This is a genomic window from Frigoribacterium faeni (genome assembly GCF_011761235.1).
Taxonomy (GTDB): Bacteria; Actinomycetota; Actinomycetes; order Actinomycetales; family Microbacteriaceae; genus Frigoribacterium; species Frigoribacterium faeni_A.
Genome location: NZ_JAAOYW010000001.1, coordinates 1,371,465 through 1,422,920 on the forward strand (window position 1 = coordinate 1,371,465; position 51,456 = coordinate 1,422,920).

A 51,456-nucleotide genomic window follows, 5' to 3' on the forward strand; every position below is an offset into this window, starting at 1 on the left:
GGACGATGCACCCCGTCGTTTCGGGGTGCATCGTCCACTTCGGGGTGCGCGGGACGGGAGGAGGCGCGGCGGCGGAGAGGAGGGCCGCGGCGGCGGGCCGGCGGGAGAATAACGCGCAGCGCTGCCGCGCGCGGGCCCGGCGGCGGCGAGGACCGGACGGAACACCCCGAAGTGGACCATGCACCCCGTCGTTTCGGGGTGCATCGTCCACTTCGGGGTGCGGCGGGACGGGAGGAGGCGCGGCGGCGGGACGGCGAGGGCCGGCGGGCAGCAGGAGAAGGCGCGGCGGCGGGCCGCAGGGACGGCGGGCAGCAGGAGGGGGCGCGGAGCGCGGGTCAGCCGGCGTCGGCGGGGAGGTCGACCACGAAGCGCGCCCCGCCGAGGGGCGCGGTGCCGACCCGCACCGTCCCGCCGTGCACCCGCACGATCTCGGCGACGATCGCGAGGCCGAGGCCGCTGCCCCCGGCGTCGCGGTCGCGCGCCTCGTCGAGCCTGACGAACCGGTCGAAGACGCGCGCGCGGTCGACCTCGGCCACCCCGGAGCCGTCGTCGTCGACGGTGAGCACGGCACGGCCCTCGGCGGTCTCGACCAGCCCGACGGCGACCGTCGTGCGGGCGTGCCGCGACGCGTTGGCGACGAGGTTCCGCACGACCTGGCCGAGCAGTCCCGCGTCGCCCCGCACCCGGGCCGGGCCGACCGCGGTGGCGTCGACGGTCACGCCGGCGGTCTCGCGCAGACGCGCCGCCTCCGTGAGGACGAGGTCGTCGAGGTCGACGGGGCGGCGGGTCACCCCGAGCGCTCCCTCGTCGGCGCGGGCCAGCACGAGCAGGCCCTGGACGAGGCCGGTGAGGCGCGCCTCCTCGCCGAGGACGGTGCCGGCCAGGGCCCGCCCGTCGATGCTGCCGGGGTGCAGCAGCGCCACCTCCGCGTGCTGCCGGATCGTCGCGAGCGGCGTCTTGAGCTCGTGCGAGGCGTCGCCGACGAACCGCCGCTGGGCGGTCGCCGACGCGTCGAGCCGGTCGAGCATCCCGTTGAGGGTCGCCGCGAGGCGTGACACCTCGTCGCCGCCGCCCGGGTCGGCGAGACGGTGCGACAGGTTCGCCGCGGTGACCTCGGCCACCTCGCGCCGCATCGACTCGACCGGTCGCAGGGCGCGCCCGACCACGAACCAGGTCGTCACCCCCAGCACCAGGAGCGCCACGGGCACGGCCACGCCGAGCGTGAGCAGGCTGGCCGAGGAGGCGGCCTGCGCCTCGTCGAGGGAGCGCACGGCCACGACCTGCCACCTCGTCGTCACGGTCTCGACCTCGTCCGCGGACGTCGCGTCGTCGTCGGACGAGGAGGCGTCGGCCGAGTCGTCGGACGCACCGTCGGCCGGATCGTCGGCCGAGTCGTCGGACGCGTCGTCGGACGTGTCGTCGTCGCCCCCGCCCGACGAGCCGCCACCGCGGCCACCCGAGTCGTCGCCGGTCGCGTCGTCGTCGCCGCCCGAGGCCGAGGCCGACGCCGAGGGAGCAGGGCTCGGCGTGGTCGTCGCGACCGACTCCGCGTCGTCCGTCTCGACGACGAAGTCGTCGCCGTCGAGCGAGACCCGGCTGCCCGCGGCCGCCCCGGCGAGCTCGCGGGCGTGGCCGGCCAGGTCGTCGTCGCCTCCGGCGGCGACGAGCGAGCCGGCGGCGTCGAAGACGGCGACGAGCGACCCGTCGGCCTCGCCCGCAACCGCCACGGCCGGCGTCGAGCCGCCGGCGAGGGCCGCGACCGCTCGGTCGACGTCGGCGGAGGCCGCCGACCGTGGGGCGTCGGCGAGCACCGCCTGCTGCACCAGGGCGAAGACGAGGGCGAACACCCCGAGTGTGAGGGCGACCGCGACGACGGCGGCCGCGGTGATGCGGACCCGCAGCGAGCCGCGGCGACCCCGGGGGCGGACACGACCGGCGTCGTCAGCCACCCCGCGCCTCCAGCCGGTAGCCCGCCCCGCGCAGGGTCACGATCGCCTCGCGGCCGAAGGGCCGGTCGACCTTGTTGCGCAGGTGCCGCACGTACACCTCGACGATGTTGGGGTCGCCCTCGAAGTCGTCGTTCCAGACGCCGTCGAGCACCTCGCGCTTCGTCACGACGCTGCCGGCCCGCCGCATCAGGAACTCGAGCACCGCGAACTCGCGGCTCGTCAGCTCGATCGCCTGGTCGCCCCGGCGGACGTCGCGCGACGCGGGGTCGAGCCGCAGGTCGCCGGCCTCGAGCACGACGGGACGCTCGCGGGCCCCGCGGCGGACGAGCGCACGGAGGCGCGCCAACAGCACCGCGAACGAGAACGGCTTGGTGAGGTAGTCGTCCGCGCCGGTGTCGAGGGCCTCGACCTGGTCCCACTCGCCGTCCTTGGCCGTGAGCATGATGACCGGCGTCCAGTCGCCTCCTTCGCGCATCGCCCGGCAGACGGCGTAGCCGCTCATGCCGGGCAGCATGATGTCGAGCACGACCACGTCGTAGCTGCCCTCGCGGGTGCGCCAGAGGGCGTCGACGCCGTCGCCCGCCACGTCGACGGCCATGCCCTCGGCCTCGAGCCCGACGCGGAGCCCCTCGGCCAGGGTCGGCTGATCCTCGACGACGAGCACGCGCACGGCAGCCCCTTCCCTGCGCGCACCCTGCCCGCGAGCCCATCCTGGCGCGGGCGCGCTGAAGCGGGGCTGAAGCGCGGGACGGAGTGCGGGGCGCGGCGCAGCCGCCTTAGTGCGCCGAGTAGCCGCCGTCGACGAGGTGGTAGCTGCCCGAGATGAACGACGCCTCGGGGCTGAGCAGGAACAGCACGAGCGCCGCGACCTCGGAGTCGGTGCCGAGGCGGCCGGAGGCGTGCTGCCCCTCGAGGTAGTGCAGCTCGTCGGTCGACATCGACGAGCGCACCAGCGGGGTGTCGATGAACCCGGGGCCGACGGCGTTCGTGCGCACGCCCTGCGAGGTGTACTCGAGCGCCGCGACCTTGGTCAGGCCGATGAGGGCGTGCTTGCTCGTCACGTAGGCCGCGTTCTTCGCGATGCCCACCGAGCCGAGCACCGAGGCCATGTTGACGACGGCTCCGCCGCCGGCCTCCACCATCGCGGGCAGCTGGAACTTCAGGCCGTAGAAGACGCCGTCGAGGTCGACCGAGCGGACCCTGTCCCACGCGGCGATGTCGTAGTCGCCGATGGTCTGCGGCGCGGCGCCGATGCCGGCGTTGTTGACGGCGAGGTGCAGGGCTCCGTAGGTGTCCTTCGCGAAGGCGACGGCCGCCTCCGAGTCCTGCCAGGTCGCGGTGTTCTGCTCGAAGGCCGCCGCGGTGCCGCCGGCCGCCGTGATCTCGTCCACGACGGACTGCGCCGCGTCGAGCACGATGTCGGTCACGACGACCGACGCCCCGTCGGCGGCGAGCTGGCGCGAGATCTCGGCGCCGATGCCGCTCCCGCCGCCGGTGACGATCGCGGTCTTGTCGCTGAACCTGCTCATGGTGTGCCTCTTCCTGTGCGTCGTGGGGTGCTCCTCGTCGAGCCGCCCTCGACCATACGCCCGCATGCACCCACCAGCAACACCTGTCGCACATCGCGGAGATCATTTACTTAGGCGAGCTAAATGTCCATACTGGGAGGCGATGACCGACACCGCACCTCCCGCCCCTGCCCCCGTCCGGCGCACGGTGGCGCACGCCCAGCTCGCGACCGACGTGCGCGGCTCGGTGCTCCGCCTCGCCCGCCGCCTGCGCCAGCAGAAGGCCGACGTCGAGGTGTCGGACGCCCAGATGGCCGCGCTCGGCTACGTCTTCCAGGAGCAGCCGCTCACCATCGGCGCGCTGACCGAGCACGAGGGCGTCACTCCCCCGTCGATGAACCGCACGGTCGGCAAGCTCGTCGACGCCGGCCTGCTCAGCCGCCGGGTCGACGACGACGACCGTCGCCGCGTCGTGCTCGAGACCACGGAGGCGGGCGCCGCCTTCGTGTTCGAGACCCGACGCCGCCGCGACGAGTGGCTGGTGCCGCGGCTGGCCGCGCTCACCGCCGACGAGCGACGCACCCTGGCCGAGGCCACCGGCATCCTGCGGAAGCTGACCCGCTCGTGAGCGCCATGTTCCGCTCGCTCGGCCTCTACAACTACCGGCTCTGGTTCGGCGGCGCGCTCGTCTCGAACACCGGCACGTGGATGCAGGCCACCGCACAGGACTGGCTGGTGCTCACGCACCTCACCGACCACGACGCCACGGCCGTCGGCATCACGATGGCCCTGCAGTTCGCCCCGCCCATCCTGCTCGTGCCGATCACGGGGCTGATCGCCGACCGCTTCGACCGGCGCCGCATGCTCATGGTCACGCAGGGCACCATGGCGCTGCTCGGCCTGGCGCTCGGCCTGCTCGTGCTCACCGACGTCGCGCAGCTGTGGATGGTGTGGGTCTTCGCGCTCCTGCTCGGCACCGTCAACGCGATCGACGCCCCGATCCGGCAGAGCTTCGTCTCGGAGCTCGTGCCCCCGGGCCACCTCTCGAACGCCGTCTCGCTGAACTCGGCCTCGTTCAACGGCGCGCGCCTCCTCGGCCCTGCCGTCGCCGGCGTGCTCATCGCGAGCGTCGGCACCGGCTGGGTGTTCCTGATCAACGCGGCGTCGTTCGCGGCGGTGCTGCTGTCGCTGCGCTTCATCCGTGTCTCGCAGCTGCAGCACAAGCCGCCGGTGTCGCGGGCGAAGGGGCAGATCCGCGAGGGGTTCCGCTACGTCAGGGGCCGCCCCGACCTGCTCGTCGTCTTCACGATGATCTTCGTCATCGGCACCTTCGGGCTGAACTTCCCGATCTTCACCTCGACCATGGCGAGCGTCGAGTTCGGCGTCGACGCGAGCGGCTTCGGCCTGCTGTCGTCGTGCATCGCGGTCGGCTCGCTCACGGGGGCCCTGCTCTCGGCGCGACGGGAGCGCCCGCGCATGCGGGTGCTGGTGCTGGCCGCCGCCTCCTTCGGGGTCACCTGCACCGTCGCCGCCCTCATGCCCAGCTACTGGACCTTCGCCGCCGTGCTCGTCGCCGTCGGGCTGTCGTCGATCACGCTGATGACCACGGCCAACAGCACCGTGCAGCTGTCGACCACGCCCGAGATGCGCGGGCGCGTCATGGCGCTGTACATGGCGATCTTCACCGGGGGCACGCCGCTCGGCGCCCCCGTCGTCGGCTGGGTGGCCGACACGGCCGGGCCGCGCTGGGCGATCGGCGTCGGCGCCGCCGCCGGCTTCGTCGCCGCGGGCGTGGCGGTGGTGTGGCTCGTGCGGCGGCAGCACCTGCGGGTGCGCCGGGTCGCGCCCGTCGCGGCCTCCGCCGACGCCGGGGTCGTGCGCCGGATCGCCCCGCGGCTCGTGCCGCACTTCGCCGTCGAGCACGACGGCGACGGGGGCCGGCCGGCTCGCGCGCGACGCGACGAGGCCGCGGCCGTGCTCGCCGCCGACGAGGCGGCGTCGCGCACCTCCTGACCCCGCCGTCGTCCGCTGGGCGCAGAGGGGTACCGCGGTCGCCCGCGGCGGCGTACAGTCCGCCCATGACGAGTCCTCGGGCCTGATCCGGCTCGGTGCGGCCTCGTCGTGAGAGGTCCCGTCATGGGCAGGTCGGCAGCATGCGGGTGGGTGGCGGTCGCCACGACCACCGCAGGAGGCGCGCTCGGCGTGGCCGCGATCGCCCGCCTCTCCGACACGGGCGCCGCCGACGGCGTCCTCCCCTCGTTCGGCATCGACGCCGACCGTCTCGACGCGGGCCCCTTCGACATCGTCGCCGTGGCGCTCTGGCTGCTCGCGGTCGCGCTGCTCGTCGCCGGCCTCGTCGTGCTGCTCGTCGGCATCGCGGACCGCGAGCTGGGCGCCCTGCCCGAGCCGGGCGCCGCGGAGGCCGTGGAGGCCGCGGGCGTCTCGGACACGTCGATCGCCTCGGGCGTCTCGGACGAGGAGGCGCTGGTCGCCACCTCGACGCCGGGACCGTGGGCGCTCGGGCCGGCGGGCGCCTCCTTGACCGCCGCTCGGGCCACCGCGCACCGGCACGCCGCCGTCGCACAGGCCGCCGCCCAGCGGCACGCGGCCACCGCACAGGCCGCGGCGCAGCGGCACGCGGCGTCGGCCCGCCGGGCCTCGTCGGCGGCGACCCGTCGCGCCGGGGAGCACGCGCGAGCAGTGCAGCACGCCGCCGCGACGTCGCTCGCGGCCGCGGTGACACGCTCCGCCGCCGCACGGGCGGGCGCGGACACCGCCGCCGACCCGACCCGGCCCGCCGTGGGCGAGACGCCCGCCTCACGCCCGGTCGCCGCGACGCCCGTCGGCGCCGACCTGCCCGCGGACGCCCTCGCGACGGCCGCGACCTCCGCGCCGGCGCCCCGGGGCTGACGCCCGGCCCCATCCTCGAGTCCGAGCCTGCGCCTCCGGCGGACCGCGCTCACGGTTCTGGGACGAGCTGACGCGGGGCCCCGCGCTACCTCGTCCCGGAAGCGGCAGATCACGCCGGTCGGTGCCCCGACGCCGCCGCCCCGCGCCCCGGCATCCCGGGGCTGACGCCCGTCCTCGAGTCCGAGCCTGCGCCTCCGGCGGACCGCGCTCACCGTTCTGGGACATCCTGACGCGGGGCCCCGCGCTACCTCGTCCCCGAAGCGGCAGCTCAGCCGGCCGGCGGCCCGGCGGCCCGGCGGCCCGGCGCCCTGCGGCACCCCCGCCCGCGGCACCCCGCCCGCGACCCCGCCTCCCCCGTGACCTAGGCTCGCCCCATGCACGAACGACGCCTCCGACCCCGCCGACCCCGAGCCGCCGCCGCCGCGCTCGCCACGGCCGCGCTGGTCGTCGGCGCCCTCGCGGGCTGCGCCGCCGCCGCGCCGGCGGACGACACGGCCGGGGCCGCCGCGGGAGCCGGGGCGGACACCGCCGCGACCGTCCCCGGCGACGCGGGCACCGCCTCCGGCGCGACCCTCTGGCCCGCCGGCGCGGGCTTCGACTACCAGCTCGGCGGCGCCTCCCCCGTGCCCGACGGCGTCACGGTCGTCGCGCGCGACAGCACCGACGAGCCCGCCGGCTCCGGCTTCGACATCTGCTACGTCAACGGGTTCCAGACCCAGCCGGGCGCGGTCTGGCCCGACGAGCTGCTCGTGCACCGCTCCTCCGGCGAGCTGCTCGTTGACCCCGGCTGGCCCGACGAGCACCTCTTCGACGTCTCGACGCCGGAGAACAGGGAGGCGCTGGCCGAGCTGCAGGAACCGGTGATGGAGGGCTGCGCCACGGCCGGCTTCGACGCGGTGGAGTTCGACAACCTCGACTCGTACAGCCGCTCCGAGGGCGCGCTCGACCTCGACGACGCCGTCGCCTTCGCCACGCTGCTCGTGCAGCGCACCCACGACGCGGGCCTGGCCGCGGGCCAGAAGAACACCGCCGAGCTGGAGGCGCGGGGCCGCGACGAGATCGGCTTCGACTTCGCCGTCACCGAGGAGTGCGACCGCTGGGACGAGTGCTCGACCTTCACCGACGTCTACGGCGACCACGTGCTCGACGTCGAGTACTCGGACGACCTGCGCGGCTCGTTCGACGACGTGTGCGCCCGGGCGGACACCCCGGCGAGCACGATCCTGCGCGACCGCGACCTGGTGCCCGCCGACGACGACGGCTACGAGTACGAGCGCTGCTGAGACGCGGCCTCGGCAAACGGCACCCGCAGGGCGGCCACGCCGCGGCACGAGGACGCCACGCGGCCCCGGCGAGCGGCCGCCGTGCCGCTACGCCTCGCGCGTGATCTCGACGGTCACGAACAGCGACGACGTGCCCGACCCCGCGTACACCCCGCGCAGCGGCGGCACGTCGCGGTAGTCGCGCCCGTGGCCGACGACCACGTGCCGCTCGCCGATGTCGATGAGGTTCGTCGGGTCCCAGCCGTGCCAGGCGCCGCAGAACCACTCGATCCACGCGTGCGACTCGCCGGTCACGGTCTCGCGCAGCTCGGCGGACGGCTTCGGGTGCAGGTACCCGCTGACGTACCGGGCCGGGATGCCCGCCGCGCGCAGCGCCCCCACGGTCACGTGCGCGATGTCCTGGCAGACGCCGGCGCGCGCGGCCCAGCTCTCGGCGGCCGTGGTCTTCACGTTGGTGACGCCGGGCAGGTAGCGCACCGCGCCTCCCACCTGCTCGCAGATCGCCATCGCGGCGGCGCACGGCGTGCCCGTCGCCCCGCGTGCCTCGAGCGCCAGGTCGACGAGGTCGGCGGGCGGGGCCGTCAGCGGGGTCTGCTCGAGGTGCTCGACGAACTGGGCGGTGGCGCCGGCGACGCGGGCGAGGTCGTCCCAGCCGGTGGTCGTCTCGGGGTGCAGCACCGGTCGCACCTCGACCGTCGAGGTCGCCGTCAGCGACAGCTGCCGGTGCGGCAGCAGCACCTCGAAGGCCGAGACCCGCGTGCCCCAGTAGTCGACGTACTCGTGGGTGCCGGCCGCGGGGTCGACGCGCAGGTGCGACGAGAGCACGAACTGCCCCTCGGCGTGCGCGGGCAGCATGCGCGCCTCGTTGTAGCTCGCCACCGCCTCGCCCGCGTACGAGAAGCCGGTGTGGTGCCGGATGCGCAGGCGGCTCACGAGCGCTCGCCCACCCAGGTCGGGGCCGCGCTGGTCGGGAAGTACCGCTGGCGGATCGCCTCCGAGGCCGCGCTCGTCGCCGCCTGGACGGCGTCCATCTGCGCGGGCAGGTCGTCGAGGATCTCGCCGATCGGCGTGAACTCGAGCTCGCTGCGCATCTGCCCGAGGATGCGCACGCCCCCGTCGGTCGCGATGACGCGCCCGTTCGACGGCTCGACCTCGCGCAGGCAGGCCTCGGCGCGGCTGACCGCGAACATCACGCTGCGCGGGAACAACCGGTCGAGCAGCAGGAACTCCGCCGCGTTGCGCGCGCTCGGCACGCCCCGGTAGGTGCGCAGGTACGCCTCGTACGCGCCGCACGAGCGGAGGATCGTCGTCCACGACGGGCCCGACGCCTCGGTCAGCGTGCGCGTCGCGAGCAGCCGCGCCGTCATGTCGGCGCGCTCGATCGACCGGCCGAGGGTGAAGAACTGCCAGACCTCGTCGCGGCTCGTCGCGCTCTCGATGATGCCCACGGCGAGCGCGCTGCGCTCCCGCACCCAGGCGAAGAACTCGTGCACCTTGTCGCCGGCCACCTTGCGCGGCATCCGGGCGCGGGTGGTGTTGAGGCACTCCCACAGCTCGGTCGAGACGATCTCGCGGGCCCGCCGGGCGTTCTCGCGGGCCGCGCCGAGCGAGTAGGCGATCGAGGCCGGGTCGTGCCGGTCGACGGCCAGCCGCGAGAGCACGTCGCCGCGGGTGAGCGCCACGTCGGAGGCGGCCTCGCTGCCCATCACCGAGAGCAGGCTGCGGCAGGCGGTGTCCTCGTCGATCCACGGGTCCTCGAGCAGCAGCTGCAGGTGCACGTCGAGGATGCGCGCCGTCCCGTCCGACCGTTCGATGTACCGACCGATCCAGAAGAGGCTCTCGGCGATGCGGCTCAGCATGGTCGTCCTTCGGTCGTGGTCGTGCGCGTGCTCGGCGTCGAGGGCGCAGGAGGCGCGAGGCCGTCCCGCAGGCCGGCACCCGCCTCCTGCGTCCCCGCCTCCCGGCGGTCGCGCTGCTGCTGTTGCTGGGCCTGCTGGTCGTTGCGGGGGTCGTCCTGCGGGGCGTGGTCGGGCGTGTGGTCCGCGGCGGCGGCGGCCTCGGGCGTGATCACGGGGATCGACTGCGTCGGCGTCGTCTGCTCGGCGATCAGGGCGCTCACGTCGTGCCCTGCCCAGGCCGCCACGTCGCCGCCGACGATCCAGGTGTCCTTCGACCCGCCTCCCTGGCTGCTGTTGACGACGAGCTGCCCCTCGGGCAGCGCGACGCGGGTGAGGCCGCCGGGCAGCACCCAGACGTCGTCGCCGTCGTGCACGGCGAAGGGCCTCAGGTCGGCGTGCCGGGGCTGCAGGCCGTCGTCGACGAGCGTCGGGATGGTGCTCAGCTGCACGACGGGCTGCGCGATCCAGCCGCGCGGGTCGCGCTGCAGGCGGGTGCGCAGCTCGTCGAGCTCGCGCCGGCTCGCGGCCGGCCCGACGACGAGGCCCTTGCCGCCCGAGCCGTCGACCGGCTTGACGACCAGCTCGTCGAGGCGGTCGAGCACCTCCTCGAGGGCGCCGGGATCCTCGAGGCGCCAGGTCCGCACGTTCGGGAGCAGCGCCTCCTCGCCCAGGTAGTACCGGATCAGCTCGGGCAGGTACGTGTAGACGAGCTTGTCGTCGGCGACGCCGTTGCCGACCGCGTTCGCGATCGTGACCGTGCCGAGGCGGGCGGCCATGAGCAGGCCGGGCGAGCCGAGCACCGAGTCGGCGCGGAACTGCAGCGGGTCGAGGAACTCGTCGTCGACCCGGCGGTAGATCACGTCGACCCGCTCGGGCCCGCCCGTCGTGCGCATGAACACGCGGCCGCCCGAGCAGTAGAGGTCGCGGCCCTCGACGAGCTCGACGCCCATCAGCCGCGCGAGCAGCGTGTGCTCGTAGTACGCCGAGTTGAACACCCCGGGTGTCAGCACGACCACCGTGGGCTCGTCGACCCCGGACGGCGCGCTCTTCTTGAGGGCCGCGAGGAGGCGGGCGGGATAGTCGCCCACGGGGCGCACCTTCATCGAGACGAACAGCTCGGGCAGCGTCTGTGCCATCACCCGCCGGTTCGAGATCACGTAGCTGACGCCGCTCGGCACCCGCACGTTGTCCTCGAGCACGCACCAGGCGCCCGCCTCGTCGCGGATCAGGTCGATGCCGCTGACCTGGATGCGCACGCCGTTGGCCGGGTCGATGCCCGCGGCCTGCCGGTGGAAGTGGCTCGAGCTCGTGACGAGGCCCGCGGGGATCACGCCGTCGGCGACCGCCCGCTGCGGGCCGTACACGTCGGCGAGGAACGCCTCGAGCGCCTTGACGCGCTGCTTCACGCCCTTCTCCACGGCCTGCCACTCGGCGTGCTCGATCACGCGGGGCACCGCGTCGAGGGGGAACGGGCGCTCCTCGCCGGCGAAGTCGAACGTGACGCCCTGGGCGAGGTACGAGTCGGCGAGGGCGGCGGTGCGGCCGCGCAGGTCGTCCTGCGTCATGCCCTCGAGGGTCGCGTGGATCTCCTGGTACGCCCGCCGCACGCCGCCGTCGGCACGGTCGAACATCTCGTCCCAGGCGGGCGCCGCCGACGACCCCCGGGCCGCGCTGCCGGTGGCGTAGCGGTCGAAGAGGTCTGCCATGGCTCGACGGTAGCGACGGGGTGTTGCGACGGTGTTTCCGCGGGGTTGCGGGCGCGGTCGGGGTGGTCGGGCGGGGCCGGGAGGACCGGGCCGGGCGCAGGGCCGTCCGGGGCGCACTCGGCGGGTTCATCCGCTCGGGCGAGCCGCGGCACAGGCGTGAGGACTACCGTCGACGGCACACGTCAACGTTCCCCAGGAGGACCCATGAGTTTCCGCCTCGTGCTCATCGCCATCATCGCCTTCGTGGCCTACACCTTCGGCGCCAAGGCCGGACACGGCCGCTACAAGCAGATCGCGGGCTACGCCGGCTCGTTCTGGAACGACCCGCAGGTGAAGAAGGCGCGCAAGAGCGCCAAGAAGAACGTCGCCACGGCCCGCAAGGCCGCGATCAAGAAGGCCAAGAAGGCCTCGCGCTGATCTGAGCGCCCGTCGACGAGGCCCGTCCCGCTGAGCGGGGCGGGCCTCGTCGCGTGTGCGGCACCGGGTCAGCGCCCGCGCTGCCCCGCCCAGCGGTCGAGGTGCTCGAAGACGCCCGCCTGCGCGGCGAGCGACCCGCGCCAGTCGTCGCCGAGCGTGAGGCCGTGGTCGGCCCCGGGCACGGTGACGACCTCGGCCCGCGTCTCGAGCCCGTCGGGCTGCCAGGACGGGTCGGCGTCGCCCGCCACCACGAGGTGCTCGGTCGCGGCCCCGCGCAGGGCCGCCCGGACGGCGGGGTCCGCGCTGAGCGGCGTCAGCCACGCCCCGGGCAGGCCCTCGCGGAGCGCCCACGGCAGGGCGAGCGTGCCGAGCGACTTGGCCACGACGACGCACGGGCCGGACGCCCCGGCTGCGCGGGCGGCCTCGCGGGCCGCGACCACCTCCTCCTCGATCAGGGGCACGTGGTCGCCCTCGCCCGAACGCGCGTCGAACGACCAGGTGACCGCCTCGACGTGCCAGCCGCGGGCCCCGAGCAGGGCCGCCGCCCAGGCGAGCAGCGGGGCGGCCACGGTGTAGCCCGCCCCCGGCAGCAGCAGGGCGACGGGCGAGCCGGGCTCACGGGCGGCGGCGAGGGTGCGCGACGACATGGCCCGAGCCTAGGAGGCGCGGGTCGGTCAGGCCGCGGGGCTGCGGCGAGTGCGCCAGCGGCGGGCGAGGTCACGGCCGTAGAGGACCGCCGCGACGTAGTGGCCGACGAGCCCCAGCAGCAGCACGAAGTAACTGACGAGGGCGAGCAGCTGGCCCAGCACGTCGAGGTCGTCGTTCGTGCCCCGCCACTGGCTGGTGAACGCCCGCCCGACCAGCAGCATCAGCAGCCCGACGAAGATCAGCGCCGTCCGCACCTTGCCGATGCGGGTCACCGGGAACGACGCTCCCCCGAACCCGATCAGCGCGACGAGGCTGAGCACGACGTCGGGCAGCAGGATCAGCAGGAACACCGGAAGGCTGAGCAGCCCGCCCAGCCAGAAGGCGAGCACGACGACGATGACCGTGAGCCGGTCGGCCACCGGGTCGAGCCAGGCGCCGAGCTCGGACGTGGTGTGGGTGCGCCGCGCGACGAAGCCGTCGACGAAGTCGGTGAGGAACACCACGGCGATGACGGCCATCGACCACCAGTACCGCTCGCCGACGATGAAGACGACGAAGACCGGCAGCAGCAGGAGGCGCACGGCCGTGATCGCGTTCGGCACCGTCCGCCACTCGTCGGTGCGGAAGAGGCGGTCGACGAGCTGCACGGGGGCTCCTGGGGTCACGGGGCGGGGCGGCGACGATCGGGTTCGACGGTCTCGACGATCCTAGGCGGCGAGGCGGCGGGACCCGTCAGCGGGACCGATCGGCGGGACCCGTCAGTAGCCGTAGCCCTCGAGGGTGCCGGGCGAGGTGTCGCCCTCGATCCACGCGTAGCAGAGGACGTTCCGCTCGCCCTCGGCCCAGCCGTCGACGGTGGGCTGCAGGTAGGCGAACTCGACGATCGAGTCGGCGTAGGGCAGGCCGACGAACGACTCGAACTCGGTCGTGCAGGCGCCCTCGGCGAAGGCGGCGAGGGCGTCGTCGCCGGGCCACTCGGGCTGGGTCGCGGGGACGAGCGCGAAGGTCTCGAACTCGTGCTCGTCGTCGCACGACTGCAGGTGGACGGCGCCGATGACGCCCTGGCCTTCTCCGTCGCCCGGGGCGAAGGCGAAGCAGTCGCCGTCGACCAGGTCTTCGGGGAACGTGTCGGGCTCGGCGTCGGGAACGGCCGGGGCCGGCGCGGACGGCGCGGCGCGGCCGGGGTCGTCGGCACCGCTGCCCGTGCCGGTGCCCGTGCCGGGCGACGCCGACGCGAGCTCGGCGGCGGAGTGCGCGAGGCCGACCGCGACGGTGGTGCCGCCCGCGAGCACGAGCAGGCCCGCGGCGACGAGGCCGCCGATCAGCAGGCCCCGGCGGCGACGCGGCTGCGGCGCGGGCGGCGCCTGCCACTCGGGGGCGAGGGCCATCGGCGCGGCGCCGGGTGCCGACGCGGCGTAGGCCGCCGGTGCGGCGTAGGCCGCCGGTGCGGCGTAGGCCGCCGGTGCGGCGTAGGCCGCGGGCGCGGCGTACGGCGCGGGCGCCGGGGCGCCGAAGGCGGCCGGGCCGGGGATGGCGGGAGGAGCGGAGCGGGAGGTGCGCGTGAACGCGGCGTCCGCCTCCTGCGGCCCGATCGCCTCGACCCAGCGCCAGACCGAGGCGACGACGGCGGTGGCGACGACGGGCGCGTCGGCCTGCACCGGCACGGCCAGCGACTCGCGACGTCGGTCGCCCGGCGGGGTCTCGCCGCCCTCGTCGGCCCAGAGGCCGGCGACGAACCACGCGGCCCCGTCGTCGGCGAGGTCGAGGAACGCCCGGTGCCCGAGGCGCACGCGGACGGCGCCGCGCGGCTCGACCGAGTACGGCGACGGCAGCACGACGACCTCGGCGCCGCTCAGCTCGTGGCGCAACAGGCCGGCGAGGCGTTCGAGCTCGGCGGGGGTGGGGGTGATCGACGGCGACACGGGCTGCTCCTGACGGCGGGCAGGGCGAGCCCGTCGGGAGGATCGTATCCCGCACCGCCGACCTCGCACAGACCTCGATCGGGGGCGGACGCACGACGGCGTGCGACCTGCGTGAGCAGGACGCACGCCGTGGGCGTGACCGGTCGTGCAGCCCGGGTCGAGGGCTCAGGAGGCGCGGGTCGGCAGGCGCCGACCGGCGCCCCGGCTCAGCGCGAGACGGACTCGAGCGTCGGGTAGTCGGTGTAGCCGGTGGCGCCGTCCGCGTAGAAGGTGGCGGGGTTCGGCTCGTTCAGCTCGGCCTCGCGCTCCCAGCGGGCGACGAGGTCGGGGTTCGCGATGGCCAGGCGGCCCACGGCGACGGCGTCGGCGTGGCCGTTGCCGACCAGGTCCTTCGCCTCGGCCAGGTCGGTGACCGTGCCGAAGCCGCTGTTGAGCACGACGGCCTGGCCGAAGCGACGGCGCAGACGCTGCACCAGCTCGCCGCGCGGGTCGGCGTGCAGCACGCTCATGTAGGCGAGGCCGAGCGGGGCGAGGCCGTCCATCAGCGCGTCGTAGGTCGCGGTGACGTCGTCGACGTCGGTCTCGACGACGTCCTGGATGTTGTGCATCGGCGAGATGCGGATGCCGACGCGGCCGGCGCCGATCGCGGCGGACACGGCCTCGGCGACCTCGATGCCGAGGCGGGCGCGGGCGGCGGGGCTGCCGCCGTACTCGTCGGTGCGGACGTTCGAGACGGGCGAGAGGAACTCGTGCAGCAGGTAGCCGTTGGCGCTGTGCAGCTCGACCCCGTCGAGGCCGGCCTCGAGGACGGCGCGCTTCGAGGCGGTGACGAAGTCCTGCACGGTCTGGCGCACCTCCTCGGTGGTCAGGGCGTGCGGCACCGGGTAGTCGGCCTTGCCGGACGGCACGTGCACCTGGCCGTCGATGGCGACGGCGCTCGGGCCGACGATGCGGTCGGTGCCGGTGACGTCGGTGTGCGAGACGCGACCTGCGTGCATCACCTGCATGACGATGGTGCCGCCCTTCGCGTGCACCTCGTCGGCGACGCGCTTCCAGCCCGCGACCTGCTCGTCGGTGACGATGCCGGGCTGGCCGGTGTAGCCCTTGCCCTCCTGCGTGGGGTAGGTGCCCTCGGTCACGATCATGCCGAGGGTCGCGCGCTGGCCGTAGTGCTCGACGACGACGTCGCCGGGCACGTCGCCCTCGCCGGCACGGGTGCGGGTCAGCGGAGCCATGGTGATGCGGTTCGAGAGCACGAGGTCGCCGAAGACGGCGGAGGAGAACAGGTCCACGAAGGTCCTTCCGGTGGTGGGGAGGGGGTCTTGAAGTCGGGCGACGGCCGACGATAGCCGGGTCGCCTCCGGGGCCAAGACGATCGGCCCCTCGGACATTCCTCAGGCCGGCCACCCGCGGCGGATGCACGGTCATCCATATGTCACGTATGTATGCTGGGTGGATCGATGGACGAGACCCGGAGGTGATCCGTGCGACCTGCACCTCGCTCCCCGTCGCCGCCCCCGAACGCCGCCCCGCGGTCGGAACGCACCCGCCACGACGTCCAGGCCCTCCGCGTCGTCGCCGTCGTGGCCGTCGTGCTCGAGCACGTGCTGCAGCGGCCCGCCGGCGGGTTCGTCGGCGTCGACGTGTTCTTCGTCATCTCCGGGTTCCTCATCACCGGCCACCTGCTCGCCGAGGCCGACGCGACGGGCCGGATCGCGCTCGTCTCGTTCGTCCGCCGACGCGTGCGGCGTCTCGGCCCCGCCGCCGTGGTCGTCCTCGCCGGGAGCGTCCTCGTCGGCTGGGCCGTGCTGCCCGGCGGTCGCCGGGCGTCGACGGTCGTCGACGCGGCGTGGGCCGTGCTGCTCGCGGCGAACGCCCGCTTCGTCGAGCAGGGCACCGGCTACTTCGACGCCGACACGCCTCCGTCGCCGCTGCAGCACTTCTGGTCGCTCGCCGTCGAGGAGCAGTTCTACCTCGTGCTCCCGTCGGTCCTGACGCTCCTCCTGGTCGCCCTGGTCGCCCGGGGCCTGCAGGGCCAGCTGCGTCGCTGGGCCGCCGCGGTGCTGTCCGTCGTCGTGGCCGGCTCGTTCGCGTGGGCCCTCGTGCAGACGGCGTCGTCGCCCGGCAGCGCGTACTTCTCGACCTCCACCCGAGCGTGGGAGCTCGGCGTGGGCGCCCTGCTGGCCGCAGCCCTGCCGACGGCTCCGAGGCTGCCCGACCTCCTGCGTCGCACGCTGGGCTGGCTCGGCATGGCCGTGATCGTCGCCTCGGCGATCGTGCTCGACCCCGCGACGCCGTTCCCGGCGCCCGGGGCCCTGCTCCCCGTGGCCGGTGCCGCCCTCGTGATCGCGACGAGCGTCCCGGGGTCGCGCACGGGCGTGGCCCGGCTGGGTCTCGGCCCGGGTGCGGCGGTGGCCGCCGCCTCCTACTCGATCTACCTCTGGCACTTCCCCGTGCTGGTGCTGGCCTCGGCCGCCCTCCCCTCCGTGCACGGCACCGGGCTCGCGGCGACCGTGCTGGGCCTCACGGCCGTGCTCGCGACCGGGTCGTACCTGCTCGTCGAGCAACCCGTGCTCCGGTCGCCGTGGCTCGACGACCGCCCGACGCCGAGGACGACCCGTGCGGAGGGGTGGCGCGAGTGGCGACGGCTCCACGCGCGCCGGTACCGGAACGGCGGGCTGACCGCCCTCGTGGCGATCTCGCTGGGCCTGCTGCCCTTCGCCCTCGCCCAGCGCGCGGTCGCGCCGCTCCCTCCCGTGGCTGCCCTGACCGACCAGGCAGCGCAGGTCGACGACCCCGCGCTCGCGACCCCCGAGCGCGCCGCCCTCCGCGCCGAGGTCGAGTCGGCCCTGGCGCTCTCGACGTGGCCGGCCCTGAGCCCGAGCCTCGACGACCTGCTCGCCGCGAACAGGGCCTACGACGCGTCGGTCGATCCGCGGCAGAAGCGGCTGCTCGACTGCGCGAGCCCGGGCGGCAACCGGCCGAGCCGCGCCGACTGCACGGTCGGCGCGCCCGACGCGGCGCACCGGGCGGTGCTCGTGGGCGACTCGACGGCCGGCTTCTCGTTCCCCACCTGGGCGGCCGTCGCCGAGACGTCGACCACCTGGTCGGTCGAGGACGCGGCCCGCTCCGCGTGCCCCTACGTCGACCTCGAGATCGACCTCGGCGAGGACATCGCCCCCTGCCGAGAGCACGTGCGGCAGGTGCAGCAGCGCCTCCTGGCCGACCCGCCCGACCGCCTGCTGGTCACCAACACCTACGCGTGGGTCCGCGACGGCGGCGGAGCGGACGTCTCGGGCGCGCAGTGGCGCGCGCACCTGCTGCCCCTGCTCGAGCCCCTCGCGGCCGCCGGGACGCAGGTCGTCATCGTCGCCCCGCCGCCGAGCTCCGCCAACGTCAAGGAGTGCTACACGAGGACCAGCACGCCCTCCGACTGCGTCAGCACCACGCCGGGGCACTACCGCGAGCGGGCCGCGGCCGACGAGCAGGTCGCCGAGCAGCTGGGGGGCGTCTACGTCGCGACCGAGTCGCTGTGGTGCCTCGACGCCCGGTGTCCCGCCTTCATCGGCACGACGCCCACCAAGTTCGACTTCGCGCACCTCACCCTCGCCATGGCGATCAAGGTCGCACCGGCGTTCCGCGAGGTGCTCTCGGCGGCCGGCGTCGAGCTGTAGCCGCGGCGGTCAGTCGGTGAACGCCGTGCGGACCGCCGCGACGTCGTCGCCGCCGTGCCCGCGCTCGGCCGCCGTGCCGTACAGGCCGGCGAGGGCGGTCAGCAGCGAGGTGTCGAACCCGGTGCCGTCGGCGGCCTCGTGCATGAGCGCCAGGTCCTTGCGGAGGCCGTCGAGCGCGAACTGCGCCGGGTACTCCCCCGCGATCATCGTCGCGCCCTTGAGGTGCGCGTAGGGGGTGTCGGACTGACCGCCCTCGATCGCGTCGAGGAACAGCTGCGGGTCGAGCCCGAGCGACTGCGCCAGCGAGATCGACTGGGCGGTCGCGGCCGTCACGGAGGCGATCCAGGCGTTGGCGGCGAGCTTCAGGGCCGTGCCCTGGCCGACCGTGTCGCCGGCCGCGATCGTCTTCGCGCCCATCGCGTCGAGCACGGGCCGCGCACGGGCGAGCAGGTCGGCGTCGCCGGCGGCGAGCATGACGAGCGCCCCGGTCTCGGCGGGCTTCTTCGTGCCGAGCATCATCGCCTCGACGAGGGGGACGCCGCGCTCGGCGGCCAGGTCGACCACGCGGGCGGTGTCGGCGGCGCCGATCGTGCTGGCCTGGACCCAGACCGGCCCGGCCTCGCCGGTCTCGCTCGCCTCGCCGGTCTCGGTCCGCTCGCCGGTGTCGCTCCCTGCGCCGGTCTCGGTCGCCTCGCGCAGGACGCTCAGCACGGCCTCGCCGTCGAAGAGCACCGTGACGACGACCTCGGCCCCGGCGACGGCCTCGCGGGCGGTGTCGGCGACGGTCGCCCCGTCGTCGGCGAGCGGCTCGGCCTTGGCCCGGGTGCGGTTCCACGCCGTGACGTCGTGTCCCTCGCGCAGCAGCGTCCGGACGACGCCCTGCCCCATGATCCCCGTGCCGAGTACCGCGACCTTCATGCGCCTGCTCCTTGTCGGCGGCCGGGCGTCTCGCCGGGCCGCGTCGTCGTGTGGGCGGCCTCCGGGCCGCCGCGGTCGACCGTACGCCGCGTCGCGGTGGACGTGCCCGACGGCCGTCGCGACCGTCGCCGGGACGCGGGACGCGCCTCCTCGGCTGCCCCTAGGCCCGTGGACGCGAGCATCCGGCGGGAGCCGAGGCGCGCCTCCTCGACGAGCGCAGGAGGCGCGGGCCGGGTCAGTCGACCTCGCCCGTGCCGAGGGGGTCGCGTCGGATCGCCCGCCGGACCCGCGCGACGACGGAGGGCGCGGGCGGCTCGTTGTAGGCGCCCGCCTGCTCCTGCCCGCTGAGGCGCTGGATCGCGGCCATGACCTCGTCGGTCGCGTGACGACGCGCGCGGCCCGACGTGGCCTCGCCGTGGTGCGACAGGTCGATCGGCTCGCCGAACTCGACCGTGAAGCGACGGAGGCGCGGGACGGTCGTGCCGGCCGGCTGCAGCTCCTGCGTGCCGGTCAGCGCCACGGGGACGACGGGTGCGCCGCTCGTGAGCGCCAGCCAGGCGACCCCGGTGCGGCCGCGGTACAGGCGGCCGTCGAGCGAGCGGGTGCCCTCGGGGTAGATCGCGAAGGCGTGCCCCTCTGTGAGGCGGCCGAGGCCCAGGTCGAGGGCCTGCTGGGCCGCGGCCCCCGCCCCGCGCTCGACGCCGATCGCGCCGATGCCCGAGAAGAACGCGCGACGGAGCCGGCCCTTCACGCCGGTGCCGGTGAAGTACGCGTTCTTGGCGAGGAACGAGACCTCGCGGGGAGCCATCAGCGTGATGACGACGCTGTCCATGAACGAGAGGTGGTTGCTGGCGAGGATGACGGCTCCCCGACGGGGGACGTTGCGGCGACCGACGACCTTCGGGCGCCAGAGCAGCCGGACGAGGGGCACGAGCGCGGCACGGCTGAGGGAGGTGAGCACGCCTCCACTGTGCCGGACGGTGCATGCCGGGGCGGGCATGCGGGGCGGGCGGGGGTGCTTGGTGGGCGCGCGGGGTGCGTGGTGGGCGGGCGCGCGGGGGTGCGGGGTGAGCGCGTGTGCGGGGCTGGCCCCCGGGGTTGTCCTGGTCTGCGGGGTGGCCCCCGCGGAGGCTCGACGGGTGCCCCCTGCGGGTGCCGGACGGGTGAGCGGCGACGCGGTCCGGCTCGCCCGGGACCGCCCGTTGCGGGTACGACGGGTGTCCCCCTCAGGGAGGATTGTGGGCCGTCAGGGCCCTCCCTATGCTCACCGCGTGGGGACCAGACGGGGCACAGGGGCGCAGCGGGGGCTGACGCTCGGGGACGCACGGCGGCGACGCCGGGCAGGCGGCGGCGCGGAGGCGGGCCTGGCGGTCCGTGGCGGCGTTGAGCGATCCGGGCCTGCCGACGGCCTGATCGCGGACGGCCCGTCCGAGGGACTCCTGCCGCTGCCCGCCGGAGGCGCCCCCCGCGTCGCGTGGATGCTCGCCCCCGTCTGGCACGCCGGGTTCGCGGTGCTGTCCGTGCTCGGCGCGCTGCACGCCGGGCCCGCCGGCACCTTAGCCCCCCTCACCGCGACCGTGCTCTACGGGATCGCCGGCGCCCTCTTCACGGCGGTCGCGCTGCTGCTCGTCGCCCTGCGCGTGCAGGGCACCCGAGGAGGAGCGGTGCCGCTCGTCCCGGTGCAGGCCGCGTACCTGACCACTCCCGTCGCGAGCGCGGTGCTGCTGACGGCGGCCTACGTGACGCGCGTCGGCGACGGCCCGTTCATCGGCGGCTTCGGCGCCATGGTGGCGCTGATCGTCGGGCTGGTGCTGCTCGCGCAGCGCACGGTCGAGCTGCAGCTCGGGTCGGCCGGGCCGGTGTCCGAACGGCGGACGCCGACGGCCCCGGTGACCGTGGTGCCCGGCGGCGCCGGTGCGGCGGGCGCGGACCGCGCCGCTGCGGGTGCTGGTGCTGGTGCGGCGAGCGCGGACCGCGCCGCCCGCCGGGCGGCCGTGGTGCCCGCCGCCGCCGTGTCGGCGGCTGTCTCGGCGGCGACGTCGGCCGCCGCGCCCGAGGCGAGCGCGTCGGACCTCGCACGTGACGGGTCGGCGCGGCTCTAGCCCCGGTCGTCCTGGTCGGCCTGCCGCGCGTCGCAGACGGCGCGGGGTCGACGTCGCGACGTGCGGCACGGCGTCGACGTGGGCCTTCGCGAGCACGACCTCGTCGCAAATGCCGACCTCGGAGCCTGCAATACGGGCTTTTCCCCCTGTTGTGACGCGCCCCGGGGCTGATCGGTCGGCATTTGCGGCAGCTTGCGGGCAGAGCTGTGTGGGCGCAGCTGCGAGGGCGGGGCTGTGCGGGCAGGGCTGTGCGGGCAGGGCTGTGCGGGCAGGGCTGTGCGGGCAGGGCTGTGCGGGCAGGGCTGTGCGTCGGCGTCGGCGTCGGCGTCGGTGTCGGCGTCGGTGTCCCCGGCAACGGCGGCTCGCCGGGGTGCTCCGCGGGCGTCAGCGCCAGTCGTCGGGCGGGACGGACTCGTCGTAGGGGTCGTACGGCGGCTCGTCGTCGAACGGGAAGGGGTCGGGCTCCGACGGAGCCGACGCCGTCGAGGGCGCACCGCGACGCGCGCCAGAGCCCGCAGCGCCTCCGGCTGCCGCGCCGGCCCGGGCGCCGGCAGTGCCGGCACCGACCCCAGCACCGCGACCACCGCGACCGCCGGCGCCGCCGGCCCCCGCCGAGGCCCCGGCCCCGGCCCCGGCCGCACCGTCGTCCGCACCGGCTCCGGCCTCGGCCGCCCGGGCCGCCGCCTCCTCGGGGGCGACGCCGGCGACGACGTCGAGGACCTGCTGCCCGTACGAGTCGAGCTTCTTCTGGCCGACGCCGCTGATGCCGGCGAGCTCGCCGATCGAGCCGGGGCGGCTCGACGCGACGGCGCGCAGGGTCACGTCGCCGAAGACGACGTAGGCAGGCACGCCCTGCGCCTTCGCGATGCCGGCACGCCACTGGCGCAGCGTCTCGAACAGCGGCACGTCGGCCGCGTCGAGGTCGGCGGCGCCCGACCCGCTCCGCGAGCCGCGGGCCGACGAGCCCGACGAGCCCCGGGCTCCGCGGACGCGCGGGGCCTTCTCGGGCTCCTTGCGGAGCCGGACCTGCTTCGCCCCCGAGAGCACCTCGGCCGCCGCGTCGGTGATGAGCAGGGTGCCGTACCCGTCGGGCGAGACCGCGAGCACCCCCTGCGCCAGCAGCTGGCGCACGACGCCGCGCCACTCGATCTCGCTGAGCTCGGTGCCGATGCCGAAGGTCGACAGCTGCTCGTGCCGGTTCTGGGTGATGCGGGGCGTGGTGCGCCCGAGCAGGATGTCGATGACCTGACCGGCCCCGAACTGCTGGTTGCGCTCGCGCTTGAGCCGCACGATCGTCGACAGCAGCTTCTGCGCCGGCACGGTGCCGTCGAGCGCCTGCGGCGGGTTCAGGCAGGTGTCGCAGTTGTGGCACGGCGTGCTCGCCTGCCCGAAGTAGCCGAGCAGCTGCACCCGACGGCACTCGACCGTCTCGCAGAGCGCGAGCATGGCGTCGAGGTGCGCGCTGAGCTTGCGACGGTGCTCGGCGTCGCCCTCGGACTGGTCGATCATGCGCCGCTGCTGCATCACGTCCTGCAGGCCGTAGGCGAGCCAGGCGGTCGACGGCAGGCCGTCGCGGCCCGCTCGCCCCGTCTCTTGGTAGTAGCCCTCGACCGACTTGGGCAGGTCGAGGTGGGCGACGAAGCGCACGTCGGGCTTGTCGATGCCCATGCCGAAGGCGATGGTCGCGACCATGACGATGCCGTCCTCGCGGAGGAACCGCGACTGGTTGCGCGCCCGCGTGCCGGCGTCGAGGCCCGCGTGGTACGGCAGCGCCGCGATGCCCTGCTTGACGAGGAACTCGGCCGTGCCCTCGACCGACTTGCGCGAGAGGCAGTACACGATGCCCGCGTCGCCGTCGTGCTCGGCACGGATGAAGCGGAGCAGCTGCTGCTGCGGCCCGTCTTTCGCCTCGATGCGGTACTGGATGTTGGGCCGGTCGAAGTCGGCGACGAAGTGCGCCGCGTCGTCGAGCTCGAGCCGCCGCGAGATCTCGCGGTGCGTCGTCTCGGTCGCGGTCGCCGTCAGGGCGATGCGCGGCACGTCGGGCCAGCGCTCGTGCAGCACCGACAGCTCGAGGTAGTCGGGCCGGAAGTCGTGCCCCCACTGCGCCACGCAGTGCGCCTCGTCGATGGCGAACAGCGACACCTGGCCGCGGTCGAGCAGCGACTTCGTCGAGTCGAGCTTGAGCCGCTCGGGCGCGAGGTAGAGCATGTCGAGCTCGCCCGAGACGAAGGCCTGCTCGACCGCGCGGCGCTGGTCGGGATCTTGCGTCGAGTTGAGGAACGACGCCCGCACGCCGACGGCCTCGAGGGCGTCGACTTGGTCTTGCATGAGGGCGATGAGCGGCGAGACCACCACGCCGGTGCCCTGCCGCACGAGGGCCGGCACCTGGTAGCAGAGCGACTTGCCGCCGCCGGTGGGCATGAGCACGAGGGCGTCGCCGCCGCCGACCACCTGGTCGATGATCGCGGCCTGGTCGCCGCGGAACGCGTCGTAGCCGAACACGCGCTGCAGCACCTCGAGCGGGGCCCCGGCGGGCTGCGTCGAGGGAGGCGCGGCGGGGGCGGAGGGGGCTGCGGCGTCGGTCACGCGACGAGTCTAGGAGGCCGGGCCGACAGGCTCAGCCGACCCGCGCCTCCTCGGGGACGGGGCCTGCCCCGGGAACGCCCGGGGAGGTGCGACGCTCGCCCGACCTGTGGAAGGCCCGGGTCACCAGCCACGCCCAGACCGGCGTGCAGACGACCGTGACGGCGAGGCCCAGCGGGCTGCCGTCGCTCGCCTCGGTGCCCGCGAACGGCGCCAGCAGCAGGAACAGCACCGTGTTGTTGAGCACGTGCCCGACGATCGCGGCCTCGAGGCCCCCGGTGCGCCAGGTCAGCCACGCCGCGGCGACCCCGAACACCGCCACGTCGAGCACGCCCCACGGGTTGTACGCGTGCGAGAGCGCGAAGGCGACCGTCGGCACGACGATCGCGACCACGGGCCAGGCGACCCACGACCCGAGGGCCTGGGTCGCGAAGCCGCGGTAGACGTACTCCTCGCCGGAGGCCTGGAGCGGCACCAGCAGGACGATCACCAGCACCGACCAGACGAGCGTCGACGGCGGGGTGGTCACCGGCCCCGTGCGGATCGCCTGGCCCGTGAGGGGCGGCACGACGAGGTAGCTGAGGCCCACGGTCAGCGCCATGAGCACGAGCCCCGCGGGCACGGTGCGGAGCATCCAGCGCCAGCGCAGCCGGCCCGCGACGCTCGAGAGCTGCCCGGGCCGCCCGAGGCCGGCGAGCCTCGTCGCGAGCAGCACCGACGGCAGCAGGGTGGCGATCGACGACAGCGTCAGCAGCAGGACGAGCGGCTGGGAGGCGTCGAGCCGGTCGTCGCGGAGGCCCTGCGCGACCGTCGCCGCGAGCTCCTGCCCGCCGACGGCGCGGATGACCGTGTAGATCGCCAGCACCACCGCGTTCGCGAGCGCGACGTAGAGCAGCGCCCCGGCCGCCACGGCGACGAGCGGCCGCCACCACCGGTAGGTCGGCAGGGTGCGGAACAGCCGGTGGTACTCGGAGGAGGCGGGGGTCACGCCCCCGAGATTAACGCCCGCGGCCCGGCCGCACCTGAGCAGGTGCGACCGGGCCGCGGGGTCGTGCGGGCGGCGTCAGACCGTGGTCGAGTCCTCGGTCTCGGCCGTCAGGGCGCGACGACGACGGAGGCGCGTGGCCGTGAGCGCACCGGCCCCGGCCAGCATCAGCACGAGTGCTGCGAGGAGCCCGGTCGTGGCGGCGTCCGAGCCGGTGAAGGCGAGGTCGCCCCCGGCGGTGACGGTCGGGGTCGAGCCCGTGCCCGAACCGGTGCCCGCACCCGCGCCGGTGCCGGTGCCCGTGCCGGGAGCCGTGCCGCCGCCGGTGCCGGGCGCGGCCGGGTCGGACGGGTCGGACGGGTCGACCGGCTCACCCGGCACCGGCTCGACGACGACCGGGGCCGCCGCGGCCGCGAGGACGACCGGCACGTCGATCTCGGTGCCCGTCCCGGCCACCGCGATGCGCAGCGAGCGCGTGACGGGGCCCGCCTCGGGGGCGGTGACGCCCTCGGGCACGGTGACCGTGAGCGTGGCGACACCCTGCTCGTCGAACAACGGGGTCGCCGCGGTGTCGACGGTCGAGGTCGCGACCTCGACGCCGTCGAGGGACGCGGTCACGGTGACCGGGTCGGCCTGGTCGGGCGCCGCCTGGCTCATGACGAGCGACGAGAGGTCGAGCTCGACCTGCTGGCCGGCCCCGAAGCCGCCCTCGGGCGCCTCGGTCGCCGTGACGCCCAGCGAGCGGACGGCGAAGTCCGGGGTCGGGACGAGCCCCTTCTCCGTCTGGTCGGCGAAGTAGTCGACCTGGCTCTGCAGGTCGACCTGGCCGCTGTCGGCGTGCGCGCGGCCGTTGGCGAACGCGGTGAAGCCGTCGCCGCCCGTCGCGAGGAACGAGTTCGTCGTCACCTTGTAGACGGTGTCGTCGACGAGGGGCTCGCCGTCGAGCGACGCGCTCGTGACGGCGAAGCCGCCCGTGGCCGAGGGGTCGTAGGTGTAGGCGAGGCCCTCGGACGTGCCCAGCTTGAGGAACGGACGAGCCGTGACCGTGGGCTGGTACTGCTGCCCGAGCACGGCCTTGATCTCGGCCCCGGTCATGTCGACCACCACGAGGGTGTTGGCGAACGGCTGCACGAGGGCGACGGACCGGTAGTCGATGACCCCGCCCGTCTCGGCGTCGTAGAGCAGGTCGGTGCGGAGCCCGCCCGGGTTCATCAGCGCCAGCTGGGCGCCCTTGTCGCGCGTCGACCAGAGCTGCACGTCGGCGACGAAGTTGCCGAGGGTCGACTCGCCGCCGCGGTTCTCGGTGCTGCCGGTGAAGGCGCGGAGGAAGTCGCCGCCGATGGTGCCGACCGGGTCGTCGCCGCGCTCGTTCGCGACGGCGACCGCCCGGGACACGATGCCCTTGATGTCGGGGTTCGGGCCGGGCGCGTAGCCGAACAGCTTCTGCTGCGGCAGCAGGGTGGCCCTCACGGTGTCGCGCGGCGCACCTACCGAGGTCGGGTCGAACGTCAGCTGGAGGTGGCCGAGGAACGCGCCGTAGCTGCCCGTCTGCACGACGGGACGCGGCACGGTGCTGTCGTCGGGCACGACCGTCGTGTTGTACGAGGCGTGCGTGTGCGCCGACAGGATCGCCGAGACGTCGGGGCTGACGCCGCGCGCGATCTCGCCGAAGGCGCTGTCGCCGCCGATCGCGGCGGGCGTGGCGTCGGCCGCGCCCTCGTGCACGAGCAGCACGATGGCGTCGGCCGCGTCGGTCGCGACGATCTCGTCGGCGGCGGCGTTGACGGCCGGCACGATCGGGGTGAAGGTGAGGCCCGCGATGCCGTCCGGCGACACGAGCGTCGGCATCGACTCGGTCACCGCGCCGATGAAGGCGACGCGCACACCGCTCTCCGTGGTCTTGACGGCGTACGGCGGGAGCGCGTGCTCGGTGCCGCGCATGACGTTCGCGGCGACGTACGGGAACTCGCTGTTCTCGGTCACCCGGCCCAGGAGGTCGTCCTGGCCCTTGTCGAACTCGTGGTTGCCGGCCGCCGACACGTCGAGGCCGATCGAGTTGAGGGCGTCGAGGGTGGGCTCGTCGTCCTGGATGAACGACGTGAACGTCGAGGCGCCGATGTTGTCGCCGGACGAGACGAACAGGGTGTCGGGGTTCGACGCCCGCACGGCGTCGACCGCGCCCGCGAGCGACACCGCGCCGCCGATGGTCGTGTTGCGGCCGACCCCGTCGTCGGGCTCGATGCGGCCGTGGAAGTCGTTGATGCCGACCACGTCGACGGTGAGCGGGACGGCCTGTGCGGCCGGGGCCGCGACGAGCACGCCGAGGCCGAGCGTGCTGACGGCGACGAACGAGAGGGCGGCGCGGCGTCGTCGCCGGCCTCCGCTCTCGGACTGGGGTGTGGCAGGGAGGCGGGGGCGCATGACGGGTGTGTCTCCTGTGTGCTGGGGGTCGGAGGGGCTCGAGGGGCCCCGGCGGCCTGGCCCCCGGTCGAGGGACGGCCCCCACGACCATAAGATCCAGTTGGGAGTCCGACAAGGCCTCCCGCCGCATCGTCATCCGTTGTTAACGCGACGGTCGTCCCCTGGGGCGACAGCTGTCGTCCTGGCCCGTGCCGCACCTCCTGGAGTCGCCGTGATCACCGCCGTCCTCGGCTTGCTGGCCGCCGCCTCCTACGGGTCGGCCGACTTCCTCGGCGGTCTCGCGGCCCGGCGCATCGCCCCGCTGCGGGTCACCGCCCTCGCCGCCGCGAGCGGCCTCGTGCTGCTCGCCGTGCTGCTGCTCGTCGTGCCCGGCACCTCCTCGACGGCGGCCGTCGGCTGGGGCCTGCTCAGCGGCGTCGCGGGGGCGATCGCGCTCGCGCTGCTCTACGCGTGCCTCGCGCTCGGGCCGATGAGCGTGCTGTCGCCGCTGACGGCCGTCGTCTCGGCGGTCGTGCCGGTCGGGGTCGGCCTCGCACAGGGGTCCCGGCTGGGAGGCGCGGGCTGGGCCGGCATCGCGCTCGCCCTCGTCGCCGTCGTGCTCGTCGGCTTCGTGCCCGACCCGTCCGCGCCGCGGCCCAGCCTGCGCGGCCTGCTCATGGCGCTCGGCGCGGGGGCGGGGATCGGCCTCGTGCTCGTGTTCCTCGACCGGACGCCGGCCGACTCGGGGCTCGTGCCGCTCGTCGCCAACCGGACCGCGAACGTGGTGCTGACCGGCGGGGCGGTGCTGGTGCTCGTGCTGGTCGGGCGGATGCGTCGGCGGGGGGCGGCGGTCTCGCCGGAGGCCGGTCGCGTCCCTCCGACCGAGGCGAGCCGAGGAGGTGCGGTGCCGGTCGACCAGGACGCCCCGCCCCTCCTCCCCCTGCGTCGCGCCCTCGCGCTGGCGCTCGCCTGCGGCGTCGCCGACAGCGGGGCGAACGTGCTGATCCTCGTCGGGCTGCGGCTCGGCGACCTCACCGTGATGAGCGTGCTGACCGCGCTCTACTCGGCGGCGACCGTCGTGCTCGCGGCCGTCGTGCTGCGCGAGCGGCTGACCCGGTCGCAGGTCGTCGGGCTCGTGCTGGCCCTGGGCGCGGCGGCGCTGCTGGCGCTCGACTGAGCTGAGGGGCGGATCAGGACGGGCTGGCCGGTCGGCTCGCGTCAGTCCTCGACGAGGCGCTTGCCGTAGACGACCACGTCGGAGGCCTCGTAGCCGAGGCTGCCCCACGTCGCCTCCGCGGAGTCGTTGCCCGCCCGCACCATGAGCTGCACCTTGGGACAGCCGGCCTCGAGCAGCAGGCGCTCGGCCTCGGCCACGATCTGGCGGGCCCGCCCGCCGCCGCGGTGCGAGGGCGCGACGGCGATGTACCAGAGCCAGCCGCGATGGCCCTCGTGACCGGCCATGGCGGTCGCGACGACCACCTCCTCGGCCGTGCCGTCGGGGTCGGCGGTGTCGGCGGGCTCGACGGGGTCGACGGGTTCGGCGGGCTCGGTGCCGACGAGGAACATCTCGGGCTGCACGGCGAGCTTGCGCTCGATGTCGCGGTGCGGGTCGTTCCACGGGCGGGTCAGGCCGCACTCGTGCCAGAGGGCGACGACGGCGTCGGTGTCGGCCGGACGGAAGGCGCGGATCTGCATCCCCCGATGCTGCCACGGGTGCGGACGGGGCCGGGGTGCGGCGGGTCGCCGTCGCCCGGGGCAGGTGCACTGCCGGGAGCTGCGGCGTCGGCTCAGGGGCTCCGGGCATACTGTGTCGCGTCCGTCCGCCAGAGAGGTGCCCGATTTGTCCGCTGCTCCCCGTCGCCTCGCCGTGCTCGGCTCGCCGATCGCCCATTCCCTGTCGCCTGCCCTGCACCGGGCGGCCTACGCGGAGCTCGGGCTCGACTGGCAGTACGACCGCGCAGAGGTGACCTCGGGCGAGCTCGGGCAGTTCTTCGACGAGCAGGGCCTCGACGAGCAGCGGCTCGGCCGCCGCGCCCCCGCCGCCGGGCACGACGCCCCCGCCTGGCGCGGCCTCAGCCTGACGATGCCCCTGAAGCGCGAGGTGCTCCCCCTGCTCGACACCCTGTCGCCGCTCGCGGAGTCGCTCGGCGTCGCCAACACCGTCGTCGTCGACGACGACGGCCGCCTGCACGGCCACAACACCGACGTCGACGGGATCGTCCGCACCGTCGAGGCGCACCACGACGCGCGCCCGGCCAGCGCGACGATCCTCGGGGGCGGGGCGACCGCCTCCTCGGCGATGCGCGCCGCGTGGCAGCTCGGCGCCCGGTCGTTCTCGGTGCACCTCCGCAACCCGATGCGCGCGGGCGAGCTGACGTCGCTGGCCTGCGAGCTCGGCTGCGACATCAGCGTCGCGCCGCTCACCGAGCTCGCCGCGCTCGGGCCGCTCGACTTCGTCATCAGCACGCTGCCCGGCGGCGTCGCCGACGAGCTGCCCCTGCGCCCGCGGAGCTCGTCGTCGGTGCTCTTCGACGTCGCCTACGAGCCGTGGCCGACGCAGGTCGCCTCGCGCTGGGCGGCCGACGGCGGCACCACCTTCAGCGGGCTCGACATGCTCTTCGAGCAGGCCGTGTCGCAGGTGCGGCTGTTCACGGGACTCCCGCAGGAGGTGCGGCTCGACGACGAGGACCGCGTGCGCACCGCGATGCGCGCCGCCGTCGGCCTGCCCGCGGTCGGGTCCGTCGTCCCGGCGTCGTCGCCCGTGGGGGCCTGACGTGCGCCCGACGCCCCAGCCCGTCGCGCTGCGGTCGCTCGTGCTGGGCGACGGCCGGCCCGCCGTGTGCGTGCCCCTCGTGGCCCGCACCGCCTCGGCGCTCGGCGACGCGGCCGCCTCCCTGACCCGCTCCTCCTACGACCTCGTCGAGCTGCGCGTCGACCACCTGACCGCCGTCGACGACCCCGAGAAGGTGCGCGAGGCCGTCGCCGCCGTGCGCGCCGCCCTGCCCGGCGACGTGCCGGTGCTGTTCACGTTCCGCACCAAGCAGGAGGGCGGCGACCGCGACATCACGCCCGACGAGTACGGCGACCTGCTCGTCCGCACGATCCGCGACGGGGTCGTCGACGCGGTCGACGTCGAGATGTACACGCAGCCCGACGTGCTCGAGTCGGTCGTCGAGACGGCCCACCACGCCGGCGTCGCGGTCGTCATGTCGTCGCACGACTTCGCGGGCACGCCTCCCCGGGCCGAGATGCTCTCCCGCCTGCTGCAGCAGCAGGAGCACGGCGCCGACGTCGTCAAGCTCGCCGTCATGCCGTCGACCCCCGCCGACGTGCTCGCGCTGCTCGCGGCGACGGACGACTTCCGCTCGGGGGCCGGGCTCGTGCCCGCGGTCACCATGTCGATGGGGCCGCTCGGGGCGGCGTCGCGGCTCGTCGGCGAGACGTTCGGGTCGTGCCTGACCTTCGCGGCGGCGACGGCCGACGGGGCGAGCGCACCGGGGCAGCTCGACGCCGCGGGCGCCCGGGCCGCGCTCGAGCTGCTGCACGGGGCGACGACGGCCGAGGGGTGAGGCGGGGCGGCGTGCCGGGGGCGTGTGCCGGGCTGGTCGTGCCGGAGGGCGTGTGCCGGGCTGGTCGTGCCGGGGGCGTGTGCCGGGCTGGTCGTGCCGGGGGCGTGTGCCGGGCTGGTCGTGCCGGGGGCTCCGACGGACCCGGCCCCGTGTCCCACACCGGGAAACACGAGCGACGGTCGTCGCTGAAAGGGACTCCAGGGCCGGGTACCCGCCGAAGTGACACGAGGATACCGCCTGGACGGGGCCACGCGGGAGTGGTTGCGCGACGACCGTCGTACCTGTACCGGCCTGCTCCGGGCCGTCGCCGGGCTGCCCCGCGACCTCACGGGGCGCCCTGCCGGTCGACGGCGGGAGGCCCGCGCCGGGGCGTCCCGAAGGTGGGGGTGACGAAGGAGGCGCGCCGTCAGTAGCGTGGCCCTCCGCGGTGGACGGTCCCCCGCTGACGAAGGAGACACCATGAGCATCGGCGGCGGAATCGCCTTGATCGTGATCGGCGCGATCCTCGCGTACGCCCTGGACTTCCAGGTCGCGGGCATCGACATCCAGCTGATCGGCTACATCCTCATCGCGGCGGGCGTCCTCGTGACGATCCTCGGCATCGTCTTCGCGACGCGTCGCCGCCGCACCGTGACCGAGTCGCGCACGGCCGTCGACCCGGCCAACGGCGAGCAGGTCACGCGTCGCTCGACGCAGGACGGCGGCGGCCCGGTCGTCTGACCGGTCCTCCCCCGAGACGGGCGGGTCCGTCGCCGCCGGGCGCTCTCGAGCGCCCGGTCGCGACGGACCCGCCCGTTCTCTATGTGCCGGGCCGGCCGGGCGCCAGGCGCCGGCGCCGGGCCGGCAGGGCCGGACCGGCAGGGCGCCTGTCCAGGCCGGGCTGCCGGGCCGGGCCTGGCCGCCGGGCACCTGGCCGGGCCGGGCGCTGGGCCGGCCGCCGGGCGGCCGGGCAGCCGGCCGGCGCTAGGCGCCGACGGTCGTGCGCAGGGTGGACGAGCCGTCGGGCAGGCGCCGCACCTCGATGCGGTCGGCGATGCGCTGCTTGAGCTCGTCGACGTGACTGACGATGCCGATGACCCGACCGGTGTCGGAGAGGCGCCCGAGCTCGGTCATGACCGCGTCGAGGGTCTCGGGGTCGAGCGAGCCGAAGCCCTCGTCGACGAACAGCGTGCCGAGCTCGAGCCCGCCGGCCTCGGCCTGCACGACGTCGGCCAGCCCGAGGGCGAGGCTCAGCGACGCGTAGAACGTCTCGCCGCCCGAGAAGCTGGCGGGGTCGCGCGTGGTGTCGGTCGCGTGGTCGCGGATCGAGAGGGCCAGGCCGACCCGACGCGACCGTGACCGCTGCTCGCGCTCGTCCGACGCCTCCAGCGCGTAGCGTCCGCTCGACATGACGCTCAGCCGGGCGCTGGCCGCGGCGACCACGTCGTCGAAGCGACGCAGCAGCACGTAGGTGCCGAGCGTCACGCCCTTGACGTTGGCCTGGCCGGTCGCGCTCGCGAGGTCGGCCATGCGGACGACGGCTCGGGCGCCGTCGGCGACCTCGGCCCCGGCCCGCTGGGCCCGGCGCAGGTCGTCGAGCGCGGACGTCGAGGCGGACGCCCTCGCGGCGCGACGCGTCGCGACGGAGGCGGCCTGCTCGAACGCGAGCTCGGCCTCGGCCAGGGCGGCCCGGGCGGCGTCGACGTCGGCGTCCTCGTCGCCGGAGAGCCCGGAGACCGCGGGGTCGGCGAGACCGGAGGTCACCACGGCCAGGTCGGCCTCGTGCCTCGTGACGCGTCGCCGCAGCGCATCGCGGTCGGCGGCCGACACGGCGGCCCCAGCTGCCGCGGCCGCATCAGCGAACCCCGACTCGGCCAGGGCGTCGGACAGCTCGTCGGCACGCTCGACCGCGGCGGAGACGGCGGCCTCGTGCGCGTCGACGGCCGCGAGGAGGCGCTCGGCGGCCTCGACACGGAGGCGTCGGCCCGCGACGAGGTCGGACACGGAGCCCGCCGAGCCCGCCAGCGCGACCTCGACCACCGCGGAGTCGTCGTCGAGACGGCGGCGTTCGCCGGTCAGCCGCTCGGCGAGCGCCGCGTGCTCGGCCACGAGGGACGCGAGCGCGGCCCGGTCGCGCTCGGTGCGGGCGTCGACCTCGACCAGGGCGCGCTCGGCGGCGGCGAGCACCTGCTCGGCGGCGACCGCGTCGTCGACCGCGACGCGGGCGGACTCGACGGCGGCCCGTGCGGCGTCGGGTCCGAGGTCGCCGAGCGAGGCCCGGGCGTCGTCGCGTCGGGCCTCGGCCGCGGAGGCGAGCTCGCCGGCACGGCGCTGGACGTCCTGGGCGGCGCGGGCCCGGGCGGCGGCGGCATCGACGTCGTCGTCCGTCGGGTGGTCGTCGGTGAGGCCCGCCGGGGCAGGGTGCTCGACGGAGCCGCAGACCGGGCAGGGGTCGCCCGTCGTGAGGTTGGTGGCCAGCTGACCGGCGACCCCGGCGATCTGGCGCAGGCGGAGCGCCGACTCCGCCTCGACCGCGGCCACCGCGTCTCGGCTGGCCCCGGCGAGCGCCGCCGCGGCCTGCTCGGCGTCGCGGTCGAGCCCGGCCGCCCGGTCGAGGGCGGCGACCCGCTGCTCGGCGATCGTCAGGGCCTGCTCGGCCGACGCGCGTCCGCCGACGCGCCGGGCCGCCGCGTCACGGTCGTCGACGAGCTGCCCCCGCGCGGCGGGCCGGGCCGCGAGCTCGGCCTCGGCGGCGCCCCGGGCGTGCTCGAGGGCGGCGATCCGTGACTCCGTCGCCTCCACGGCGGAGCGTCGGGCAGGCAGCCCGGCCTCGACGCGAGCCGTCTCGGCGAGGAGCGCGAGCTCGGACCGGAGGGCGTCCCGCTCGGCCGCGAGCGCCGAGCGCAGGGCGTCGCGCTCGGCCGCACGGGCTGCGCCGCCCGGCTCGGAAGCACTCGGCTCGGCGACCCCGGCGACCGGGTCTGAGTCGGCTGAGTCTGTGTCGGCTGCGGCTGCGTCGGCTGCGCCTGTGTCGGCTGCGGCTGCGTCGGCTGCGTCCCCGGCGGCGGCGACCCCGGCGTCGGCTGCGTCTGCGTCGGCTGCGTCGGCTGCGGCTGTATCGGGTGCGGCTGTATCGGGTGCGGCTGCGTCGGCTGCGTCCCCGGCGGCGGCGACCCCGGCGACGGAGGCCGCGCGGACGGCCCGCGCCAGCTCGTCCGCGGTCGTTCCCCGCGCCTCCTCGGCTCGTGCCGCACCGCGCGCGGCACCGGTCACGAGGTCGGCACGGGCGGCGGCGTCGAGCCTCGCGCGGTCGGCGAGCACGGCTGGCTCGGCCGCCTCGAGCTCCGCCGCCCGGGCGAGCAGCGCGGCCCGGCGCTCGAGGGCGTCGCGGACTCGACGGCGCGCGTCGAGGTCGGCCCGTCGCTCGTCGCGTCGCACGGCGAGGGCGTCGCGCGCGGCGAGGGCGGCGTCGGCCACGGCGGAGAGATCGGCGACGACGGCGTCGGGATCGGACTCGGGCCCGCCGTCGAGGCGCGTGGCCAGGTCGCGGACTGCCCGGGGCCCGGAGGTCGGCTGCGGCGGCACCAGCCCGCCGTCGCCCGACGCGGCGGCGGCTGCGGCACCGGCCGGCTCGGCGTCTCCCGGACCCGTCAGCACGTCCGCACCCAGGGCGCCGTCGGCGTCGACGAGATCGTTCGCCCCCAGGGCGCCGCCCTCGTGAGCAACGTCAGCGACGGCGAGATGGGCGACATCGGCGGCGCGCAGCTCGTCGTCGCCGCCGACCCCTGCGGCCTCGCGCAGTCGCGCCCAGCCGAGCTCGACCGCGTGGTCGGCGGCCGCGACCGCCGTGTTGGCCGATCGGCGGGCCTCGACGAGCTGGGCCGTCGTCGCCTCGTAGATCTCGGTGCCGAAGAGGGACTGCAGCATGGTGCGCCGCTCTTCGCCCGTCGACCGCAGGAACGCCGCGAACTCGCCCTGCGGCAGCACGACGGTCTGGACGAACTGCTGCCGGCTGAGCCCGAGGATGCGGCCGATCTCGCCGCCGACCTCTTGCGTGCTCGTCGAGACGACCTCGCCCGAGGTCGCGTCGGGCGAGGTCAGGCGCACCAGCGTGGCCGTCGCGTTCGCCGGGGTCGTGCCCGTGCCGCTCTTCTTCGGCCGACGCCAGGCAGGGGTGCGGCGCACCCGGTGGATGCCCGCCGCCGTCTCGAAGACGAGCTCGACGAACGGCTCGACCTCGGGTGCGGCGTGGTGGCTGCGCAGGCGGTCGCGACTCGCGCCCTCGCCGGCGAGCGAGCCGTACAGCGCGAAGACGATCGCGTCGATGACCGTCGACTTGCCGGCGCCCGTCGGCCCCTCGAGCAAGAACGTGCCGGACGCGCCGAGCTCGGCGAAGTCGACGGTGTGCTCGCCGGCGTACGGGCCGATCGCGCGGAAGGTCAGGCGGTGCAGGTTCACGCGGACTCCTCGGCGGAGCGGGCGGACTCGTAGGCGTGCCGCACGACCGCGAGCTCGGTGTCGGTCGCGGCGGCGCCCGAGGCGAACGCGACGAAGTCGGCGGCCACCTCGAGCGGGTCGGTCTCGGCCGTGACGAGCCGCAGCGCCGGGGCGTCGACGGCGCCGACGGGCTCGTGCAGCACGACGAGGGCGTGCGGGAAGTGCTGCCGCACCCGGCTGTAGAGCCGCTCGGGGTGCACGGGGTCGGTGACGTGCACGCGCAGCCACGCGTCGCGCAGGGCGTCGTGACGGCCGTCGAGCAGGTGCTCGAGCGTGTCGGTGACCTCGGCGAGGCGCCGCGGGACGGGAGCGGGCACGAGCTCGACGGTGGCGCCTCCTTCGCTGTCGAGGTCGACCAGGGCCGTCGACTTGACGTGGCCGAGCTCGCCGAACGAGAAGGCCACGGGCGACCCCGAGTAGCGGATCACCGGCCGCTCGCCCCGTGACGCCCCGATGCGCTGGGCGCCGTGCAGGTGGCCGAGGGCGACGTAGTCGACCCCGTCGAGCACCGCCGAGGGCACCGAGTCGACGCCGCCGACGCGGATGTCGCGCTCGCTCTCGCTCGCCTCGCCCCCGCTGACGAACGCGTGCGCGACGACGACCGACCGCGTGCCGGGGCGCCCGGCCAGGTCGGCCCGCACGCGCTGCATCGCCGCGGCCACGACGGCCTCGTGCGACCGCGGCAGCGGCGGTCGCTCGCCGTCGACCGCCTCTGCCGGGGCCAGCGTGTGCCGCACGGTGTCGGGGTCGAGGTACGGCAGCCCGTAGAAGGCGACCGGCCCGTGCTCGTCGTCGACCACGACCGGCTCGTCGAGCGACTCGACGGACGCGAGCACGTGCAGCCCCGGCCGCATCAGCTCGGCGGCGAAGCCGAGCCGCACCGCGCTGTCGTGGTTGCCCGGCGTCACGACCACGACCGCGTGCTCGCTGAGCCGCCGCAGGGCCGAGCCGAGGAGGCGGACGCTGGGCACCGAGGGGACGGCCCGGTCGTACACGTCGCCCGCCACGACCACGACCTGCACCTCGCGCTCGACCACGACCTCGACGAGGTGGTCGACGAACGCGGCCTGGTGCTCGAGCAGGTCGACCCCGTGCAGGGTGCGGCCGAGGTGCCAGTCGCTGGTGTGCAGGATGCGCACGGTCGTCCTCTCGTCGTGTCGGCTCGGGGTGGTCGCCCGGGCCGGGCGGGTGGGTCGCCGTCACTGTAGCGGCGGCCCCCGACACCGCGGGGCGGGCCCGTCACCGTCCCGGGGCCGTGCCCGGGCCCAGGCCCGGGCGGTTCCCGTAGCCTCGACCGCATGTCCGACGCCGACGCCACCTGGGTCGAGTTCGCCGACGCCCCGAAGCAGCAGGCGTTCCTGCGCGTGATGCGCACCGCCCTGCCGGTCGCGGTGCTGCTGGGCACCGCGACCGCCTTCTTCTCGAAGTCGGGCGACTCCCCGGTCGAGCTCTTCGGCCCGATCGCGGTGCCGATCTGGTTCGTCGGCTGGAGCACCGTCGCGGCGATCACCTGGAACGTGGTGCTGCGCCTCTCGCGCCCGTTCGCGGTCGACGTGGCCGGCCGGCGCCTCCGCATCCGGGGCAGGGTCGTCGCGTTCGAGCAGGTCGACTCCGCCGAGCTGGTGCCCCTGCAGAACGACGACCGCTCCGGGCTGCTGCTGAAGTTCGGGCAGGCGAAGGGGCGCACGGCGACGGTGCTGCTGCGCGACCGCGCCGAGCCCGTGCTCGACGACGAGCGTCGTGAGCTGCTGCTCGCCGTCGTCCGCGGGTCGTCCATCGCCCGGCCGGTCAGCCCGCACGACCCGACCGGGGCGTTCGGTCGGTACAACTTCCCCGGCACGCTCGACAAGGCGGGGGCCGAGCAGGTCGTGCTGCGGCCTCCCACCCCGGGCGAGCCCGCTCCCTGACCGCGCCGGCCCGCCTCGCGCCCGGCCCGGAGCCGGTCCCCGCTCGGCGCACCGCTCGGCCTACCGCTCGGTCATGCGTCGCTCCTCCACAGCGACCCCGCGGGCACCGGGCGCCCCCAGGCGGACGGGACCGGCGGGCGGTGACGACCCGCGCCTCCTACCCTGGGGTGGCGTCCTCCCGCCGAGCGACGTCGGCGTCCCCGCCGCCCGCTCCCCCGGAGGCACTCCTGTGACAGACCTCGACATCCCCGCCCTGCGCGACCGCATCGAGCAGCGGCGTGAGGCGATGGTGGCCGACCTCGTGTCGTACGCGTCGCTCGAGACGCCCTCCGACGACGTCGACCTGCTCGCCCGCGGCCTCGACTGGATCGAGCAGTGGCTCGGCCGCACGGTCGGCCCTCCCGCCGAGCGCCGCGTGCACGCCGTCGAGGGCTACGGCGACACCGTGACGCTCGAGTACCCGTCGCCGACCGGGTCGAGCGAGTGGGTCTCGGCGCTCTGCCACTACGACACCGTCTGGGCCGAGGGCACGCTCGCCGAGTGGCCCGTCGTCATCGACGGCGACCGCATGACGGGTCCCGGCGTCTTCGACATGAAGTCCGGGCTGATCCAGCTCGGGCACGCGCTGGCCGCCGCCGACTCGCTCGGGCTGCCCCGGCCGGGCGTGCGCCTGCTGCTCAACGGCGACGAGGAGATCGGCAGCCTCGCGTCGCGTCCCGCGATCGAGCGCGAGGTCTCCCGAGGAGGCGCGGTGCTCGTCTTCGAGTCCGCTGCCGAGGGCGCCGTCAAGACCGCCCGCAAGGGCGTGGGCATCTTCGAGGTCGAGACGTTCGGCGTCGAGGTGCACGCCGGGCTGCACCCGCGGTCGGGCGCGAGTGCGATCGACGAGATGGCGCGCGTCGTGCTCGAGCTGCACGGGGCGGCCGACATCGACGCCGGCACCTCGCTCAACGTCGGCATCGTGCAGGGCGGCACGCGCACCAACGTGCGCGCCGGTCACGCCCGGGCGTCGGTCGACGTGCGGGTCACGTCGTCCGACGAGGCCGCCCGTGTCGAGCAGGTGCTCGCCGCCCTCGCACCGCACGACCCGCTCGCGCGCGTGCAGGTCACCGGCGGCTGGAACCGTCCGCCGATGGAGCGGACCGAGGCGACGGCCGCGCTCTACGGACGCGCCGCGGCCGTGGCCGAACGGCTCGGCTTCGAGCTGCGCGAGGTGTCGGTCGGCGGCGCCAGCGACGGCAACTTCGCGGCCGCGCTCGGCTGCGCCGTGCTCGACGGCGTCGGCGGGGTCGGCGGCGGCGCCCACGCCCGCCACGAGTGGATCAGCCTCGGCGGCATGGTCGAGCGCACCGAGTTCGTCGCGGCGCTGTTCGTCGAGCTGAGCTGAGCTGAGGCGCGCTGAGCTAGGCCGGGGCGACGGGCCGGACGGTGCAACGGGCCGGGACCCTGCGCAGGGGCGTGACCGGATCGTGACCGGACGCGGAGGTTCGTCATCCTCGGGGAGGACGGAGCGCCTCCTCGTGCTCGCTACCGTGAGGCAGGCGCCCCGACAGGAGGGGCGCCGGGACCGAGGGGGACGCCATGACCGGCCGTCGACGCACCACCACGCTGGGGGCCGCCGCCCTCGCCTCCGCCGCGCTCATGGTGCTCACCGGGTGCGCGGGCGGCGCCGGCGACGACGTCGCGGCCGGCCCGACCGAGACCGTCGCCGTGCCGACGCCCACGGCGACGCCGGGCAGCTCGGCCTCGCCGGCCCCGACGGCGTCCGACTCGCCCGCGCCCTCGACCGCGCCGAGCGAGACGCCCGAGGCGGCGCCCGTCGTCACGATCCCGACCGACTGCACGCAGATCGTCGACGGCGCGACCGCCGCCGCCACGTTCGGCGACCTGCCGCTCAACCCTAAGGGGATCCCCCGGCGCGACGGCACGGTCCGCGGGGCGCGCACGCCGTCCGTCCCCGAGGCCGGTGCCCAGCCGTTCCAGATCGTCGACGCGGCCGCCGAGCTCGACTGCTACTGGCGCGACCCGGAGGCCGACGTCACCGGCATCGGGGTGTCCCTCGGGCGTCTCGACCAGCCCACCGCCGCCTCCCTGCTCGACCAGGTCGCCGCCTCCGGTGCGACGTGCCAGGAGGCGCACGGCGGCCAGCTCTGCCAGCAGCCCCTCGACGTGGCCGAGTACCCGATCGAGGCGGCGCAGACGTGGTTCGTCCGCGGCGACCTGTTCATCGCCGTGGAGCAGTTCAACGTGCCCACGAACGACCTGATCGGGTCGATGCTCACGCACCTGTCGCGCTGAGGCGCGGCGCGCGCCCGTGCCGCACGGTGCCCGTGCAGCGCGCGGTGCCCGGGCCGCGCGCCCGACCGTGCCGCACGCCCGACACCGTCGAGTGAACGGAACACCGAGATAGTGGGCGGTGTTCCGTTCACTCGGCGGTGTCAGGAGGGGTGCGCGGCGCGCGGGCGCGGGGGTCAGCGCGGGGGCGCCGCCGGCGACCAGCCGAGCTCGGGGCCGAGGTGCTCGGCGAGGTCGGTGAGGATCTGCGCGTAGTCGTCGGGCTCGAGGGAGAAGGGCAACGCGAAGGCGACCTCGTCGACGGCCTGGTAGGCCGGGTCGGCGTGCAGCGCGTCCGCGATCTCGGCCGAGGTGCCGACCAGGTCGGCCGCGAAGAGCATGCCCGCCGGGCCCTGCGGCACGCCGACCCGCCCCGCCCGCGACTCGGCGTAGGCGGCGTACCGGGCCCGCTGCTCGGGCGTGGCCGAGTCGGTCGGCACGACGACGAGCCCCTGCGACACCCGCGCGGAGGCGCCCGCCGGGTGGGCGTCGCGGTACGCGTCGATCTGGGCGCGCTGGTTCACGGCGAAGTCGGTGCCGTGCTCGGCGCGGGTCACGCTCGACGTGAGCAGGTGGAACCCGTTCTCGCCCGCCCACACCGCCGACCGGGTGCTGCCGACGCCGCACCAGAGCCGGTCGACCAGGCCGGGGCTGTGCGGCTGCACGGTGTCGGAGAACTCCTCGATGCCGCGGCGGCCCGGCGACGCGCTGACGACGTCGCCCCGCACGAGGTCGCGGAGGCGCAGGAGGCGGTCGTCGCCGAGGTCCTCCTGGGCGGCGGTGTCCGGATAGATCGCGTCGCGGTACAGGTCGAAGTTCATGGGCGTGCCCGACGAGAAGCCGGGGTTCAGCCGGCCGCCGAGCAGCACGTCGACGGTGCCGAGGTCCTCGGCGAGACGGAACGGGTTCTCCGCGCCGATCGGCGTGACGGCGGTGCCGAGCTCGATGCGGCTGGTGCGCTGCGAGGCCGCGGCCATGATCGCGACCGGCGACGAGATGCCCGGCTGGAGGTGCCGGTGGCGCAGCCACGCGCTGTCGAGGCCGAGCTGCTCGCCGCGCTCGATGACGCGCAGGGTGTCCTCGTGGCCGGCGGCCGGGGACGCGGGGTCGAACGACCCGATCGTGAGGAAGCCGAGACGCTGCAGGGGGGAACCGTGGACGGGCATGCCCCGAGTCTCGCAGGCGGCACGGCCTCACGGCCCGCGCCCCGCAGGCCCGGCCCGCTCCCCGCAGACCCGGCTCGCCCCCCGCAGAACCACGTTCCGTTCACCGAACCACGGTGCAACGGGGTTCGGTGAGCGGAACGGGGTTCGGCGCTGTGCGAGGCGGGCGCCCGACCCGGCCGCGCGGGCCGCTAGAGCTCCCAGTAGGGACGCGCCCGTCGGGCCGCCGCGTCCAGCTCGAGGTGGTCGAAGCGGTGCCGCGTCTCGGCGATGCCGAACTCGGGCCAGACGATCACGAGGTCGATCGGGCCGTCGGCGGGCAGCGGCCAGAGCCAGAGCGTGCTCGTCGCGGTCATGATCCGGTCGTCGCCCGACCCGCCGTGGGGCGCGAGCGACAGCACCGGGCCGACGGGCGCCTCCGTGTGGTCGCCGTCGAAGAAGTGGCCGGGCCCCGCGATCGCCGTGGCGCCGTCGGCCAGCTCGACCCCGAAGCGGAGGCCGTCGGAGGCGTCGGCCAGGCCGGGCCGGAAGCGCCCGCCCTCGAAGCGGTCGACCAGGGCGGCCCAGGCGCGGCGCCCCTGCTGCGGGTTCCGCAACACCGACTCGATCTCGAACGAGACGCCGGAGGGGTGCACCGCGACGCCCGTCACGGCGACCGCGACCTCGTCGGTGCGGGCGAGCAGGGCGGCCTCGGGGAGGCGCCCCGGCAGCCAGGCGGGCGGCGGCTGCGTCCAGGCCGGCGGCACCCACACCTCCTCGGGCTGGTCGTCGTCGTCGGTCGGCGGCACCTCGGGGAAGAAGGACATGGCCCACCTCACCACGTCGGACGGGACGGCGCCCGAACGACCGCCCAGGCAGCCGCTACACCCCGAAAACGGCATCACACCCCGGGAAAAGGGGGTGTGATGCTGGTTTCGGGGTGTGCCGCGGGATCGAGGGCGCGGCGCGCCGCTCAGGCGGCGGCGCTCACCACGACGCGGGCAGCGGCGCCCCGGGCGGCGGCGGCTGCTCCACGAGGGCGACGGCGTCGTCGAGCCCGACGTGGCCGGGGAAGTTGTAGCGCCCGAAGCGCCCCGTCGGGTCGTTCGACGAGGTCGGCATCGTGACGGAGGTGCGGCGCAGCGCCTCCGCGAGGACCTCCGTCGAGGTGTCGTCGAGGCGGGGGCCCCGCCGGTCGCGCAGGATGATCTCGACCCGCGCCTCCTTCGCGGTCAGGCGGAGCACGAGCACGTCCGACCGCAGGGCCGGGTCGAGCGGGACGAGCGCCCGGTCGACGTGTGCGAGCGCGAGGGTGCGCCGACCCGCGCGCAGCTCGTCGGTGTCGAGGTTCACGAAGGGCTGCGGGTAGATCGCGTTGCGGACGGCCGTCACGGCGACGAAGAGCGCCACGACGAGGGCGACGCCGAGCAGCAGGTTGCTGGGGAACGGCACGACGTCGACGAAGAAGCCGCCGGCCTGCGAGCCGAACCAGACGAGCGTCACGACGAAGAACACCGCACCGTAGCCGGCCCACCCCGACAGCCAGTCGCGCTCGCCGATCCGCACCCAGCCCGCGGGGAACACGGCGGCGGCCCCGTCAGAGGACGAGGAGGCGGCGGGCTCGGAGGCCTCGTCGGGCGCGTCGGGATCGCTCACACCACGACGCTAGCGCGGCGCGGCGGCGGGCGGCCCGGCGGGCAGCGCCTCCCAGACCTCTCCCCAGAGCGCCTCGAAGCGGGCGGGCGTGATCCGGCCGGCGGCGGCGTCGCGCTCGACGGCGACCAGCCGCGCGGCCGTCGCCCGGACCCGCGCGGCGTCGCCCACGACGACGAGCCCCGACGGCGTGCAGGTCGACGAGGCGGTCAGCTCGCGCACCGACCCGCGCACGCGCCGCGTGCCGAGCTCGAGCGAGGCCGCCCCCGCGACCCAGACCGCCGCGGCCGCGAGCGCGGCGACCGGCGGGGCGACCTCCGCGGCGATCGCGACCAGCAGGCACACGGCCGCCAGGACGGCGCCGGCGGCCGGCCAGACCTGACGGACGTGCAGGAGGCGGCGGTCGGCCGGGGTCGTGCCGGGCCGGTTCACGCGCAGGGTCACCTGCTGCACGACGGTCGACCGGGCCGGCGACCGGTCGACCGAGCCCCAGACGTGGCTGCCGTCGACGGCGTCGTGCACGAGGTGCCGCACGGCGTCGGCCGGGTGCACGCCCGGGCGCGCCGCGGCGTGCGCCGCCGGGTGCTCGGCCGTCACCGCGACGCCGCCCGCCGGACCCGGCCGACCGTGACGTCGCCCGGGCACGGCACGGCCAGGAGGTCGCCCGCGCGCAGGTCGGCGGGCAGGTCGACGACGGCGACGGACGGCCCGTCGTCCTCGAGGCCGACCACGACCGCGACGTCGTGCGCCGTCGAGACGCGGCCGACGAGGCGCAGCTCGCCGAGCACGGCCGGCACGGCGCCGAGCCGGGCGTCGAGCTGCACGACGAGCGCGCCGGAGCTGTGCCGGGCCACGTGGCGCACCGCCACGACGATCGCCGTCGCGTCGTCGACGGGCGAGGGCCGCCCGCCCGAGCGGGGCAGCACGGCGGTGCCTGTGTGCACGCACGGGGTCTCGCAGAGGTCGGCGAGGCGCACGAGCGAGACGCCGTCGATGACGACGTCGTCGACGGTGGCGCGGGTGCCGAGGGGCCAGGCGTCGAGGAGGAGCGGGTCGGCGATCGAGCGCCGCATCGAGGGGAGGATGTCGGTCAGCGTCACGAGAGCGGGCGGGCCGGTCGGGGACGTCGCCGCGGCTGCCGGCCGCGGGGTGCGTGGGTGGTCATGGCTCAGTCCTACGGCCCGCGGCGGCGGGCGCCGACGGCCCTGGCGGGATCCGTGCGGCACGGGCGCCGATCCTGACGGGATCCGTGCGGGCCGCCGCCCCGGCCGGCCCGGAGGTCGCTGCCCCGCCTGCGACTCAGGTCGCAACCGAGGTCCCGACCTCCGCCCCCTGTGCCGCGGCGTCCGGTCCGCGAGCGTTGAGGCATGACATCGACACCCCTCCCGACCGCACCGCGGACGGCCCCTCGGGCCCGCCGCCTCCTGCCCCGACTCGCCGCCGCCGCGGCCGTCGTGGCCCTCTCCGTCCCCCTCGCCGCCTGCTCGGCCGGCGCGGCCGACCCGGCCGGCGCGGCCGACCCGGCCACCGCGACCGGCGCGACCTCCCCCGCCGCCGACACCGCGCCTCCTTCGGCCCCCCAGCACCAGCCCGGCGGCCGCTCCCTCACGCAGGACGACGTGGACGCCTGGCTCGACGGCGCGGTCGGCTCGGCGCTGCAGACCACCGGCATCCCCGGGGCGACCGTCTCGGTCGTGTCGGACGGCCGGCTGCTCACGGCGCGTGGCTACGGCCTCGCCGACACCGGCACCGAGGGCTCGCCGGCCCGCCCCGTCGACCCCGAGGACACCCTGTTCCGCATCGGCTCCGTCTCGAAGGTCGTCTCGGCGACCGCGATCATGCAGCTCGTCGAGCAGGGCGAGCTCGACCTCGACGCCGACGTGCAGCAGTACCTCGACTTCGACCTCGACACCCCGAAGGGCGCCGTCACCCTGCGGCACCTGCTCACGCACACCGCCGGCTTCGAGGAGGTCATCTCCGGCCTCATCGGCACGCCCGGAAGCGAGCAGACGCTCCGCGAGGCGGTCTCGGAGGCTCCCCCGGCGCAGGTCTACGAGCCCGGCACCACGCCCGCGTACTCGAACTACGGCGCCACGCTCGCGGGGTACGTCGCCGAGCGCGTCAGCGGACGTCCGTTCGCCGAGCTGGTGCAGGACGAGGTGCTCGACCCCGCCGGCATGACCTCGTCGTCGTTCGAGCAGCCGCTGCCCGCCGACCTCGACGCCCGCCTCGCCAAGGGCTACCCGGACGACTCGAAGCCGGCGTACCCGACCGAGGTCGTGAACGCCGCCCCGGCCGGAGCGATGTCGGCCTCGGCGACCGACATGGCGCGCTTCATGCTCGCCCACCTCGGCGACCTGCCCGCCGAGCAGTCGCTGCTCGAGCCCGCCACCCTCGACGAGATGCACAGCCCCGCCCTCGACGCCGACCAGCTCGGCACGCTCGCCGTCGGCCAGCGCATGGACCTCGCGTTCTTCGACGACAGCACCCCCGGCCTGCCCGCCTTCGGCCACGACGGCGACACGCAGGTGTTCCACAGCGCCATGCGGATGTTCCCCGACGCCGACGCGGGCATCTTCGTGTCGTTCAACGGCTCGGGCCGCGCCGCGACCGACACCCTCGACCTGCGCACCACGGTGCTGCAGGGCTTCGCGGACCGCTACCTGCGCGAGGCGTCCGCCGACGACGACACGACCCGAGGAGGCGCTGCCCGCTCCGACGGCACCGCCGCGGCCGCCGCGATGGCCGGCGTCTACACCTCCTCCCGCTCGCCCGTCACGAACCCCGGCGCCCTGCTCGCCCTGAGCGGCCAGACGACGATCGTCCCGCGCTCCGACGGGACCGTCGCCGTGACCCCGAAGCCGCTCGCCACCACGACCGGCGTGTACGAGCTGGTCGACGACCACCTGTGGCGCGAGGTGGGCGGCGACGCCCTGCTCGCGACGCGGACCGACGGCGAGGGCGACGACGCGACCGTGTCGGCGATCTCGTGGGGCGCCTCCTTCACGATGCTGCGGGCGCAGCCCTGGCAGGTCGCGTCGGCCGTCCTGCCGCTCGTGCTCGTCTCCGTGGCGGTGCTGCTCGTCTCGGTGGTCGCCTGGCCGACCGCGGCCCTCGTCGGCCTCGGTCGCCGCACCGGGCGCCGTGACCTCGTCGTCGCCCGACGCCCCGAGACCGGACGCCGCCGCCGCGCGCTGCTGCTCTCGCGCCTCGGCCAGGTCGCCACGCTGCTCGCGCTCGTCGGCTGGGGCATCACGGCCGTGCAGGCCATGGCGTTCCAGGACGTGTCGGCAGGGTCGCTCCGCGTGCTGCAGGTGCTGCAGCTGGCCGGCGTGGTCGCGATCGTGCCCGCCGCCGTCGCCGTCGTGCAGGCCGTCCGCGAGCGTCGGGGCTGGGCCTCGGTGACCGGACGCGTGCTCGTCGTCGCCGCCCTCGTCGCCCTGGCCGTGTTCGCGGTCACGTGGCGTCTGCTCTCCCCGAGCGTGAGCTTCTGATGCGCCGTCCACAGGGCGGGACGCCCCGCGACCGCGACGACGCCGGCACCTGGCATGCTCGGGACGTGACCTCCTCTCCCTCCCTCTCCGCGCAGCACGAGAGCCGCTCCGCGCAGCACGAGAGCACGGTGCCGGGCGCCGCCGCGACACGACGGGCGCTCGCCCGGCTCGGCGTGCGCAGCCCCCTCGGGCGCGACGTGGTCCTGGCCGCGGTCTGGACGGTCGTCACCGTCGCGCTGCTCGCCTCGCTGGTGGGGGCAGGCGAGTTCCTCGGGGCGTCGCGCAGCATCCCTGCGGCGCAGATCACGGTCGTGCTCGTGCTCGCCGTCGTGCAGTGCCTGCCGCTCGCGCTGCGACGGCGCTGGCCGGCGGCGACGCTCCTGGCGATCAGCGTGGTGCAGGCCGGCCTGCTGGCCGTGCTGCCCACGGGCCTCGCGCTCTGGACGGCGGCGCCCGTCGTCGCCGCGTACACGGTCGGCTCGCTGCTGACCACGCGCCGCACCGTCGGGGTCGTGCTCGTCGCGATCGCGGTCGAGAGCGTCGGCGCCGTCGTCGGCGCGACGGCCGTCGCCAAGCAGGCGCTCGGCGCGCAGGGCGGGCTCGGCGGCCTGGGCGGGATCGACGCCCCGGGCACGAGCGTGGTCGTCGAGGCGCTCGCGCTGGTCGCGACGGCCGTCCTCGTCAACGGGATCAGCGCCTCCGTCGGCTCGTGGGTCGCCCTGCGACGTCGGCACGAGAGCGACAGCCGGGCACGGGCCGCCGAGTCGGTCGAGCACCAGGCGACGCTGACCCGGTCGGCCGTGGCCGCCGAGCGCACCCGCATGGCCCGCGAGCTGCACGACATCGCCGCGCACCACCTCACCGGGCTCGTCGTGCAGGCGGGCGCCGCCGAGCGCCTCGTCGACGTCGACCCCGAGCGCGCGAAGCAGTCGCTGCGCAGCGTCCGCTCGCAGGGCCGCGAGACGCTCGACTCGCTGCGGTCGATCGTGGGCATCCTGCGCGAGACCGGCGACGGAGCCGACGGCACGGCCCCCGTGCCCGGGCTGCGCGACGTCGGAGAGCTCGTCGCCGCGGCCCGCACGGCCGGCACCGCCGTCGACGAACAGGTCGACGGCGAGCTGCCCTCGCTGGCGCCGCTCGCCGACGTCACCGCCTACCGCACCGTGCAGGAGGCGCTGGCCAACGCCCGCAGGCACGCCCCCGACGCCCCGGTGCAGCTGACCACGACCGCCCGGCCGGGCCGGCTCGTGCTCGTCGTCGAGAACGAGGTGCCGTCCCGGCCCGCGAGCTCGGCCCCGGCGGGCTACGGCCTCGTCGGGATGCGCGAGCGCGCGGCGCTCGTCGGCGGGCTGCTCGAGGCCGGCCCGACCGGCACGGGCACCTGGCGGGTGCGGCTCGAGCTGCCGGTCGAGGCCGAGCGCGTCGTGGGCGGGAGCGCCTCGTGATCCGGGTCGTGCTCGTCGACGACCAGTCGATCGTGCGGGCCGGGTTCCGCATCGTCCTCGAGACCGCAGGAGGCGTCGAGGTCGTCGGCGAGGCCTCCGGCGGCCGCGAGGCGGTCGAGGTCGTGCGGCGCACCCGTCCCGACGTGGTCGTGATGGACGTCCGCATGCCCGGCGGCGACGGCATCGAGGCGACGCGCGTGATCACGAGCGAGGCGGCGGGCGACGGCGGCTTCGGCGGGGGCGACGGCGACGGCGCTGGGGGCGCAGGCGGCGCGGGCGCAGGCGGTGCGGGCGCCGGCGGGGCCGCGGGCGCGGCCGCGTCGGACGGCCCGCGCGGCCCCGCCGTGCTCGTCGCCACGACGTTCGACCTCGACGAGTACGTCTTCGGCGCCCTCGAGGCCGGGGCGAGCGGCTTCGTGCTCAAGGACGCCGAGCCCGACGAGTTCGTCGCCGCGGTGCGAGCGCTCGCGTCGGGCCGCGCCGCGATCGACGGCGCGACCACCCGCCGGGTCATCGCGGAGTTCACGCGACGGCGGGCCGCCTCCTCGTCCGGGGCCTCGGTCGACGTGCTCACGCCCCGCGAGCAGGAGATCGTGCGGCTGCTCGGCGAGGGCCTGTCGAACGACGAGATCGGCGAGCGGCTCGTCATCGAGACGAGCACCGTGAAGTCGCACCTGACGCGGGTGATGACCAAGCTCGACACCCGTGACCGGCTGCAGACCGTCGTCTGGGGCTACCGCTCGGGCCTGCTGCGCTGACGCCCCGGCAGGGCGGGCGGGTCCGTCGCCGACGGTCCGTCGCGACCGCCCGCCCCCGACGGACCCGCCCGCCCTCGGGCACCGTCAGGGGCAGGGGCCGATGATGGCCCGATGAACGACGCCATCGTCACGCCCCTCGGCTTCTCGCACGTGCGCCTCACGGTCACGGACATCCACCGCAGCAAGGCCTTCTACGAGCAGCTGTTCGGGATGCCCCCGGGCAGCGACTTCAGCGACCAGATCGACGACCCGACCGTCCACGACGACCCGCAGCGCACCTACGGCGGCTGCTCGTTCACGTTCGGCGGGCAGACGCTCGGGCTGCGGCCGGTCGCGCCGGCCGGCGACCGCTTCGACCCGGACAGGGTCGGCCTCGACCACCTGAGCCTGCGCGTCGGCTCCGTCGACGAGCTGTACGAGGCCGCCGAGCGGCTGGAGGCGGCGGGCATCGAGCACGGCGAGGTCACCGACCTGCCCGCCTTCGGCCTCGTGGTGCTCTCGCTGCAGGACCCGGACGACGTCAACCTCGAGCTCGCCGCTGCCCGCCCCGGCGGCCGCGCCTAGCCCGCGCCCGCACCTAGCCCGCGCCCGCGCCTGGGCCGCGGTTCGGCCGCCGAGCGACGCTCAGGTGTCGCGACGCGGGCGCTCGCCTCGCTCGAGACCCCACGACGCGTCACCTGAGCACGGCTCGACGTCGACTCGTGCGCCGGCACCCGGATGCGCGACGGCCGCGATGAGCCGTACGCTCCGACCATGACACCGAGGTCCGCCCGCCCGCGCCCGCGCCCCGGCCGGTCGACGCCGCCCGTCGCCGCCGCCACAGCCGCCGCAGCCGTCGCCGCCGTGCTCGCCCTGGTGCTGGGCGGGTGCACCTCGTCGACCGGCGCCTCCTCGTCCGAGGCGACCGGCGCCTCCTCGTCCGACGCGACGTCGAACGGCAGCACCGACGGCACCGGCCCCGCCGACGACGCGGACGCCACCCGGGCCGACGCCGCCGCTCCGGCCTTCGACGTCACGGGCTTCGTGCTCGAGGGAGCCGCCCCCGACGTCGTCGACGCGAGCGCCGCCTCCCTCGACGTGCTCGCCGTCGACGGCGTGCTGCTCGCGCCCGACGGGGCCGGCGTCGGCAGCCCGTCGTCCGAGGCCGAGGCGCAGCGCGACGCGGCGCACGCCCGCGGGCTCCAGGCGCAGCTGCTCGTGAGCAACTACGACGAGCGGCTCGGCGACTTCAGCGGCCCGCTGGCGACCGCCCTGCTGGCGAGCCCCGAGAACAGGTCCGTCGTCGTCGCCGACCTCGCCGCCGACGTCACGGTCGGCGGCTGGGACTCGCTGATGATCGACCTCGAGGGGCTCTCGGCCGACGACTCGGCGGGGCTCACCGCCCTCGTCGCCGAGCTGCGCGCCGCCATCGGCCCCGACGTGCGGCTCGACGTCGCGCTGCAGGCGTCCACCACGGTCGAGGGGTGGGCCGAGCTCGGCTACGACGTGCCGGCGCTGGCCGCGTCGGTCGACCACCTCACGCTGATGGCCTACGACCAGCACGGCCCCTGGGAGCCCGACGACCCCGGCCCCGTCGGCTCCCTCGACTGGACGATCGACTCCCTCGCGGCCCTCGCCGAGCTCGCGCCCACCGACCAGATCGTGCTCGGCGTCGCGGGCTACGGCTACCGCTGGGGCGGCGACGAGCCCGCCGGGCAGCTGTCGGACGAGGAGGCGCGCGACCGTGTCGAGGACGCCGGCGGATCCGCTCGCTGGGACTCCCGGGCCGCCGAGCAGACGGCGTCGCTCGACGGCGGCGAGGTGCTCTGGTGGTCGGACGCCCGCTCGCTCGACACCCGCGTCTCGCTCGCCCGCGGGCTCGGGCTCGCCGGGGTCGCCGTCTGGTCGCTCGACCTCAGCGACCCCGTCGAGGTCGACGCGGACTAGGGCCGGGAGCGGCGCGCCGCGCCGCGCGCGGCCCGGCGCGCCCGGCTCGCGCGGCCCTCGTCCGCCGAGGGCGGGTCTTCCGGGCCGAGGGCGGGTCGCCGCGCACCCGCCCTCGCCCCGGAACACCCGCCCTCGACCCCTCCACGCACCCGCTCACGCACCCGCTGTGGCCGACGCCGCTACCGTGGCCCGCATGCACCCGAGCACGCCGAACACCCCCGACACCCCGAACGACCCGAACACGCCCGACGCCCCGAGCACCCCGAGCACCCCGACCGACCCCGCCCGCGCCTGGACCGAGCACGTCGTGTGGTGGCACGTCTACCCCCTCGGGTTCGGCGGGGCGGACACGACCGGGGCGGACCGCTCGCCGGCACCGCGCCTCCTCGATCTCGTGCCGTGGCTCGACCACCTGCTCGCGCTGGGCGCGAACGGCCTCGCGCTCGGCCCCGTCTTCGCGTCGTCGACGCACGGCTACGACACGATCGACTGGTTCACCGTCGACCCGCGCCTCGGCACCGACGACGACCTCGCGACGCTCATCGACGCCGCCCACGCGAAGGGCGTGCGGGTGATGCTCGACGGAGTGTTCAACCACGTCGGCCCCGAGTTCCCGGCCCTGCGGGAGGCGCGGGCCGACCCGTCGTCGCCGGCCGCCTCCCTGTTCCGTCGCGACGAGCAGGGCGAGCTGGCGACGTTCGAGGGGCACGGCGGGCTGATCGCGCTCGACCACTCGTCGCCCGAGGTGGTGCGCACCGTCGCCGACGTGCTCGTGCACTGGGCCGAGCGCGGCGCCGACGCCTGGCGCCTCGACGCCGCCTACGCGGTGCCGTCGTCGTTCTGGGCCCAGGTGCTGCCCCCGCTGCGCGAGCGGCACCCCGACGTGTGGGTGGTCGGCGAGGTGCTGCACGGCGACTACGTCGCGGCCGTCCGCGAGGGAGGCCTCGACAGCGTCACCCAGTACGAGCTCTGGCAGGGCACCTGGCACAGCCTGCAGGACGTCAACCTGCACGAGCTGGCCTGGGCCCTCACCCGGCACGACGAGTTCCTCGACGCGTTCGTGCCGCTGACCTTCGTCGGCAACCACGACGTGACCCGCATCGCCAGCCAGATCGACGACGAGCGCCACCACGCCCACGCCGTCGTGCTGCTCTTCGTGCTCGGCGGGGTGCCGAGCGTCTACTACGGCGACGAGCTCGGGCTGAGGGCCGTCAAGGAGGAGCGGGTCGGCGGAGACGACGCGGTGCGTCCCGCCTTCCCTCGCTGGTCGGGCGACGACGTCGTGTCGCTCGTGGCCGGCGCCGACCCCGCCGTCCTGGCGCTGCACCAGGAGCTGGTCGGCCTCCGTCGCCGTCACCCGTGGCTGCACTCGGCGCGCACCCGCACGGTGTCGGTGGCGAACGAGTCGCTCGTGCTCGAGGTGCGGGGCGCGGGGGCCGGCTCGGGCCCGGACTCGGACTCGGGCTCGGGCTCGGGCTCGGACGAGGTGCTCGTCGTCGTGCTGAACCTCGGCGACGAGCCGCTGCGCGTCGCCGACCCTGCCCCCGCGGCCGACGGGTGGGTGGCCGGTCGTGACGCCGGGCTCGACGGCGACGTGCTCGTCGTCGGCGCGCACGGCTGGGCCGTCGTCGCCCCGCGTCGCTGACCGCCCCTCCCCTCCCCGCTGACCGCTGGCGCCCCTCCCCTCCCGCGCTGAGCGCCGGCTCCCTCCCCCCGCACCCCGGAGTGGGGGGGGGGGGGCCCCCCCCCCCGGGGGGGGGGGGCCCCCCGGGGGGGGGGGGGCGGCCCCCCCCCCCCCCCCCCCGCCCGCGGGGGGGGCGCCCCGCCGCGGGGGGGGCGGGGGGGC

The 51,456-nt window shown here is 75.8% G+C and carries 43 protein-coding genes; 20 read left to right on the forward strand and 23 right to left on the reverse strand.

Annotated elements, in window-relative coordinates; all coding sequences use genetic code 11:
* Window positions 1–335: 335 nt before the first annotated feature.
* From FHR78_RS15095 to FHR78_RS06330, 3 genes are all read right to left on the reverse strand, one after another.
* Window positions 336–1,949 carry a sensor histidine kinase gene (locus FHR78_RS15095; RefSeq protein WP_347878074.1) on the reverse strand — a complete coding sequence of 538 codons (1,614 nt, stop codon included), beginning with the start codon at window positions 1,947–1,949 and terminating at the stop codon, window positions 336–338.
* Window positions 1,942–2,619 carry a response regulator gene (locus FHR78_RS06325; protein WP_166759566.1) on the reverse strand — a complete coding sequence of 226 codons (678 nt, stop codon included), beginning with the start codon at window positions 2,617–2,619 and terminating at the stop codon, window positions 1,942–1,944. The genes FHR78_RS15095 and FHR78_RS06325 overlap by 8 nt, the downstream gene beginning before the upstream one ends.
* A 106-nt stretch (window positions 2,620–2,725) precedes the next feature.
* Window positions 2,726–3,478 carry an SDR family NAD(P)-dependent oxidoreductase gene (locus FHR78_RS06330; RefSeq protein WP_166759567.1) on the reverse strand — a complete coding sequence of 251 codons (753 nt, stop codon included), beginning with the start codon at window positions 3,476–3,478 and terminating at the stop codon, window positions 2,726–2,728.
* Between the two features lie 142 nt (window positions 3,479–3,620).
* Between FHR78_RS06330 and FHR78_RS06335 the strand changes: the two genes are divergently transcribed.
* The 4 genes from FHR78_RS06335 (at window position 3,621) to FHR78_RS06350 (ending at window position 7,650) form a co-directional block, all read left to right on the forward strand.
* Complete coding sequence (locus FHR78_RS06335; protein ID WP_166759568.1) at window positions 3,621–4,085, forward strand: MarR family winged helix-turn-helix transcriptional regulator; 465 nt, start codon at window positions 3,621–3,623, stop codon at window positions 4,083–4,085.
* Entirely contained in the window at window positions 4,082–5,470 is a 1,389-nt protein-coding gene (locus FHR78_RS06340; protein ID WP_166759569.1) for an MFS transporter, read from the forward strand. Before FHR78_RS06335 ends, FHR78_RS06340 begins: the two co-directional genes overlap by 4 nt.
* Window positions 5,471–5,620: 150 nt before the next feature.
* Window positions 5,621–6,367 (forward strand): hypothetical protein, encoded by a 747-nt coding sequence (locus FHR78_RS06345; protein WP_166759570.1) that lies wholly within the window; start codon window positions 5,621–5,623, stop codon window positions 6,365–6,367.
* 374 nt (window positions 6,368–6,741) lie between these two features.
* Window positions 6,742–7,650 (forward strand): endo alpha-1,4 polygalactosaminidase, encoded by a 909-nt coding sequence (locus tag FHR78_RS06350; RefSeq protein WP_166759571.1) that lies wholly within the window; start codon window positions 6,742–6,744, stop codon window positions 7,648–7,650.
* Between the two features lie 87 nt (window positions 7,651–7,737).
* Here FHR78_RS06350 and FHR78_RS06355 read toward each other — a convergent pair whose 3' ends face one another.
* From FHR78_RS06355 to FHR78_RS06365, 3 genes are read right to left on the reverse strand one after another with little or no spacing between them, the layout of a single operon-like run.
* Window positions 7,738–8,583 carry a transglutaminase N-terminal domain-containing protein gene (locus tag FHR78_RS06355; protein ID WP_166759572.1) on the reverse strand — a complete coding sequence of 282 codons (846 nt, stop codon included), beginning with the start codon at window positions 8,581–8,583 and terminating at the stop codon, window positions 7,738–7,740.
* Window positions 8,580–9,509 (reverse strand): alpha-E domain-containing protein, encoded by a 930-nt coding sequence (locus tag FHR78_RS06360; RefSeq protein WP_166759573.1) that lies wholly within the window; start codon window positions 9,507–9,509, stop codon window positions 8,580–8,582. Before FHR78_RS06360 ends, FHR78_RS06355 begins: the two co-directional genes overlap by 4 nt.
* Entirely contained in the window at window positions 9,503–11,254 is a 1,752-nt protein-coding gene (locus tag FHR78_RS06365) for a circularly permuted type 2 ATP-grasp protein (RefSeq protein ID WP_166759574.1), read from the reverse strand. Before FHR78_RS06365 ends, FHR78_RS06360 begins: the two co-directional genes overlap by 7 nt.
* A gap of 204 nt (window positions 11,255–11,458) precedes the next feature.
* Here FHR78_RS06365 and FHR78_RS06370 point away from each other — a divergent pair, with 204 nt between their 5' ends.
* The gene (locus tag FHR78_RS06370) at window positions 11,459–11,671 is read left to right on the forward strand and encodes a hypothetical protein (protein ID WP_166758515.1); all 213 of its coding nucleotides are present in this window, start codon (window positions 11,459–11,461) and stop codon (window positions 11,669–11,671) included.
* 68 nt (window positions 11,672–11,739) lie between these two features.
* Here FHR78_RS06370 and FHR78_RS06375 read toward each other — a convergent pair whose 3' ends face one another.
* From FHR78_RS06375 to FHR78_RS06390, 4 genes are all read right to left on the reverse strand, one after another.
* A complete protein-coding gene (locus FHR78_RS06375) occupies window positions 11,740–12,318 on the reverse strand; it encodes a hypothetical protein (RefSeq protein ID WP_166759575.1) in 579 nt (192 codons plus the stop codon).
* A 27-nt stretch (window positions 12,319–12,345) separates the two neighbouring features.
* Window positions 12,346–12,966 carry a CDP-alcohol phosphatidyltransferase family protein gene (locus FHR78_RS06380; protein ID WP_166759576.1) on the reverse strand — a complete coding sequence of 207 codons (621 nt, stop codon included), beginning with the start codon at window positions 12,964–12,966 and terminating at the stop codon, window positions 12,346–12,348.
* Between the two features lie 111 nt (window positions 12,967–13,077).
* Window positions 13,078–14,241, reverse strand: coding sequence for a septum formation family protein (locus tag FHR78_RS15585; protein WP_166759577.1), 1,164 nt, complete (start codon window positions 14,239–14,241; stop codon window positions 13,078–13,080).
* A gap of 206 nt (window positions 14,242–14,447) precedes the next feature.
* On the reverse strand, window positions 14,448–15,533 hold the full coding sequence (locus FHR78_RS06390; RefSeq protein WP_166759578.1) for an alkene reductase: 1,086 nt from the start codon (window positions 15,531–15,533) through the stop codon (window positions 14,448–14,450).
* A gap of 192 nt (window positions 15,534–15,725) precedes the next feature.
* Here FHR78_RS06390 and FHR78_RS15590 point away from each other — a divergent pair, with 192 nt between their 5' ends.
* Window positions 15,726–17,915, forward strand: a complete 2,190-nt coding sequence (locus FHR78_RS15590; protein ID WP_166759579.1) for an acyltransferase family protein — start codon at window positions 15,726–15,728, stop codon at window positions 17,913–17,915.
* Between the two features lie 9 nt (window positions 17,916–17,924).
* Here FHR78_RS15590 and FHR78_RS06400 read toward each other — a convergent pair whose 3' ends face one another.
* Together FHR78_RS06400 and FHR78_RS06405 are read right to left on the reverse strand one after the other, a co-directional pair.
* Entirely contained in the window at window positions 17,925–18,833 is a 909-nt protein-coding gene (locus FHR78_RS06400) for an NAD(P)-dependent oxidoreductase (protein WP_166759580.1), read from the reverse strand.
* A 235-nt stretch (window positions 18,834–19,068) separates the two neighbouring features.
* Window positions 19,069–19,833, reverse strand: coding sequence for a lysophospholipid acyltransferase family protein (locus tag FHR78_RS06405; protein WP_166759581.1), 765 nt, complete (start codon window positions 19,831–19,833; stop codon window positions 19,069–19,071).
* A 271-nt stretch (window positions 19,834–20,104) separates the two neighbouring features.
* On the opposite strand from FHR78_RS06405, the gene FHR78_RS06410 reads away from it, so the two are divergent.
* Entirely contained in the window at window positions 20,105–20,935 is an 831-nt protein-coding gene (locus FHR78_RS06410) for a hypothetical protein (protein WP_166759582.1), read from the forward strand.
* Between the two features lie 384 nt (window positions 20,936–21,319).
* Here the strand turns inward: FHR78_RS06410 and recQ are convergent, their stop codons facing one another.
* The 3 genes from recQ to FHR78_RS06425 all read right to left on the reverse strand — a co-directional run bounded on the left by recQ (window position 21,320) and on the right by FHR78_RS06425 (window position 26,927).
* Window positions 21,320–23,524, reverse strand: coding sequence for a DNA helicase RecQ (gene recQ / locus FHR78_RS06415; RefSeq protein ID WP_166759583.1), 2,205 nt, complete (start codon window positions 23,522–23,524; stop codon window positions 21,320–21,322).
* A gap of 31 nt (window positions 23,525–23,555) precedes the next feature.
* A complete protein-coding gene (locus FHR78_RS15595) occupies window positions 23,556–24,509 on the reverse strand; it encodes a CPBP family glutamic-type intramembrane protease (RefSeq protein ID WP_166759584.1) in 954 nt (317 codons plus the stop codon).
* 75 nt (window positions 24,510–24,584) lie between these two features.
* On the reverse strand, window positions 24,585–26,927 hold the full coding sequence (locus FHR78_RS06425; RefSeq protein WP_166759585.1) for a bifunctional metallophosphatase/5'-nucleotidase: 2,343 nt from the start codon (window positions 26,925–26,927) through the stop codon (window positions 24,585–24,587).
* A 211-nt stretch (window positions 26,928–27,138) separates the two neighbouring features.
* Here FHR78_RS06425 and FHR78_RS06430 point away from each other — a divergent pair, with 211 nt between their 5' ends.
* Window positions 27,139–28,083, forward strand: a complete 945-nt coding sequence (locus FHR78_RS06430; protein ID WP_166759586.1) for an EamA family transporter — start codon at window positions 27,139–27,141, stop codon at window positions 28,081–28,083.
* A gap of 41 nt (window positions 28,084–28,124) precedes the next feature.
* Here FHR78_RS06430 and FHR78_RS06435 read toward each other — a convergent pair whose 3' ends face one another.
* Complete coding sequence (locus FHR78_RS06435; RefSeq protein WP_166759587.1) at window positions 28,125–28,601, reverse strand: GNAT family N-acetyltransferase; 477 nt, start codon at window positions 28,599–28,601, stop codon at window positions 28,125–28,127.
* A 136-nt stretch (window positions 28,602–28,737) separates the two neighbouring features.
* On the opposite strand from FHR78_RS06435, the gene FHR78_RS06440 reads away from it, so the two are divergent.
* The 3 genes from FHR78_RS06440 to FHR78_RS06450 all read left to right on the forward strand — a co-directional run bounded on the left by FHR78_RS06440 (window position 28,738) and on the right by FHR78_RS06450 (window position 31,195).
* Window positions 28,738–29,679: a shikimate dehydrogenase family protein gene (locus tag FHR78_RS06440; protein WP_432207139.1), complete on the forward strand. Its 942-nt coding sequence runs from the start codon at window positions 28,738–28,740 to the stop codon at window positions 29,677–29,679.
* A gap of 1 nt (window position 29,680) precedes the next feature.
* Window positions 29,681–30,475, forward strand: a complete 795-nt coding sequence (aroD, locus tag FHR78_RS06445) for a type I 3-dehydroquinate dehydratase (RefSeq protein ID WP_166759589.1) — start codon at window positions 29,681–29,683, stop codon at window positions 30,473–30,475.
* 459 nt (window positions 30,476–30,934) lie between these two features.
* A complete protein-coding gene (locus FHR78_RS06450; RefSeq protein WP_166759590.1) occupies window positions 30,935–31,195 on the forward strand; it encodes a DUF6458 family protein in 261 nt (86 codons plus the stop codon).
* Window positions 31,196–31,438: 243 nt separating this feature from the next.
* Here the strand turns inward: FHR78_RS06450 and FHR78_RS06455 are convergent, their stop codons facing one another.
* Window positions 31,439–34,912, reverse strand: a complete 3,474-nt coding sequence (locus FHR78_RS06455; protein WP_166759591.1) for an AAA family ATPase — start codon at window positions 34,910–34,912, stop codon at window positions 31,439–31,441.
* Complete coding sequence (locus FHR78_RS06460) at window positions 34,909–36,090, reverse strand: exonuclease SbcCD subunit D C-terminal domain-containing protein (protein ID WP_166759592.1); 1,182 nt, start codon at window positions 36,088–36,090, stop codon at window positions 34,909–34,911. Before FHR78_RS06460 ends, FHR78_RS06455 begins: the two co-directional genes overlap by 4 nt.
* A 159-nt stretch (window positions 36,091–36,249) precedes the next feature.
* On the opposite strand from FHR78_RS06460, the gene FHR78_RS06465 reads away from it, so the two are divergent.
* From FHR78_RS06465 to FHR78_RS06475, 3 genes are all read left to right on the forward strand, one after another.
* Window positions 36,250–36,858: a hypothetical protein gene (locus FHR78_RS06465; RefSeq protein WP_166759593.1), complete on the forward strand. Its 609-nt coding sequence runs from the start codon at window positions 36,250–36,252 to the stop codon at window positions 36,856–36,858.
* Between the two features lie 229 nt (window positions 36,859–37,087).
* The gene (locus FHR78_RS06470; protein WP_208392771.1) at window positions 37,088–38,245 is read left to right on the forward strand and encodes a M20/M25/M40 family metallo-hydrolase; all 1,158 of its coding nucleotides are present in this window, start codon (window positions 37,088–37,090) and stop codon (window positions 38,243–38,245) included.
* Window positions 38,246–38,439: 194 nt separating this feature from the next.
* Window positions 38,440–39,156 (forward strand): hypothetical protein, encoded by a 717-nt coding sequence (locus tag FHR78_RS06475; protein WP_166759594.1) that lies wholly within the window; start codon window positions 38,440–38,442, stop codon window positions 39,154–39,156.
* A 173-nt stretch (window positions 39,157–39,329) separates the two neighbouring features.
* Here the strand turns inward: FHR78_RS06475 and FHR78_RS06480 are convergent, their stop codons facing one another.
* The 5 genes from FHR78_RS06480 to FHR78_RS06500 all read right to left on the reverse strand — a co-directional run bounded on the left by FHR78_RS06480 (window position 39,330) and on the right by FHR78_RS06500 (window position 43,087).
* A complete protein-coding gene (locus tag FHR78_RS06480) occupies window positions 39,330–40,358 on the reverse strand; it encodes an LLM class flavin-dependent oxidoreductase (protein ID WP_166759595.1) in 1,029 nt (342 codons plus the stop codon).
* A gap of 188 nt (window positions 40,359–40,546) precedes the next feature.
* Complete coding sequence (locus FHR78_RS06485) at window positions 40,547–41,161, reverse strand: hypothetical protein (RefSeq protein ID WP_166759596.1); 615 nt, start codon at window positions 41,159–41,161, stop codon at window positions 40,547–40,549.
* Window positions 41,162–41,321: 160 nt separating this feature from the next.
* Window positions 41,322–41,990 carry a hypothetical protein gene (locus tag FHR78_RS06490; protein ID WP_166759597.1) on the reverse strand — a complete coding sequence of 223 codons (669 nt, stop codon included), beginning with the start codon at window positions 41,988–41,990 and terminating at the stop codon, window positions 41,322–41,324.
* 9 nt (window positions 41,991–41,999) lie between these two features.
* Window positions 42,000–42,584: a DUF6611 family protein gene (locus FHR78_RS06495; protein ID WP_166759598.1), complete on the reverse strand. Its 585-nt coding sequence runs from the start codon at window positions 42,582–42,584 to the stop codon at window positions 42,000–42,002.
* Window positions 42,581–43,087: a hypothetical protein gene (locus FHR78_RS06500; protein ID WP_166759599.1), complete on the reverse strand. Its 507-nt coding sequence runs from the start codon at window positions 43,085–43,087 to the stop codon at window positions 42,581–42,583. Before FHR78_RS06500 ends, FHR78_RS06495 begins: the two co-directional genes overlap by 4 nt.
* A 267-nt stretch (window positions 43,088–43,354) precedes the next feature.
* On the opposite strand from FHR78_RS06500, the gene FHR78_RS06505 reads away from it, so the two are divergent.
* From FHR78_RS06505 to FHR78_RS06530, 6 genes are all read left to right on the forward strand, one after another.
* Window positions 43,355–45,481 (forward strand): serine hydrolase domain-containing protein, encoded by a 2,127-nt coding sequence (locus FHR78_RS06505; protein ID WP_166759600.1) that lies wholly within the window; start codon window positions 43,355–43,357, stop codon window positions 45,479–45,481.
* Window positions 45,482–45,546: 65 nt separating this feature from the next.
* Window positions 45,547–46,926: a sensor histidine kinase gene (locus tag FHR78_RS15600; RefSeq protein ID WP_347878076.1), complete on the forward strand. Its 1,380-nt coding sequence runs from the start codon at window positions 45,547–45,549 to the stop codon at window positions 46,924–46,926.
* Window positions 46,923–47,684 carry a response regulator gene (locus FHR78_RS06515; RefSeq protein ID WP_166759602.1) on the forward strand — a complete coding sequence of 254 codons (762 nt, stop codon included), beginning with the start codon at window positions 46,923–46,925 and terminating at the stop codon, window positions 47,682–47,684. The genes FHR78_RS15600 and FHR78_RS06515 overlap by 4 nt, the downstream gene beginning before the upstream one ends.
* Before the next feature lie 111 nt (window positions 47,685–47,795).
* Window positions 47,796–48,248, forward strand: coding sequence for a VOC family protein (locus tag FHR78_RS06520; RefSeq protein ID WP_166759603.1), 453 nt, complete (start codon window positions 47,796–47,798; stop codon window positions 48,246–48,248).
* A gap of 189 nt (window positions 48,249–48,437) precedes the next feature.
* Entirely contained in the window at window positions 48,438–49,610 is a 1,173-nt protein-coding gene (locus tag FHR78_RS06525; protein ID WP_166759604.1) for a glycosyl hydrolase family 18 protein, read from the forward strand.
* A gap of 166 nt (window positions 49,611–49,776) precedes the next feature.
* Window positions 49,777–51,255, forward strand: coding sequence for an alpha-amylase family glycosyl hydrolase (locus tag FHR78_RS06530; RefSeq protein ID WP_347878077.1), 1,479 nt, complete (start codon window positions 49,777–49,779; stop codon window positions 51,253–51,255).
* The last annotated feature ends 201 nt before the right edge of the window (window positions 51,256–51,456 follow it).

What these genes read in the sequence shown, in the direction of transcription:
- FHR78_RS06475 (WP_166759594.1), top strand. Translation starts at nt 38,440, where the DNA reads ATGACCGGCCGTCGACGCACCACCACGCTGGGGGCCGCCGCCCTCGCC.
- FHR78_RS06465 (WP_166759593.1), top strand. Translation starts at nt 36,250, where the DNA reads ATGTCCGACGCCGACGCCACCTGGGTCGAGTTCGCCGACGCCCCGAAG.
- FHR78_RS06435 (WP_166759587.1), bottom strand. Translation starts at nt 28,601, where the DNA reads ATGCAGATCCGCGCCTTCCGTCCGGCCGACACCGACGCCGTCGTCGCC.
- FHR78_RS06350 (WP_166759571.1), top strand. Translation starts at nt 6,742, where the DNA reads ATGCACGAACGACGCCTCCGACCCCGCCGACCCCGAGCCGCCGCCGCC.
- FHR78_RS06520 (WP_166759603.1), top strand. Translation starts at nt 47,796, where the DNA reads ATGAACGACGCCATCGTCACGCCCCTCGGCTTCTCGCACGTGCGCCTC.
- FHR78_RS06360 (WP_166759573.1), bottom strand. Translation starts at nt 9,509, where the DNA reads ATGCTGAGCCGCATCGCCGAGAGCCTCTTCTGGATCGGTCGGTACATC.
- FHR78_RS06370 (WP_166758515.1), top strand. Translation starts at nt 11,459, where the DNA reads ATGAGTTTCCGCCTCGTGCTCATCGCCATCATCGCCTTCGTGGCCTAC.
- FHR78_RS06405 (WP_166759581.1), bottom strand. Translation starts at nt 19,833, where the DNA reads ATGCCCGCCCCGGCATGCACCGTCCGGCACAGTGGAGGCGTGCTCACC.
- FHR78_RS06485 (WP_166759596.1), bottom strand. Translation starts at nt 41,161, where the DNA reads ATGTCCTTCTTCCCCGAGGTGCCGCCGACCGACGACGACGACCAGCCC.
- FHR78_RS06335 (WP_166759568.1), top strand. Translation starts at nt 3,621, where the DNA reads ATGACCGACACCGCACCTCCCGCCCCTGCCCCCGTCCGGCGCACGGTG.
- FHR78_RS06525 (WP_166759604.1), top strand. Translation starts at nt 48,438, where the DNA reads ATGACACCGAGGTCCGCCCGCCCGCGCCCGCGCCCCGGCCGGTCGACG.
- FHR78_RS06480 (WP_166759595.1), bottom strand. Translation starts at nt 40,358, where the DNA reads ATGCCCGTCCACGGTTCCCCCCTGCAGCGTCTCGGCTTCCTCACGATC.
- FHR78_RS06400 (WP_166759580.1), bottom strand. Translation starts at nt 18,833, where the DNA reads ATGAAGGTCGCGGTACTCGGCACGGGGATCATGGGGCAGGGCGTCGTC.
- FHR78_RS06375 (WP_166759575.1), bottom strand. Translation starts at nt 12,318, where the DNA reads ATGTCGTCGCGCACCCTCGCCGCCGCCCGTGAGCCCGGCTCGCCCGTC.
- FHR78_RS06425 (WP_166759585.1), bottom strand. Translation starts at nt 26,927, where the DNA reads ATGCGCCCCCGCCTCCCTGCCACACCCCAGTCCGAGAGCGGAGGCCGG.
- FHR78_RS06505 (WP_166759600.1), top strand. Translation starts at nt 43,355, where the DNA reads ATGACATCGACACCCCTCCCGACCGCACCGCGGACGGCCCCTCGGGCC.
- FHR78_RS06450 (WP_166759590.1), top strand. Translation starts at nt 30,935, where the DNA reads ATGAGCATCGGCGGCGGAATCGCCTTGATCGTGATCGGCGCGATCCTC.
- FHR78_RS06365 (WP_166759574.1), bottom strand. Translation starts at nt 11,254, where the DNA reads ATGGCAGACCTCTTCGACCGCTACGCCACCGGCAGCGCGGCCCGGGGG.
- FHR78_RS06330 (WP_166759567.1), bottom strand. Translation starts at nt 3,478, where the DNA reads ATGAGCAGGTTCAGCGACAAGACCGCGATCGTCACCGGCGGCGGGAGC.